The sequence below is a fragment of the Agromyces lapidis genome (genome assembly GCF_009749405.1).
Classification (GTDB): domain Bacteria; phylum Actinomycetota; class Actinomycetes; order Actinomycetales; family Microbacteriaceae; genus Agromyces; species Agromyces lapidis.
Window position 1 is genome coordinate 171,283 of sequence record NZ_WBIQ01000006.1, and the last position, 56,459, is coordinate 227,741.

Here is a 56,459-nt window from a genome sequence, read left to right on the forward strand (position 1 = left end):
TTTGACGGCGGCGCTCGAGATCCAGGCCGCGAGCAGCCCGGCCGCGAGCACGGAGACGAAGATCACGACGGCGGTGAACACCGCGGTCTGCGATTCGCTCGAGGTGAGCCAGGAGATGAGGTCGTTCCACCACTGCATGGCCGCAGGCTACCCCCGCGCGGGTCGCGAGCGTTCGAGCGAAGGCGGCGCGCCCCGGATCGCGGCGCACCAGGGCATCATCGGAAGAGCTCGGCGGCCTCTCGCGCCGACCAGAACGCGCCGAGCTCGGTCGAGCGCAGCGTGCCGGCAGCGAGGCGCCGCACCGCGAACCGACCGTCGTCACCTCGGTGTTCGACATGGCCGAGCACCGAGCCGTCGCGCCGGGCGACACGCCAGAGGCCGGGCGCGGCGGGGGTGAACGCCAGCCCGGGCACCTCGATGGGGAAGGGCTCTCGAACGCGTGGCTGCGGTGCGATGATCGACATGATGCTCCTCTCGACGTCGCAGCCGGCCCTGCGGGATGTCTTCAGAGCCTAGGAGCACCCACCGACATCTTCAGCCGAGCACGGTGCCGTGCGCGGCGAAGGGCTCGATCCGCGCGATCTCCTCGTCCGTCAGCGGCGCGGCGTCGAGCGCCGCGACATTCTGCTCGAGCTGCGCGACGCTCGACGCGCCGATGAGCGCGCTCGCCACGAGCGGCTGCCGCAGCACCCATGACAGTGCGAGCTGCGCGAGCGACTGCCCGCGATCGCGTGCGATCGCGTCGAGTGCGCGTGCACGCTCGAGGTACTCGTCGCTGATCCGCTCCGCAGGCAGGAAGCGGCTCGTCGCCGCGCGCGAACCCGCGGGCACCCCGCCCGAGAGGTAGCGGTCGGTCAGCAGGCCCTGCGCGAGCGGCGAGTACACGATGCTCGCGGCACCGACCTCCTCGAGCACCGGGAACAGCCCGTCTTCGATGTGACGGTCGAACATCGAGTACCGCGGCTGGTGGATGAGGAGCGGCACCCCCTCTGCGGCGAGTGCGGACGCGGCGGCCCGGGTCTCTTCGGGGCCGTAGTTCGAGACGCCGACGTAGAGTGCCTTTCCCTGCCTGACGGCGGTCGCGAGGGCACCCATCGTCTCTTCGATCGGCGTCTCGGGGTCGGGACGGTGCGAGTAGAAGACGTCGACGTAGTCGAGCCCGAGCCGGCCGAGGCTCTGATCGAGCGAGGCGAGCAGTGTCTTGCGCGATCCCCATTCGCCGTACGGCCCGGGCCACATGTCGTACCCGGCCTTCGACGAGACGATCAGCTCGTCTCGGTAGGGGGCGAGGTCGCCGGCCAGCAGGCGGCCGAAGTTCTCCTCAGCCGATCCGGGCGGCGGGCCGTAGTTGTTCGCGAGGTCGAAGTGCGTGATGCCGAGGTCGAACGCGCGCCGCACGATCGCCCGCTGCGTCTCGAGGGGACGGTCGTGGCCGAAGTTGTGCCAGAGCCCGAGCGAGAGGGCGGGCAGTTTCAGGCCGCTCCGGCCCACTCGGTTGTAGCGCATGCGGTCGTAGCGTTCGGGGGCGGCGTTGTACGGCATCCCGCCACTCTAGGGCGGCGCGCGCCCGGGTGACGCGTTCGTCGTCACTCTTCCTCGACAGGGCCGGCTGCGGCGCATCGGTGCACAGATCGGCGGCGGCGCCCGGATGCCTCGGGGCCCGCGCCGAGCATTGGGTCACGTGGTTCCGGGGCGGTGTCCGGCACGAGGCCGTCCCGGAGCCACGAGTCGCCGATCCGCGGCGGCGCCAGACCGAGGAGTACACATGAGCGACACCATCACGGTGACCGGCGTCGTCGGCACCGATCCCCACCAGCACGTGACCGGCGACGGGCTCGTGATCACGTCCTTCCGCGTCGCGTCGACCCGGCGGTTCTTCGACCGGGCCAAGGGCGAGTGGACCGACGGCGAGACCAACTGGTACGGCGTCTCGGCGTTCCGACAGCTCGCGCGCAACGCGAGCCTGTCGATCCGCAAGGGCGAGCGCGTCATCGTGCAGGGCCGCCTCCGCCAGCGCGCATGGGAGACCGCCACGAAGTCGGGCACCTCCGTCGAGATCGAGGCCGACGCGATCGGCCACGACCTCGCGTGGTGCGTGAGCACCTACGCCAAAGTGCAGTCGGCCAGGCCCGCCCAGGCCGACGGCAACGGCGACGGCACCGTCGAAGCAGAGGCCGCGTCGAGCGATGCGACCTCGCGAGAGGCGGGCGCGTTCGACGGAGCGGACGCCAGCGGCGCGGCCGACTGGTCGCTGCTCGAAGCCTCGATGGCCGACGAGGGCGACCACGAGGCATCCGACCTCGACGCCTTCGCGGCCGCCGAGCGCGACTGATCGCCCGACGGCGACGGCCGTCCGGTGCCGCGCGGTGTCGACCGCATAGACTCGGCTCGGGCGGTCGACACCGCGGTGAGGGGAAGCATGGCACGGTGGAACGGGACCACGGCGGCGCTCGCGCTCGCCGCAGCTGCGCTCACTCTCGGTCTCGCCGGGTGCAGCCTGTTCGGCGGGGGAGACCCGTCGCCCACCGCCTCCGGCGGACCGTCGGCGACGGAATCGGCGGCCCCGACGCCGAGCGCTCCGCCCACCTTCCGGCCTGAGCTCTCGGCCTCCGAGAACCTGGCCTTCTTCGACTCCGTGAATGCCGCGGTGGTCGCGGCGAACGCAGAGGCGGGCGGGCGGGACTTCATCGACGCGCTCGTCGCCGCGGGCTTCGACAAGACGGCGATGGAGGTCACTGCCGATCGCACGACGGTCGACCTCGACGCAGACTCGGTGCAGTTCGCGGTGCTCTTCCAGGACGAATGCCTCGTCGGGCAGTACGGCCCTGCGTCGGGCGGGTACCACGGCGCGGTGCGCCCGGCGCTCGGAACGGGCGACTGTCTCGTCGGCGAGACTCGCCCCATAGACTGGTAGGCGACACGGCGGGCCGCGTTCGGCCGCTACCGCATGGGGTTTGAGGGAAGATCTTGGCTGATTACATTTACTCGATGGTTCGCGCGCGCAAGGCGGTGGGCGACAAGGTCATCCTCGACGACGTGACCATGGCGTTCCTGCCCGGGGCGAAGATCGGCGTCGTCGGCCCGAACGGTGCCGGCAAGTCGACGATCCTGAAGATCATGGCCGGCCTCGACCAGCCGTCGAACGGCGAGGCGAAGCTCACCCCCGGCTACTCGGTCGGCATCCTCATGCAGGAGCCCGAGCTCGACGAGTCGAAGACCGTGCTCGAGAACGTGCAGGAGGGCGTGGGCCCCATCAAGGCCAAGCTCGACCGGTTCAACGAGATCTCGCTGCTCATGGCCGAGCCCGACGCCGACTTCGACGCGCTGCTCGCCGAGATGGGCACGCTGCAAGAGGAGATCGACGCGGCCGACGCCTGGGATCTCGACTCCCAGCTCGAGCAGGCGATGGACGCGCTGCGCTGCCCTCCGGGCGACGAGCAGGTCTCGGTGCTCTCGGGCGGTGAGAAGCGTCGTGTCGCGCTCTGCAAGCTGCTGCTGCAGAAGCCCGACCTGCTGCTGCTCGACGAGCCCACCAACCACCTCGACGCCGAGAGCGTGCTCTGGCTCGAGCAGCACCTCGCCAAGTACCCCGGCGCCGTGCTCGCCGTCACCCACGACCGGTACTTCCTCGACCACGTCGCCGAGTGGATCTGCGAGGTCGACCGCGGTCGGCTCTACCCCTACGAGGGCAACTACTCGACCTACCTCGAGAAGAAGCAGGAGCGCCTCACCGTCCAGGGCAAGAAGGACGCGAAGCTCGCCAAGCGCCTGAAGGAGGAGCTCGAGTGGGTCCGCTCGAACGCCAAGGGCCGTCAGGCCAAGTCGAAGGCGCGCCTCGCCCGCTATGAGGAGATGGCGTCCGAGGCCGAGCGCACGCGGAAGCTCGACTTCGAGGAGATCCAGATCCCGGCCGGTCCCCGCCTCGGCGACATCGTGCTCGAGGTCAAGAACCTCAAGAAGGGCTTCGGCGACCGGGTCCTCATCGACGGCCTCAGCTTCTCGCTGCCGCGCAACGGCATCGTCGGCATCATCGGCCCGAACGGCGTCGGCAAGACGACGCTCTTCAAGACCATCGTCGGCCTCGAGCCGAGCGACAGCGGCTCGGTCAAGATCGGCGAGACCGTGCAGATCTCGTACGTCGACCAGACGCGTGGCGGCATCGACCCGAACAAGTCGCTCTGGGAGGTCGTGTCCGACGGGCTCGACTACATCCAGGTCGGCAAGGTCGAGGTGCCGAGCCGCGCCTACGTCTCGACCTTCGGCTTCAAGGGTCCCGACCAGCAGAAGCGCGCCGGCATCCTCTCGGGCGGTGAGCGCAACCGCCTCAACCTCGCGCTCACGCTCAAGCAGGGCGGCAACCTGCTGCTGCTCGACGAACCGACCAACGACCTCGACGTCGAGACCCTGTCGAGCCTCGAGAACGCGCTCCTCGAGTTCCCGGGCTGCGCCGTGGTCATCACCCACGACCGGTGGTTCCTCGACCGCATCGCCACGCACATCCTCGCCTACGAGGGCACCGAGGAGAACCCGGCGAACTGGCACTGGTTCGAGGGCAACTTCGAGTCGTACGAGGCGAACAAGGTCGAGCGCCTCGGCGCCGACGCTGCGAAGCCGCACCGCTCGACCTACCGCAAGCTGACGCGAGACTGACATGCGCCTGCACGTGCCCACCCCGTTGCGGTGGAGCGACCTCGACGCCTACGGGCACGTGAACAACGCCCGGATGCTGAGCCTCCTCGAGGAGGCTCGCATCCAGGCGTTCTGGGTCGACGAGCACGGCACCGCCGAGCACGCGGTGGGCGCGTCCACCGCGGTCATCGACGCGACGCCCGGGTCGACGACGATCACGCTGATCGCGCGTCAGGAGATCGAGTACCTCTCACCGATCCCGTACCAGCGACTGCCGCTCGACATCGAACTCTGGATCGGGCACATGGGCGGCGCGAGCCTCGACGTCTGCTACGAGGTGTTCTCGCCGGTCGGGGTCGAACCTCGAGTGCGCTACACGCGCGCGGTCACGACGATCGTGCTCGTCGACGCCGCGACCGAGCGACCCAGACGCATGACCGACGAGGAGCGCGACGCCTGGACGCCGTACCTCGAGGAGACGATCAGCTTCCGCCGCCGCTGAGCGATCGGCGCCGAAAGCCGTCGTCCGAGCCCGCCGGAGGGACGGCGCCGTGGTCGCGCCGAGTCATCGTTCGAGCGGATCCTCGCTGAACGACCCCTCCCAGACGGCGCGGCTGCCCGCCTCACCGATCCGCACCAACGTCACGGTCGAACCGATCGCGACCGCGAGCGACGCGATCACGAGCCCTGCCGCGACACCGACGCGGACTCCTCGCGACATCCCGCCGCTCGTGCGCCGTGAATCCGCGCGTTCCACGAGCGCCCATGCCGCGGTGAGCACGGCCACGGCGAGCAGCCCGGAGAGCCAGGGGGTGAGTTCTTCGCCCATGCCGGTGTGCTGCTGGATGAGGGGTGCCTCGGGAACCCTGGCCTCGAGCCACTTGCCGGCCTCGACGGTGAGGAGGCCGAGCGGCACGAGCAGTGCCGCGCCGATGAGGGTGGGCAGCCACAGCACCCGCCGTGCGGCGGGCCAGGCGGCGAGCACGACGAGCAGCAGTGCCACGAGCGGCGTGAGCACGATGACGGCGTGCACGAGCAGCACGTGCAGCGGGAGTCCCGCGAAGCTGTACTCCATCTCGTTCGACCTCGGCCTCAGGAGGCGGTGACGATCCGGTCGCCGGAGACGGCGACGGCGATCGGCGTCAGCGGGTCGATCGCGGGGCCCTGCACCACCTCGCCGGTGGCGGCCTCGTAGATGGAGCCGTGGCACGGGCAGTGGAACTCCTCGCCGGCCGCCGCGACGACGCACTGCTGATGCGTGCAGATCGCACTGAACGCGACCACCTGCCCCGCCGTCGGCTGCGCGATGAGCGCGGGCTCGCCGTCGATCTCCGCATCGATGCTGCCGCCGACCGGGACATCGGCGAGGGCGCCGACATCGCCGCCGACCGCGGGAGCGTCGGGCTCCGGGCCGGTCGTCGCCGTCGGCTCGTCCTCGAGGGTCGGCTCGACGGTCGGGTCGGCGTTGCCGCCCGGGTCGTCCGCGGCGCACCCCGCGAGGGTGAGGGCGCTGCCGACCGCGCCCACCGAACCGATGGTGAGCACTGCGCGTCGCGTGAGATCGCTGGGTTCCGTCATCGCCGAACTCCTTCGCCCGCTCGGGGCGCCGTGGTGCGCCCACGCCCCCATTGTGGGCCACCGACACGCCCGGCGCCGGGATTGCACAGCAATCGCTCAGTCGCGCGGCGCGGGCACCCGCACCATGCCCTCCTGGGCGACGCTCGCGACGAGCACGCCGTCGCGGGTGTACACGCGGCCGAGCGAGAGCCCACGGCCGCCGCTCGCCGACGGCGACTCCTGCACGTAGAGCAACCACTCGTCGACCCGTGCGTCGCGGTGCCACCACATGGCGTGGTCGAGGCTCGCGACCTTCAACCCGGGGGTCGCCCACGCGACGCCGTGCGCGCGCAGCACCGGCTCGAGGATCGAGTAGTCGCTCGCGTAGGCGAGCGCCGCCCGGTGCTGCTTGGGGTCGTCGGGCAGCCTGCCGAAGGCCTTCATCCACACGGCCTGGTGCGGGGTGCGGTCGCCGTCGACCGTGAGGTAGATCGGCGAGGGCACGTGGCGCACGTCGAACGCGCGCTCGTTCGACCAGTAGCGGGCGACATCGTGGTCGAACTGGCCGAGCACGTCGGCGGTCGACGGCAGCGACTCGGGATCGGGCAGGCCCTCGGGCATGTCGAGCTGGTGCTCGACGCCGTCGTCGTCGGTCTGGAACGAGGCGATGAGCGAGAGGATCGGTTCGCCGTGCTGATACGCCTGCGTGCGCCGGGTCGAGAACGAGCGTCCGTCGTGGATGCGGTCGACCGAGAAGGTGATGGGGTGCGCGACATCGCCCGGGCGCAGGAAGTACCCGTGCATCGAATGGATGTTGCGGTCGTCGGGGACGGTGTGCAGGGCGGCGACGATCGACTGGGCGAGCACCTGCCCGCCGAAGACCCGGCCGAGGGGCATCCACTGCGACGGACCGGTGAAGATGTCTTCAGTCGTGCGCGCACCGGTATCGGTGAGATTCAGGGTGCTCAGCAGGCCGTCGATGGGTCCGTTCATCGTTCCTCCGTGTCGGTGGGCGGCCGCCGCCGGCGCCGTGGAACGCGGGCCAGCCGGAACAGCCCCGCTCACTTGGTAGTTTAGACAGGAGATGGTTCAACGACTCACGCTCGCCGACAGCCTGTCGCTCGGCGATCTGCACACGTACCTGCAACGGGCCGCCCGCGTCGAAGACGGGTCGGTGCGTCTGATCGCCGGCTCCGGAATCCTCGCCGTGTACACCGCGATCCTGTACCCACGCGGCATCCTCGACGAGAGCCCGACCGTGCTCGGCCTGCGCACCTTCGCGCTCGCCGACACCGAGGAGTTCGATTCGGTCGTGCCGATGCGCTCGCTCGTCGAGCGCATCGTGCGCGCCCGCGGCGAGCTCGGCGAGGGCGACGAGTCGCGGCCGATCTCGATGTCGCGACCGCCAGAGGTGAACACCGTCACGTGGGCGGGCATCTCGCCGCCACGAGGCGGCTGGCGCCCGCTCGGCGAGGCGGATGCCTCGGTGCTCGAAGCCGCGGCGCGTGCGGGCATCGACGAGGTCGCAGAGGCGATCCCCGCGGGCACGGGCGAGCAGCTGGTGCAGCGCGTCCGCTCCGAGGTGTGGGGCCGCGGCGTCGAGGGCGTCGAGTACCTGCCGACCGGGGCGGCGTTCGCGGCCTTCAGCCTCGGATTCCTCGGCGACGACCCCGTGCAGCTGTTCGAGACCGGACCGTGGACCAGGCTCTCCTCGCGCCGCGGGCACGTGCTCGTGCGGCGCAAGCCCTGGACGCTGAAGGCGTAACGGTCGACGAGTCGCTCGACCGGCACGAACGTCGTCTCGAGGCCACCCGCTTCCGACGGCCTCGAGACGCTCCTCCGTCGCTCGTCGAGCGCAGTCAGCCCCGGGCGATCGCCCGCCCGGCCGCCCGGCCGGTGAAGAGGCATCCGCCGAGGAAGGTGCCCTCGAGCGCCCGGTAGCCGTGCACGCCGCCGCCGCCGAAGCCCGACGCCTCGCCCGCCGCGTACAGCCCGGGAACGGGCGCGCCGTCGGCGTCGAGCGCGCGCGAGTCGAGGTCGGTCTGAATGCCGCCGAGGCTCTTGCGGGTGAGGATGTGCAGCTTCACCGCGATGAGCGGTCCGGCTTCGGGGTCGAGGAATCGATGCGGCGTCGCCACCCGGATGAGCTTGTCGCCGCGGTACTTGCGCGCACCCCGCAGGGCGGTGATCTGGAGGTCCTTCGTGAACTCGTTCTCGATCTCGCGGTCGTGCGCGTGCACCTCGCGCTCGATGTTCGCGGTGTCGAGCGGCGCGTCGGGGGAGAGGGCGCGCATCCGCTCGAGCAGCTCGTCGAGGGTGTCGGCGACGATGAAGTCGACGCCGTGCTCCTTGAACGCCTCGACCGGTGCGGGAGCGCCCGGCCGAACGCGTTGGGCGAGCAGCTTCAGGTCTTTGCCCGTGAGATCGGGGTTCTGCTCGCTGCCCGAGAGCGCGAACTCCTTCTCGATGATCTTCTGGGTGAGCACGAACCACGAGTGCCCGTGGCCGGTCGCCATGAGGTGCTCGAGCGTGCCGAGCGTGTCGAACCCGGGGAAGAGCGGCGGCGGCAGCCGGCGCCCCGCTGCGTCGAACCAGAGCGACGACGGACCGGGCAGGATGCGGATGCCGTGCAGCGGCCACACCGGGTCCCAGTTGGTGATGCCCTCGGTGTAGTGCCACATGCGGTCGCCGTTCACGAGCCGCGCACCGGATGCCTCGGCGATGCCGAGCATGCGTCCGTCGACGTGGGCGGGCACGCCCGAGAGCATCTCGGCGGGCGGCTCGCCGAGCCGCGCCGGCCACGCCGCGCGCACGAGCTCGTGGTTGCCGCCGATGCCGCCGGACGAGACCACCACTGCGGGAGCCCGCAGCTCGAAGTCGCCGACGACGTCGCGGTTCGAGGCCTCGCCCCGCGCCGCGTCGTCGGGCGCCAGCACGGCGCCGCGCACGCCGACGACCGCGCCGCCCTCGACGATGAGCTCGTCGACCCTGTGGCGGTGGCGGAACTCGACGAGTCCTGCGGCCTCCCCGGCCCTCACCCGCGCGATGAAGGGCGCGAGCACGCCCGGCCCGGTGCCCCAGGTGATGTGGAACCGCGGCACGGAGTTGCCGTGGCTGATCGCCTGCCCGGCGCCGCGTTCGGCCCATCCGACGACCGGGAAGAAGCGCACCCCCTTCTCGTGCAGCCAGGCGCGCTTCTCACCGGCGGCGAACTCGAGGTACGCCTCGGCCCAGCGCCGGCCCCACTCGTCCTCCTCGCGGTCGAACGCCGCGGTGCCCTCCCAGTCCTGGCGGGCGAGGTCGAGCGAGTCCTTCACCCCCATGCGCCGCTGTTCGGGCGAGTCGACGAGGAACAGGCCGCCGAAGGACCAGTGGGCCTGGCCGCCGAGGCTCGCCGCGGGCTCCTGGTCGACGACGACGACGCGGCGGCCGGCGTCGACGAGTTCGGACGCCGCGACGAGGCCGGCGAGGCCGGCACCGACGATGATCGCATCGGGGGTGGATGCTGCTGCTGCCACAGTGACTCCTTCGTCGCTTCGGGTGGTGGCGGTGGACCTCAGTCGTCGAAGGTGTTCACCATCGCGAAAGCGGCTCGCTGGAGATAATCCCACAGTGTCTCCTCGGCGAGCGGCGGGAGCTCGAGCGAGTCGACGGCGGTGCGCATGTGGGCGAGCCAGCGGTCGCGGGCGTCGGGGTTCACCGTGAACGGCTGGTGGCGCAGTCTGAGGCGCGGGTGGCCGCGCTCTTCGCTGTAGGTGCCGGGGCCGCCCCAGTACTGCTCGAGGAAGAGCTGGAGGCGCAGCGCCGCAGGGCCGAGGTCTTCTTCGGGGTACATCGGCTTCAGCACCGGGTCGCCGGCGACGCCGCGGTAGAACTCGGCGACGAGCTTCTCGAAGGTCGGTCGGCCGCCGACCTCGTCGTAGAACGATCGGATCTCGGTCATGCCGCGCCTCCGTCGGGGGTGTTCGGCGGGGTCGGCGTCGTGCCGCCGCCAGTGCCGCGCGGCAGGCGCGGCGCCCGGTTCTTCGGCTTCTTCACGGGCTGGCCGGGCACGACGCTATTCGGCGAGGTGCGCGGCGGCTTCGCGCCCTTCACGCGGGTGGCGCCGTCGAACCCGGTGAGCACGACGCTCGCGAGGCTCGGGAGCTTCAGCTCCATCTCGTCGAGCGTGCGCTTCAGCCGCATCCGGAGCTCGCGGGCGACGTCGTCCTTCGCGGAGGAACGCACCTTCATGACGATCCGCAGCACGAGCGCATCGGCCGAGATCGACTCGAGCCCCCAGACCTCGGGCTTCTCGAGCACGCGCGAACGCCACTTGCTCGAGTGCGCCATCTCGGTCGCGGTGCGCAGCAGTTCGGTCTCGACGGCGTCGACGTCGGCGTCGTAGGGCACGGCGAGGTCGATGATGACCCGCGCCCAGCCCTGCGACATGTTGCCGACCCGCAGGATCTCGCCGTTGCGCACGAACCAGAGGGTTCCGTTGACGTCGCGGACCGTCGTGATGCGGATCCGCACCTCCTCGACGATGCCGGTGGCGGGGCCGAGGTCGACGACGTCGCCCACGCCGAGCTGGTCCTCGACGACCATGAAGATGCCGTTGAGGGCGTCTTTCACGATGTTCTGCGCGCCGAAGCCGAGGCCGGCGCCGACGGCCGCCGTCAGCAGCGCGAACGAGCCGAGGATCTGCTCGTTGATGGTCGTGACGATGAGCAGCACCACGACGATGAAGAGCGTCACGTTGACGATGTTGGTGAGCACCGTGCCGAGCGTGCGGGTGCGCTGCACGACGCGCACGGCCGCGAGCGGCGAGGCCTGCAGCGCCTGCGTGTCGGTGACGTCCTGCTTCTTCTTGACGCCCGTGACGATCTGCTTGACGACCCGCTCGATGACGAAGTGCAGCACCCAGCGGATCAGCAGCGCGATGGCGATGATCATCGCGATCGAGATCAGCTTGCCGAGCATGACGTCCCAGTTGTCGGCCCAGAACTGCGCGATGCTCGCCCAGAAATCACCGCTCACCGGGTTGTTCTCCGTCTCATCGACGGCGGGCTCTGCAAAACCGAACATGGTTGGCAAGTCTACTGAGCCCCACCCGAGAGCTCGCTGGCATCGCGCGACCGTGCGGCGAGCGCCCGGTCGAGCTCGGCGAGGTGCTCGGAGACGATGCGGTGCATCGAGGCGGGCTCGGGGTGCTCGGCGAGCCACGCGCGGGTGAGCTCGGCGAGCTCCACGTCGACGAGGGGACTCGGGAAGAGCCGCGTCGAGAGGATCGCGGCCATGTTGTACGAGCGCTCCTCCCAGACGCGGGGCATCGCATCGAGGTACTCGCGCGCGACGGCGGCGAGGAGCTCGGGTGCGTTCGTGCGGCGCCAGCCGTCGGCGATCGCGCGCGCGAGGTCGTTCGACAGGCCGGTGTCGGTCATCGCGCGCCGCCACGCGGCATCCTTCACCGCCTGGTCGGGGCGGGCGGCGCGCGCCGTCTCGGCGAGCTGCCGCCCCTTGGCGGTGTCGTCGGCGGCGAGCGTCGCCGCGAGCTCCTCGTCGTCGCCGGCGCCGAGCGCGGCGCGCGCGATCACGAGCTCCCAGCGCAGGTCGAGGTCGATCTCGAGCCCGGCGAGGGCGATCGTGCCCTCGAGGAGGCTGCCGAGCACGTCTCCGTGCGCGGCGGTCGTCGCGAGGCGGGTGAAGGCCTTCACGAACTGCAGCTGGGCATCGGACCCCGCGGGCGCCAGCTCGGCGAGCGCCCAGATCGCGTCGCCCGCCTCGTCGGAGAGCCGTTCGCGGTGCTCGTCGGCGAGGTAGCGGCCGAGGGCGAGCTCGAGCCGGCCGAGGGCGAGCGCGCGGGCCGACGACTGGGTCTCGTGCCCGATCGAGGCGAGCACGAGACGCACGAACGCTGCGGCCGGGAGTTCGGCGTCGCGCACCGCGTCCCATGCCGAACCGAGCACGACGGCGCGGGCCACCGGGTCGGCGAGCTCGGCGAGGTGGTGCACGGCCGTGTCGAAGGAGTGCGCATCGAGCCGGACCTTGGCGTACGTGAGGTCGTCGTCGTTCACGAGGAGGAGGTCGGGCATGGTCTCGCCGACGAGCTCGGGCAGTTCGGTGCGCGCACCGTCGACGTCGAGCTCGACGCGGAAGGAACGGGTCAGCCCGGCGTCGCCGAGCGTGTAGCCGCCGATCGCGAGACGGTGGGGCCGCAGGGTCGGATGCGACGGCGCCGCCGTCTGCTCGAGGTGCGCGGCCGTGATCGTGCCCGAGGCATCCTGTTCGACGATCGCGCGCAGCGTGTTGACGCCCGCCGTCTCGAGCCAGAGCTGCGACCACCGGGTGAGCTCGCGCCCGCTCGCCCGCTCGAGCTCGTCGAGCAGGTCTCGCAGGGTCGCGTTGCCGCCGGCGTTGGCGGCGAGGTACGCGCCGACGCCGCGCTGGAAGGCCTCGAGCCCGACCCAGGCGACGAGCTGCTTCAGCACCGAGGCGCCCTTGTCGTAGGTGATGGCGTCGAAGTTCACCTCGACGTCTTCGAGGTCGCGGATCTCGGCGACGATCGGGTGCGTCGACGGGAGCTGGTCCTGCTCGGCGGCGTGCGTCTTCTCATCGCTCGCGAAGGTCGCCCAGACGCCGGTGAACTCGGTGACCTGCGACGTCGCGAGGGTCGAAGCCCACGTCGCGAACGACTCGTTGAGCCACAGGTCGTTCCACCACTTCATGGTGACCGAGTTGCCGAACCACATGTGGCTGAGCTCGTGCAGCACGACGATCGCGCGCTGCTCGCGGCGGGCGTCGGAGACGCGGGAGCGGAACAGGTACGACTCGTTGAAGGTGACCGCACCGACGTTCTCCATCGCGCCCCAGTTGTACTCGGGCACGAAGATCTGGTCGTACTTGCCGTACGGGTACGGCACGCCGAAGGCCCGCTCGTAGAACGCGAGCCCCGCCTGCACCGTCTGGAACATCATCTCGGGGTCGGCGTACTCGGCGAGCGAGGCGCGGGTGAAGAGGCCGAGCGGCACCTCGCGGCCGTCGACGCTCGTCGCGGTGCCGCGCCAGCTCGCGTACGGGCCGGCGATGATCGCCACGATGTAGCTCGAGATGACCGGCCCGGTCTCGAACGCCCAGGTGGCGTGGCCGGATGCCTCGGGGCCGGCCACCGGCTCGGGCGACGGGGCGTTCGACAGCACGCTCCAGTGCGCGGGCGCGGTGATCGTGAAGCGCACGCCCGCCTTCAGGTCGGGCTGGTCGAAGACGGCGTACACGCGGTTCGCCTCGGCGACGGCGAACTCGGTGTACAGGTAGGTCTCGCCGTCGACGGGGTCGACGAAGCGGTGAAGGCCCTCGCCGCTGTTCGTGTAGCGGGCGTCGGCGACGACGCGCAACTCGTTCTCTGCGGCGAGTCCGTCGAGCCTGATGCGGGTGCCGTCGCTCACCTCGGCCGGGTCGAGCGGTCGCCCGTTGAGCACGACCTCGTGCACGCGCTCGGTGCACGCCTCGATGAAGGTCGAGGCCCCGGCGACGCCGCCGAATCGGGCGATCGTCTCGCTGCGGAAGGTCTCGCCGTCGCCCGTGAGGTCGAGCACGACCTCGTAGCTCGGGGAGTCGACGGTCGTCGCCCGCTCCTCGGCTTCGATGCGGGTGAGGTTGGCAGCAGGCATGGACGATCCCTTTCGTGGCGAGTGCGCCCAGCCAGCCTAGCGAGCCGGACGGTGCCCGTTCGGCGGCTCCAGCACGCCGAGCTCGTACGCGATGATGACGAGCTGCACCCGATCGCGTGCGCCGAGCTTCTGCAGCACCCGCCCGACGTGCGTCTTCACCGTCGACTCGGAGAGGAAGAAGCGTTCGGCGAGCTCGGTGTTGTTGAGTCCTTCGGCGATCGCCTGCAGGATCTCGCGCTCGCGGGCGGTCAGCGCGTCGAGCGGCCCGGGCGCGGCGGCCGCAGGTGCGCGGACGTCGGAGCCCGCGGGCAGGTCTTCGGCGAAGAGCTCGAGCATGCGCCTCGTCACCCGCGGCGAGAGGGCCGCCTCACCTGCATGCACGGTGCGGATCGCGGTCACGAGCTCCTGCGGACGCACATCCTTCAGCAGGAACCCGCTCGCGCCCGCACGGATCGCCGCGAAGGCGTACTCGTCGAGGTCGAAGGTGGTGAGCACGATGATGCGGGTCTCGGGATGCCTCGCGCTGACCTCCGCGGTTGCGGCGATGCCGTCCATGCCGGGCATCCGCACGTCCATCAGCAGCACGTCGACCCGCGTCGTGTCGACGAGCCCGAGCGCCGCGCGGCCGTCGGCGGCCTCGCCGACCACGTCGATGCCCGACTCGGCTTCGAGCACGAGCCGGAACCCGGTGCGCACGAGCGCCTGGTCGTCGACGAGGCCGACCCGGATCGGAGCGGGGGACGGCTGGTGCGGTTCGTGCAGGGCGTCGGTCATTCGGCTTCGTCCTTCGCTGGGTCGGTCCGGGCGCCTTCCGGCGCGTCGTCGGGTGCGTCGTGGGATGCGTCGTGGGGGAGCCGCTCGGGCTCGGGAAGCCCGAGCGTCGCGTGCAGCCGCCAGCCGCGTCCGGGGAGGGGCCCGGCCTCGAGGGCGCCGCCGTGGAGCGCCGCCCGTTCGCGCAGACCCGCGATCCCCCGGCCGGCGCCCCGTGTGGCGGTCGCGCCGCCCTTCCCGTCATGCGGGGCGTCGTCGTCGACCGTGATCTCGACGGCATCGGGGCGATGCTCGACGCGGACGTCGACGCGGTGCGCGCGCTCGCCGTGTCGGAGCGCGTTCGTGAGCCCCTCCTGCACGATCCGGTAGACCGCGAGGCCCGTCGCGGCGTCATCGGTCGGCACGCCGACGGTGGTGAGCGTGACCGGCATCCCCGTGTCGCGGAAGCCCTCGACGAGCTCGGGCAGGGCGCTGAGGCCCGGCTGCGGGGCGAGTTCGGCGGGTTCGGCGTCGGGCCCCGTGAGCACCCCCAGCATGCGCCGCATCTCGCCGAGCGCGTCGCGCCCCGTCTCGGCGACGCTCCGCATCACCTCGGCGGCGCGTTCGGGGTCGCGCCCGACGGTGGCCGCGGAGCCGTCGGCGAGCGTCACCATGACGGTGAGGCCGTGCGAGACGATGTCGTGCAGTTCACGCGCGATGCGCGCGCGTTCGGCGGCGGCCGCGAGCCGGGCCTGCTGGTCGCGTTCGCGGGCGAGGTCGTGCGCGCGGGCGATGAGCGCATCGAGGTAGCGGCGGCGATTGCCGACGGTGACGCCGATGAGCGTCGCGATGAGCATGACCACGGCGTACTGCATGGAGGCGGCGCCAGGGCCGCCGACGAGCTCGGGGCCGGGCAGGAGCGCGATGGCGACGAACCAGGTGGCGAGGTACGCGGCGACCGTCGAGACGGCGACCGAGACGGCGAAGCCGATCCACGCGGCCTTCGTCGAACGGTAGACGCCGAGGCCGTAGAGCGCGAACAGCATCGGGTAGACGTCGCTCCCGCTGAGCGGGTACACCATGAGGCACACGAGCCACGCGACGGCCATCACGAGCCACGGCTGCGAGCGCCGGAACAGCAGCAGTGCGGCCGTGCCGATCGCGATGCCCACGAGCTGCAGCACGGTGGTCCAGAGCGGCGGCTCGGGATCGTCGGTCGCGAGCACGATCGTGGTGATGAACGTCGGCACCAGATAGGCGGCGGCGATGAGCGAGTCGGTGAGTCGCGGATGCCTCGCCCAGAACTGCCGGATCACCCCCGGCGGCTTGGGCAGACGCAATTCTCCCCCGACCGCCGAAGCCGGGCGGCCGGGGGAGAACGGTGCTTCCGTCATAGGCAGGACTCTACGCGTCCCGGCGCTTGAGGAGCACGGTTGCGCCGGCGAGGGAGACCCCCACCCAGGCCAGCACCACCAGGAGGCTCTGCCATGCGTTCGGGCCGACGATGTCCGCGGAGTCCGCGCCGATGGCGGTGAACATCGTCATGCCCGCACTGGAGAGCAGGTAGGGGATCATGTCGTGCGCCCACTCGGCGGGGATCAGCTGCAGCACGGTCGGCAGGAGGAGCAGCAGGCCGAGGACGGCGGCGATGCCGCCCGCGCTCGAGCGGAGCATCGTGCCGACGCCGAGGGCGAAGACGGCGACGAGCGCGAGGTAGAGCGCACCGCCGGCGAGGGAGAGGAGCACGTCGTCCTGGAACAGGTTCGCCGAGACATCCACACCCGCGAAGACGATCGACGAGGTGAGGAAGGCGGCGAGGTTCGCGACGAGCCCGATGACGAAGGTCGCGACGAAGAGCACGACGGCCTTGCCCGCGAGGGCGGGCAGACGCTTCGGCACCGCGGTGAGCGTCGAGCGGATCATGCCGGTCGTGTACTCGCCGCTGATGACGAGCACGCCGAGCACGCCGACGACGAGCTGACCGAAGTAGACGCCGAACACCGCGGACTGCAGCACGAGCTGGGTCTGCTCGGCGGCGGGCACGCTCGACCCGTCCATGCCGCCGTCCATGCCGTACGCCATGCTGAACGACATCAGCAGCGCCATGCCGAGCGAGATCGCGATGACGATCAGGTACGACCAGACGGTCGAGCGGAGGCTGCGGAGCTTGACCCACTCGGAACGGAGCACGCCGCCGAGGCTGAGTCGCGTGGTGCGCGTGCCCTGCGCGGGGTGCGTTGCGGTCGGGGTGATGGTGGTCATCGGACTGCCTCCGTACGGTACTCGACCGCGTCGGCCGTGAGCGCCATGTAGGCCTCCTCGAGCGACGCGTTCTGGGGGGTGAGTTCGTGGATCGCGAGCCCGTGCTGGGCCGCGAGGTCGCCGATGCCGGCGGCATCGACGCCGGTCACCTCGAGGAGGCCCTGCTCCGAGCGCAGCACGGCGACCTCGGGCGCTGCGAGCAGCTCGGCCAGCTGCGAGGCGTGCGGCGAACGCACGCGGACGCGCGGGCGGGTGCCGCCGTCGATGATGTCGGCGACGGGGGCGTCGGCGATGATCTCGCCGCGGCCGAGCACGATGAGGTGGTCGGCGGTCTGCGCCATCTCGCTCATCAGGTGCGACGAGAGGAACACGGTGCGGCCCTCGCTCGCGAGGTGGCGCACGAACTGGCGCACCCAGAGCACGCCCTCGGGGTCGAGGCCGTTGACGGGCTCGTCGAGGATGAGCGTCGAAGGGTCGCCGAGCATGGCCGCGGCGATGCCGAGGCGCTGGCCCATGCCGAGCGAGAAGCCGCCGACGCGCTTGCGGGCGACCGACTCGAGGCCGGTCAGCTCGATGACCTCGCGCACCCGGCGCTTGCCGATGCCGTGCGTGGCCGCCATCGCGAGCAGGTGGTTCTCGGCGGTGCGGCCGGTGTGCACGGCCTTCGCGTCGAGGAGCGCGCCGACCTCGTGCAGCGGGGCGCGGTGCTCGGCGTAGGGTTTGCCGCCGACGGTGACGGTGCCGGCGCTCGGGCGGTCGAGCCCCACGATCATGCGCATCGTGGTGGACTTGCCTGCGCCGTTCGGACCGAGGAACCCGGTCACCTGACCTGGGCGCACGCTGAACGTGATGTCGTTGACGGCCGTCTTCTGGCCGTAGCGCTTGGTGAGCGCGGTTGCGGTGATCATGTCTTCGACGTTACGGATGCCGCAGCCGTCGGCGCGTCCGTCGCGGGAATGGTTCGGGGGGGGGGGGGGGGGGGGCCGGGGGCCCCCCCCCCCCCCCGCCCCGAAGAGACCGCGGTGCGACTACTGCGCGTCGCGCGCCTGCGCGGCGAGCGCGCGTTCGACGCCTGCGACGTTCTCGATCACGAGACGGCGGAGGGCCGGCGGGGCGTCCTGGTTGGCGTCGAGCCAGGCGTGGCTCGCGTCGACGAGGGCGCGGTTCGCGAGCGTGGCCGGGTAGAGCAGGTCGACGAGCTTCTCGGCGATCGCATAGCTGCGGGTCTTCCAGATTTCGCCGAGCATGCCGAAGTACCGCTCGATGAACGGGGTGAGCAGCGACTGGTCGTCGGCCCGCACGAAGCCGGTCGCGGTCGTGCGCACGACCGAGTTCGTCGCCGTGTCGACGTCGATGACCGAGGCCCACGCGCGCTGCTTGCCCTCGGCGGTCGGCGTCGCCGCGCGGGCGTGCGCGGCGGACTCCTGGCCGGTGGCCGTCTTGTCGGACTCGAGTCGGGCGTCGATCTCGGCGTCGCCCGCGCGTCCGGCCGCGACGAGTGCGATGAGCAGCTCCCAACCGAGGTCGGTGTCGATGTCGAGGCCGTCGAGCGTGATCGAGCCGTCGAAGAGGCCCGCGAGGGCGTCGACGTGCGACCCGGCCTCGGCGATCGAGGCGAAGGCCTTCACGAACTGGAACTGGGCGTCGCTGCCGGCCTCGGCCTGCTGCGCGAGCTGCCAGAAGCCGTCGGCGAGCGCACGGCGTGCGTCGGCACGGTGCTCGGGGGCGACGTAGGAGCTCGCCGCGAGCTGCGCGTTCGCGAGGATGATGCGCAGCGTCGTCGACTCGGTCTCGCTCGCGACGTTGCCGAGCACGAGCTCGAGGTAGTCGCTCGCGCCCGTCTCGGCGTCGCGTGTGGCATCCCACACGGAGCTCCAGACGAGGGCGCGGGCGAGCGGGTCCTCGATCTTCGACAGGTTCGCGATCGCGACCTCGAGCGACTGCTCGTCGAGGCGGATCTTCGCGTAGGCGAGGTCGTCGTCGTTGAGGAGCACGAGGTCGGGGCGCGCGAGGCCCACGAGCTCGGCGACGTCGGTGCGCTCGCCGTCGACGTCGAGCTCGACGCGGTGCTCGCGCACGAGCTTGCCGTCGCGAAGGTTGTAGAAGCCGATCGCGAGGCGGTGGGGGCGGATGGTCGGGTAGTCGGGGTGGGCCGACTGCAGCACCGTGAACGAGGTGATCGCGCCCGAGGCATCCGTGGCGATCTCGGGGCGCAGGGTGTTGACGCCCGCGGTCTCGAGCCACAGCTTCGACCAGCCCGACAGGTCGCGGCCCGAGGCGGTCTCGAGCTCGCCGAGCAGGTCGGCGAGGGTCGTGTTGCCCCAGGCGTGCTTCTTGAAGTAGGCCGAGACGCCTGTGAAGAACGCCTCGATGCCCACCCAGGCGGCGAGCTGCTTCAGCACCGAACCGCCCTTGGCGTAGGTGATGCCGTCGAAGTTCACGAGCACGTCTTCGAGGTCGCGGATCTCGGCGACGATCGGGTGCGTCGAGGGCAGCTGGTCCTGGCGGTACGCCCAGCTCTTCTCCATCGAGTTGAAGGTGGTCCACGCGTGGTGCCACTCGGTGGCCTCGGCGGTCGCGATGGTCGAGGCCCACTCGGCGAACGACTCGTTGAGCCAGAGGTCGTTCCACCACTTCATGGTGACGAGGTCGCCGAACCACATGTGCGCGAGCTCGTGCAGGATCGTGACGACGCGGCGCTCCTTGATCGCGTCGGTGACCTTCGAGCGGAAGACGTAGACCTCGGTGAACGTCACCGCGCCCGCGTTCTCCATCGCGCCGGCGTTGTACTCGGGCACGAAGAGCTGGTCGTACTTGTCGAACGGGTAGGGCACGTCGAACTTGGCTTCGAAGTACTCGAAGCCCTGCTTCGTCTTCTCGAAGATGTAGTCGGCGTCGAGGTACTGCGAGAGGCTCTTGCGGCTGAACACGCCGAGCGGGATGACCCGGCCGTCGGAGCTCGTGAGCTCGTCGCGTACGACGTCGTAGGGGCCGGCGATGAGCGCGGTGATGTAGCTCGACATGCGCGGGGTGGGCTCGAAGGCCCAGGTCGCGGTCGACACGTCGTCGGCGCGGCGGCCCGACGGGTGCAGCTGCGGCTCTGGCGTCGGCTGGTTCGAGACGACCTGCCAGTGCGACGGGGCCGTGACGGTGAACGTGAACGCGGCCTTCAGGTCGGGCTGTTCGAAGACGGCGAACATGCGACGCGAGTCGGGCACCTCGAACTGGGTGTACAGGTACACCTCGCCGTCGGCGGGGTCGACGAAGCGGTGCAGGCCTTCACCGGTGTTCATGTAGCGGCCGTCGGCCTCGACGACGAGCAGGTTCTCGGCCGCGAGGTTCGGCAGCTGGATGCGCACGCCGTCGCTCACCTCGGCCGGGTCGAGCGAGACGCCGTTGAGGGTGACCGAGTGCACCTTCGCGGTGATCGCGTCGATGAACGTCGACGCACCCGGCGTCGCCGCGTCGAAGCGCACGGTCGTGGTGGTCGTGAAGACCTCGGGGCCGACGGTGACGTCGAGGACGACGTCGTAGTCGTGCACCGTCACGAGCGCGGCGCGCTCCTCGGCTTCGAGTCGGGTGAGGTTCTCTCCGGGCACGTGCGCTCCTTCGCAAATATCGACGCGGCTCGTGGCCGCAGGCAACGCGTTCCAGCCTAGACCCGTCGACTCGATCGTCGTCGGAGGGGGCCGGACCCGGTGCGGCGGGAACTCGCCATGGCGGAATGTCGCCCCTCGGCCCTGGGGTGTTCAGGTGAGGCTGAGGAAGAGCTTCTCGAGCTCCGCGACCTTGCCGTCGCGGGCGTCGTCGTCGTCCTCGCGCTCGGGGGCGAGGCACTCCTGCATCGCCTGCGAGATGATGGCGAAACCCGCCTTGTCGAGGGCGCTCGTGACGGTCGCGAGACGCGTGATCACGGTGCGGCAGTCGGCGTCGGACTCGACCGCGGCGATGACGGCGTCGAGCTGGCCGCGCGCGCGCTTCAGCCGGTTGGCGATGCGGCGCGCCGCAGCGGGGTCTTCGATGGCGCTCATGTGATGCTGCCTCTCTTTCGGGTCGGGTGGTTCGAGTCGCGGATGCGCCGCGGCGCGGTGTGCTCGATCATGCCGCGTCCGAGTCTTCGATCCGCTCGGACGCCACGGCTGCGAGCTCTTTCGCCCGCATGCCGTCACGCCACGTCAGGTAGCCGCCGTCGAGGTTCCGCACATCGTGGCCGAGCTCGGCGAGCAGTCGCGCCGCGGTGTGGGCTCCCTGGCCGACGCGGCAGTGCACCACGACCGGGCGGCCGGCGAAGTCGTGGTGGCGGTCGCGGAGCTCCTCGACCGGGATCCACGTCGCGCCCGGGATGCGGCCCTCGGCGAGCTGCCCTTCGGCGCGCACGTCGAGCAGCAGTGCGCCGTCGTCGATCGCGTCGTCGAGTTCGTGCCACTGGATGGTCGCGTCGTGACCTGCGGCGCGGTTGCGCGCCACGTAGCCGAGCTGGTTGACGGGGTCTTTCGCGCTGCCGTATTGCGGCGCATATGCGAGTTCGAGGTCGGCGAGGGCCGATGCGGTCAGGCCGGCGCTCATCGCGACGGAGATCACGTCGATGCGCCTCGCGACGCCGTCGGTGCCGACGGCCTGGGCGCCGAGGATGCGGTCGTCGGCCGCGTCGACGATGAGCTTCAGCGATATCGGCTGGGCGCCGGGGTAGTACCCGGCGTGCGAGAGCGGGTGGCTGTGAAGCACCCGCAACGCACGGCCCTTGGCGCGTGCGGTCTCCTCGTTCCAGCCGACCGAGGCGGCGGTGATGCCGGCGACGTCGACGATCGAGGTGCCGAGTGCGGGTCGGGCGGGGGTGGCGTCCGCGCCGGCGATGACGTCGGCGACGTGGCGGCCGTGCCGGTTGGCGAGGCCTGCGAGGGCGACCGGCCTGGAGGTGCCGTCGACGGCATCGGTCTTCTCGGCGGCATCGCCGATCGCGTAGATTCCGGGGACGTTCGTGCGGTGCAGGCCGTCGACGGCGATCGCGCCGCTCGCACCGACCGCGACGCCGGCCGTGCGGGCGAGCTCGGTCTCGGGGATCACGCCCATCGAGGCGAGCACGAGTTCGGCGGGCAGGCGCTCGCCGTCGGAGAGTCGGACGCCGTGCGCGTGGATCTCGTCGACCGTCATACCGAGACGCACCTCGATGCCGAGATCGGCGAGGTGGTCGACGAGCGGGGCGGTCATCTCGGCGTCGAGGATCGGGAGGATGCGGTCTTCGCGCTGCACGATCGTGGTGCGCAGGCCGCGGCGATGGAGGTTCTCGGCGATCTCGATGCCGAGGTGGCCCGCACCGATGACGACGACCGGTGCGCCGGGAGCGAGCTCGCCGACGCGCTGCATGAGCTCGTCGAGGTCGTCGAGGGTGCGCAGGGTGGCGAGGGGGGCGTCGGGGCCGGCCGCCGGGCGGCGCGGCGAGGCGCCGGGCGAGAGGATCAGCTCGTCGTAGGCGAGTTCTTCGGTCTCGCCGGTGCGGAGGTCGCGCACGGTCGCGGTGCGTGCGCCCGGGTCGATGCCGACGACCTCGGTGTTCACGCGGACGTCGAGACCGAAACGCGCCCCGAGGCGCGAGGGGGTCTGCAGTTCGAGCGCCCCGCGGTCGGGGATCACGCCGCCGACGTGGTAGGGGAGCCCGCAGTTCGCGTAGGAGACGGCGCCGCTGCGCTCGATCACGACGATCTCGCGCGCGGCGTCGAGGCGACGCAGGCGGGTCGCGGCTGACATGCCGCCGGCGACGCCGCCGACGATGACGGTGCGCGGCTGCCGCGCAGGGTCGGCTGCGGGGGTGATGCGAGGCGTCTGCGTGTTCATGGTTCCAGTCTGCTGTATACCCCTGAGGTATTGCTGGGAGCGGGGTGGCGGTGTGGGGCGATGGGGGAGGGGTGGCGGGGCGAGAACCCCGCCACCCGGTCCGGCTCCTGGGCCGGTGTGCTCAGCGAGCGAACAGGCGCGCGAAGAATCCGGTCTTCGGGTCGTTCTCGTGACCCGCGCAGCGTTGGCTGCGCGGGACGCCGCGAAGCACCTGGTCGACGTGCTGGCCGCATCCGGCCCAAGTGGTCTTGCCGCATTTGCGGCAGGTCGTGGCTCGACACATGCGTGCGGGTTCCTCCTCGTTCGATGCTCGTCTCGGCGGTCAGTCGTGGTCGCCGTCGCACCACTGCTCGGCGGGCACGTGGACGCGCACGTCTTCGACGTGCTGTCCGCATCCGGCCCAGGTGGTCTTTCCGCAGGTGCACGGAGTGGGGCTGCACATGGTGTTCTCCTTCGGTGCGATCGGGTGATCGCGGTCGTGGGGTGTCGGGTGATGGATGGGTGTGTCGGGTGATGGATGGTGTGCAGCAGGTGGGAGACCTGCTCAGCGCACGATCTCGAGGCCGGTCGCCTCGGATGCCTGCTGCATCGAGCCGGCGTCGGTGACCTCCATCCCGGCCTGCTCGAGCATGGCGGTCGCCTGACTCGATCGATTGCCCGACTTGCAGTACACGACGTACTCGGCCCCGGGGTCGAGCGTCGGGATCGCGGAGGCCAGGTCGCCGCCGCTCAGGTCGAGGTTCACGGCGCCGTCGAGGTGTCCCGCAGCGAACTCCGCGTCGGTGCGCACATCGAGCACGATGCTGTCGGAGCCGAGCTCGATCGGCTCGGCGGCGGTGCACCCGGTCAGGGTCATGGATCCCGCAGCGACGACGGTCACCAGGAGGGCGGTCCGGAGTGTGTTCATGCATCGACTATACCCCAGGGGTATTTAATGTCAGAATCGGTGCATGTCATCCGTAGCGCTCACCCTCGAGAACTTCGAGCACGCCGTCTGCACCGAAGACCTCGTCGTCGTCGACTTCTGGGCGGGCTGGTGCGGCCCGTGCCGATCCTTCGCACCGGTCTTCGAAAGTGCATCCGAGGCGCATCCCGACCTCCTCTTCGGCAAGGTCGACACCGGGGCCGAGCCCGCGCTCGCCGCAGGATTCCGCATCACCTCCATCCCGACCCTCATGGTCTTCCGCGAGGGCGTCATCGTGCACGCTCGCCCCGGCGCACTCGATCGGGTCGGCCTCGACCTGGTCATCGCCCGAGCCAGGGCGCTCGACATGGACGAGGTCCGCCGATCTCTCGCATCGCAGGGCGAGGCCGCCTCATGACGCGGCGAGGTGCGCGCATCGCGCGGCGAGCCTGCGCAACCCGTCGGGGCGAGCGCCTCCTCCGCGGCGCCATCGCCGTCCTGCTCGCGGCCTTCGCCGTCGGCAGCCTCGACAACCTCCTCTTCGCCGTCCCCGCCGCCATCTGCAGCTCCCTGCTCGCCGTGAGCGCGATCACCGGATGGTGCCCCATCGACCTCGGTGCGCGCCGACCCGCCGAGGACGAATCGAACGCGTTCGGATATCCCGACGCGCGCGAACGCATCCCGAACTGACCACGGCGGGCGCCGATCGTGCTCCGACTGGTCGGCAGCCCTTCGTGCATGCGTGAGAATGCAGAGAACACCGACCACGCAGCTCAGGGGAGACATGGCCTTGGAGTACCTCGGCGTCACCGCCGATGAAGAAGCGGTCTACCGCGCCCTCATGTCGCGCCCCGGCGCGCATCTGCTCGAACTCGCCGACGCGATCGCTCTCCCACCCGGTCGGGTGCGCATCGCCGTCGACGGGCTCGTCGAACGCGGCCTCGCCGTGCCGGGGGAGAGCCATCGCTTCGCGGTGACCCCGCCCGACCTCGCGCTCGCCGCGCAGCTCGCCGAGCAGCGCGACCGGCTCAACGAGGCCGAGCTCGCGCTCGCCGAACTCGTCGGCACCTACCGCTCGAGCGCGCTCGGCAGCAGCGAGCGCGAACTCATCGAGGTCGTCGAGGGTCCGGATGCCGTGGGGCGTCGGTTCCTGCAGCTCCAGCACTCGGCGCGCGAGCGCATCGACATCTTCGTCACCGGGCGCCCGCAGGTCGTCAGCGACGACAACACCGAGGAGGCCGCGGCGCTCGCCCGCGGCATCCGGGCTCGTGCGGTGATCGATCGCGATTTCCTCGTCGAGCCCGATGCGGTGCGCAACGTCGAGCAGTCGCTCGGGGCGGGCGTCGACGTGCGCACGACGGGCCAGATCCCGTTGAAGCTCATCGTCGTCGACAGCCGCTTCGCGATGCTGCCCGTCGCCGGCCGCGGCACCGGCGTCGACCCGAGCCTCGTGCTCCGAGGCGGTCCCGCCCAGCTCGCGCAGGGGCTCTTCGACGCGGTCTGGGCGAACTCGCGCCCCTTCGGCACGACGAACGAGGCACTCGACGCCGACGACGGCCGCATCATGCAGTTGCTGCTCGCCGGTTTCACCGACGCGGCGATCGCGACCCAGCTCGAGACCTCGCCGCGCACGGTGCAGCGGCGCATCAGCGCGCTGATGGCGCGCGCCGAGGTCACGAGCAGGGTGCAGCTCGGTTGGCACGCGCGCGAGCACGGGTGGGGGTAGTCGGGATGCCACGGAGCCGACCGCGGGCGTAGCCTGACGCCATGCGCACCACGACCGACGGCTCCGCGCCGACCGCCGAACGCTATCGAGCGTTCGCCGAGGTCGAGGCGCGCGGCCTGTCGGCGACGTACGACGCGTGGGCGCTCGGTATCGCGGGCGACCCCGCGACGGTCGCGCTGATCGACGAGCTGGCGCCCGCGAAGCGGCAGCCGAACCTCGTATTCTCGGCGGCGCGATTCCACGGTGCGCGGCCCGGCCCGTACGCGGGTTTCCGCGAGTGGCTGCGCGAGCACTGGTCCGAGGTCCGCGCCACCGCAGAGACGCACGCCACGCAGACGAACGAGGCCGGCCGCTGCGCGCTGCACCTGCCCGTACTCGCCGAGATCGAGGGGCCGCTCGCCCTGCTCGAGGTCGGCGCCTCGGCCGGGCTCTGCCTCTACCCCGACCGGTACGGCTACCGGTACTCGGGGCACGAGCGGCTCGACCCCGCCGACGGCGTGAGCCGGGTCATCTTGGAATGCGAGACGCGCGAGTCGCACGGAACCGCCCCCGTGCCGGTGCCCGGCCGCCTGCCCGAGGTCGTGTGGCGCGCCGGCATCGACCTCAATCCGCTCGACGTGACGAACCCCGACGACCTCGACTGGCTCGACGCGCTCATCTGGCCCGAGCATCACGACCGGCGCGAGCGCCTGCGTGCGGCGGCGGCGATCGTGGCATCCGACCCGCCGCGACTCGTCGCGGGCGACCTCAACGAACGCCTCGCAGCGCTCGCCGCGGAGGCGCCGGCCGACGCGACGCTCGTCGTGTTCCACACGGCGGTGATCGCCTACCTCGACGAGGGGGCGCGTGTTCGCTTCGCCGAGGCCGTGCGCGAGCTGCCCGGGCACTGGCTCTCGGTCGAGGGGCGCGGGGTCGTCCCCGGCATCCGGGCGCGCGACGACGTGCCGAACGACTCGAGCGACTTCGTGCTCGCGCTCGACGGCGTGCAGCGGGCCTGGGCGCAGCCGCACGGGCGCGCGCTCACGTGGGTGCCGAATCCCTAGAATCGCTGTATGCGCATCCACATCGCGACCGACCATGCGGGCCTCGAATTCAGCCGGACCCTGACGGCCCACCTCTCGAACGCCGGTCACGACGTGATCGACCACGGTCCGGTCGAGTACGACGCGCTCGACGACTACCCGGCGTTCTGCATCAACGCCGCGCTCGGCGTCGCCCGCGACCAGGCCGCCGGCGTGCGGGCGCTCGGCGTCGTGTTCGGCGGCTCGGGCAACGGCGAGCAGATCGCGGCCAACAAGGTGTCCGGCATCCGAGCCGCGCTGGTCTGGAGCATGGACACGGCGATCCTCGCCCGCGAGCACAACGACGCGAACGTGATCTCCATCGGTGCTCGCCAGCACACCGTCGAGGAGGCGATCCGGTACATCGATGCCTTCATCGCCGAGCCGTTCTCGGGCGACGAGCGCCACGTGCGCCGCATCGCTCAGCTCGCCGAGTACGAGACGACGGGCGACATCGCGGGCAAGGGCGTCGATGCTTCGACGGGCTCAGCACGGCGCGTGATGCCCGGCGCCGAGGCCACGGCGGAGTAGCAGGGTGCCCGAGGGCCACTCCGTCCACCGGATCACCCGGCAGTTCGAGCGCAACTTCGTCGGCCACGTCGTCCACGCGTCGAGCCCGCAGGGGCGCTTCGCCGTGGGCGCCGCCGAGATCGACGGGCGCCGCATGACCGACGCCCGCGCCGTGGGCAAGCAGATGTTCCTCGGCTTCGAGGGCGATGTCTGGCTGCGCGTGCACCTCGGCATGTACGGGGCGTGGGACTTCTCGGGCGAGATCCTGATGGATGCCACGATCGCCTCGGCGAACGGGCGGATGGGGCAGACCAACCAGCGCGGAACGTTCCTCGACGCGCCGAACCCCGACGCGGTCGTCTTCGACGAGGCCGGCGAGAACTCGCTGCGCTCGATCGGCGCTCCCCGCAAGACCCGGCTGCGCATGGCCGAGTCCGAGAAGGAGGGCAACACCCTCGACACCTTCCCGCCCGAGCCGATCGGGCAGGTGCGGGTGCGACTGCTCACCGACACGATCTGCGCCGACCTCCGCGGGCCGACCGCCTGCGAGGTGCTCGACCCCGTGCGGGTCGAGCAGACCGTCGCGAAGCTCGGTCCCGACCCGCTGCTCGACCCGGGGCCCGACGCCGAAGAACGCTTCACGAGCGTCGTCCGCAAGAAGCCGACGCCCATCGGGCTGCTGCTCATGGACCAGAACGTCGTCGCCGGCATCGGCAACGTCTACCGGGCGGAACTGCTGTTCCGCGCACGTCTGAATCCGCACACGCCAGGACGCCGGGTGCGCGAAGAACTCGTGCGCGAGCTCTGGCGCGATTGGGCCAGACTCCTGCGCATCGGCGTCGAGACCGGGCAGATGATGACGATGGACGACCTCGACGCCGAGGCGTACCGGGCCGCGATGGCGAGCCGCGACGACCGGCACTGGGTGTACAAGCGCGAGGGGCTGCCGTGCCGGGTCTGCGGCACGAACATCGTGCTCGAGGAGATGGGCGCCCGCAAGCTCTACTGGTGCCCGTCGTGCCAGGCTTGAAGCGCGAGCGCGAGCGCGACGACGCCGTGCCGCTGCTGCTGAAGGGGGCCAGACTCCCCGGCATCGCCGAGCCGGTCGATCTCCACCTCGCCGGCGGGCGCATCGCGGCGGTCCGCCCCGCCGGGAGCGGGGGGCCGCTGACTGAGGCTCCCGCCTCGGGCGGCGTCGCTCGGCGCATCGAGCTCGACGGGTGCTTCGTCGTCCCCGGCCTCCACGACCGTCACGTGCACCTCTCGCAGTGGGCGATGGTCTCTCGCAGGCTCGAGCTCTCGAGCGCCGTGAGCGCGGCGGAGGTCGCCGGCCTCGTCGCGGCGGCCATCGCGGCCGGTGCGACCGAGGTCGCCGGATTCGGGTACCGAGACGGGCTCTGGGCGGATGCACCATCGGCGGCGCTGCTCGACGCGGTGTCGGGCGAGGCGCCCGTCGTGCTCGTCGCGGCCGACCTGCACGCCTGCTGGCTCAACTCGGCGGCGGCGCGTCGGCACGGCGTGACGCTGCCCGACGACGGCGTCCTCCGCGAGGAGGCGTGCTTCGCGCTCGTCCGCGAACTCGACGACGTCGCCGATGCGCTCCTCGACGGCTGGGTCGCCGATGCCGCCCGACGCGCGGCCGAACGCGGCGTCGTCGGGGTCGTCGACTACGAGATGCGCTGGAACCGCGACGACTGGGTCCGCCGGGCCGCCGGCGGGTTCCCGTTGCGCGTCGCCTTCGGCATCTACCCGCAGCACCTCGAGCGGGCGATCGCCTTGGGCCTGCGCACCGGCGACGAGGTCGAGGGCACCGACGGCCTCGTCACGGTCGGCGGCGCCAAAGTCATCACCGACGGTTCGCTGAACACCCGCACGGCGTGGTGCTTCGACCCGTATCCCGGGCTCGACGCGCACGCGCATCCGCACGGTCTCGCGACCGTGCCGTACGACGAGCTCGTGCCGCACCTGCGTCTGGCCCACGCGCACGGCATCACGCCGGCGGTGCACGCGATCGGCGATCGGGCGAACGCGCGGGTGCTCGACGCATTCGAGGAGGTCGGCTGCACCGGCTCGATCGAGCACGCCCAGCTGCTCCGCCATGACGACGTCGCGAGGTTCGCCCGGCTCGGCATCGTCGCGAGCGTGCAGCCCGAGCATGCGATGGACGACCGCGACGTCGCCGACCGCTACTGGGCGGGCCGCACCGATCGGGCGTTCATGCTCGCCGAACTCGCCGCAGCCGGGGTCGAGCTCGCGCTGGGCTCCGACGCTCCCGTCGCGCCGCTCGACCCGTGGATCGCGATCGCCGCCGCCGTCGGGCGGGCGCGCGACGGGCGCACCCCGTGGCATCCCGAGCAGTCGATCGACGCACGGGCGGCGCTCTCCGCGTCGACGAACGGGGCCGGCGACACCGTGCGCGCCGGGCAGCCGGCCGACCTCGCGATCGTCGAGCTCGACCCGTTCGCGGCGTCGGCCGACGAGCTGCGGTCGATGCCGGTCGCCGCGACGCTCGTCGCCGGACGCTTCACGTACTCGCGGCTGTAGCGGCGACGGGGGAAAACCCCCGCCGAGATCCGGGCGTCCGCCGGGTGGGGCGCACGGGCGCCGATCGCGAGGCTGGATTCATGCTTCGGACACGCCTCCGCCGCCCCGGCGCCGCGCTCGGCACCGCGATCGCGGCCCTCGCCGCGGGCGGCCTCGTCGCCGTGGCCTTCGCCGGGTGCGGCATCGTCACCCCCGGCCCCGTCTCGACCGTCGGCGAGGTCGACTTCGACCGGCCGCTCGCGATCCCGCCGCTCGCCGACTCGACGGTCGACGCCGCGGGCACACGCGTGTTCACGCTCGACGCGCAGGCCGGCACCACCGAGTTCGAACCGGGCGAGGCGAGCGGCACGTGGGGCTTCAACGGCTCGTATCTCGGCCCGACGCTCGTCGCCGAGCTCGGCGAACACATTCGCGTCGACGTGACGAACTCGCTCGACGAGCCGACGACCGTGCACTGGCACGGCATGCACCTGCCGCCCGAGATGGATGGAGGGCCGCACCAGATGGTCGCGCCGGATGCCTCGTGGTCGCCCGAGTGGGACATCGACCAGCAGGCGGCGACGCTCTGGTACCACCCGCATCCGCACGGCGAGACCGAGGACCACGTCGCCCGGGGGCTCGCGGGGATGTTCCTCCTGCATGACGAGCACGAGCGCTCGCTCGGCCTGCCGGGGGAGTACGGCGTCGACGACATCCCCGTGATCGTTCAGGACACGGGCCTCTCGGCCGAGGGCGAACTCGAGACGAAGCAGCGAGGCTACGCGGGCGGGCTCGGCGACGAGCTCATCGTGAACGGCACCCGCAGCCCTTACCTCGAGGTGGGCGACGAGCTCGTGCGACTGCGCCTGCTCAACGCCTCCACCGCACGCAGCTACGCCTTCGCCTGGAGCGACGACCGTCCGATCGAGCTCATCGCCACCGACGGCGGCCTCCTCGAAGCCTCCGTGCCGCTCGACCAGGTACGACTGTCGCCGGGCGAGCGCGCCGAGGTGCTGCTGCGCGTCGAACCCGGTGAGCGGCTCGTGCTGCAGTCGCAGATGACGCCCGAGATCGCCGGCCTCGTCGGCCCGGTCGCCGACACGAACGGCGGCAGCGATGCGTTCGACGTGCTCGAGGTGCGCGCCGCCGACACGCTCGAGGCGGCACCCGACGTTCCGGCGCAGCTCAACACGATCGCCGACTTCGACGAGGCCGACGTCGTCACGACCCGCCGTTTCGAGCTCAGCGACAGCTTCGAGATCAACGGCGAATCGATGGACATGGGGCGCGTCGACGAGACCGTCACGGTCGACACCCTCGAACGCTGGGTCGTCGAGAACGCGACGCAGGTGCCGCACAGCTTCCACGTGCACGACGTGCAGTTCCGCATCGCCACGATCGACGGCGAGGCGCCCCCGCCCGAGCTCGCGGGCTGGAAGGACACCATCTTCACCGAACCCGAGACCGAGTACGAGCTGCTCATGCGGTTCGAGGACTACACCGACACCGACACGCCGTACATGTACCACTGCCACCTGCTGTGGCATGAAGACCAGGGGATGATGGGGCAGTTCGCCGTCGTCGAGCCCGGTCAATCTGCCACGATGACTGGAGGGACCCACCATGAGCATTGAGACGACGAACCCCGGACCGACCCCGGTCGCGCCGACTGGCGCGCCGAGCGACGCACCGCCGCGCCGCCGCGGCTACTGGTCGATGTGGGCGACCGTGCCGCGCGAGTTCGGCTTCCTCATCCTCACGATGCCGATCGCGATCACCGGGCTCGTGCTGCTCTCCACGACGTTCTTCACCGGTCTCGGCCTGATCTTCCTCGTGTTCGGCATCTTCATCGTCGTCGCGTCGCTGTTCATGGCGCGCGGGTTCGGCGCCCTCGAGCTGGTGCGTCTCCGGTGGGCGGGCCGACCCGAGACCATCCAGCCCGCATGGGGACGCGGCGATCGCGAACAGGGTTTCTGGCGTGCGACCTTCGCGCCGTTCGTCGACGGGCACTACTGGCTGTACCTGCTGCACGGCATGGTCGTGAACCCGATCGTGAGCGTCATCAGCTGGAGCCTCACCGTCGCGTGGAGCTCGGTCGCGCTCGCCGGCACGACCGGGTGGATCTGGCAGCGCTACATCCCCGACTCGGGGCGCGACGTCTGGCCCGTCGAGTGGGTGCTCGAGTTCATGTTCCCCGGCAACACCTGGGACGTCGACCCCGTGATCGCCGAGACGATCTTCGAGTTCATCGTGGGGCTCATCTTCCTCGCCACGCTGCCGCTCGTGTTCCGGGGGCTCACGCTCCTCCACGACGTCATCGCGCGCGGCATGCTCGGCGCGTGGCGTTCCGAGGCGCTCGAGCGCGAGGTCGCCCAGCTCTCCGCCTCGCGCGGCGCGGCCGTGCAGGCCGAGGACGCCTCGCTCCGACGCCTCGAACGCGACATCCACGACGGCCCGCAACAGCGTCTCGTGCGCCTGCAGATGGACCTCGCCGCGATCGAACGCAAGCTCGACCGCGATCCCGAGTCCGCCCGCGAACTGCTCGGCGAGGCGCGCGACCAGGCCCGCGAGACCCTCGACGAACTGCGGGCGCTCTCCCGGGGCTTCGCCCCGCCCATCCTGCAGGACCGCGGCCTCGCGGTCGGTCTCCGCTCGCTCGCGACGCGCAGCCCGGTTCCGGTCGAGGTCGAGATCGCACTGCCGGATGCCTCGCTGCCATCGCCGATCGAGCGCAACGCGTACTTCGTGGTCGCCGAGCTGCTCACGAATGCGGCGAAGCACGCCGACGCCACCGGCGTCCGACTCGTCGTCTCGACGAGAGACACCGGCGAGACGGGCCACTGGCTCGACCTCTGGGTGACCGACAACGGGCGCGGCGGCGCCTCGACGCTGCCGGGCCACGGGCTCGCGGGCCTCGCCGATCGCGTGCAGGGCCTGCAGGGGCTCTTCGTCGTCGACAGCCCGGTCGGCGGGCCGACGACGATCGGGGCGCACATCCCGTACGTCCCGATCGCCGCGTCCGCTGCGCCCTCGCCGATCGAGTAGGCCCGCCAGGGCCGTCTCGAGATCCTCGGGTCTCGAGACGCTCGCTTCGCTCACTCCTCGACCGGCGAGGACCCGCCGATAGTGTGGGGGCATGACCGACCCGGCCCGCCCTCTCCGCATCGTGCTCGCCGAAGACTCGGTGCTCCTGCGCGAAGGCCTCGTGCGTCTGTTCGACGAGGCGGGCTTCGAGACGGTGGCCGCCTACGGCGAGGCCGACTCGCTGCTCGCGGCCATCGACGAGACCGATCCCGACCTCGCCGTGCTCGACGTGCGCATGCCGCCGACATTCCGCGACGAGGGGGTGCGCGCGGCGATCGAACTCCGTCGTCGACGCCCGAAGCTCGGGGTGCTGCTGCTCAGCCAGTACGTGGAGGGCACCTATGCGCACGAACTGCTGTCGTCGGGCGAGGGCGGAATGGGATACCTCCTGAAGGATCGGGTGGCCTCGCTCGACGAACTCGAAGACGCGGTCGAACGGGTGAGCGAGGGCGGCACCGTGCTCGACCCGCAGGTCGTGCGCGAACTGCTCTCGCGGCGCAGCGACCCGCTGGCGTCGCTCACGCCGCGCGAACGCGAGGTCATGGAGCTCATGGCCGAGGGCCGCACCAACGCCGGCATCGCGAAGCAGCTGTTCATCGGCGTCGGCGCGGTCGAGAAGAACGTGACCTCGATCTTCCAGAAGCTCGCCCTCGAGGATTCGGGCACCGATCACCGGCGCGTGCTCGCGGTGCTCACCTGGCTGCAGCGCTGATCACCGTGCCGGGCCCGGCCTCTGCGGGTCGACTCGTCAGTCCGCGGCGCGTCGGAGCGGCACGTGCGTGCCGACCACCTGCCGATAGCTGCGGTACCCCTTGAGCATCCACAGCGCGAACTCCACGAGCGCGACGGCGACGCCCGTCGCGATCGACCAGCCGAGCGACCCGCCGAGCGCAGAGACGATCGCGCCGACGAAGAGGCCGATGAGCGCGGTGTTCACGACGAGCATGACCATCGCCGAACTCGCGAACACCTGCGATCGGTCGCGCACGGCGAACGGGTAGTACGTCGTGCCGATGCCGGCCTCGTCATCGCTCGTGCCCATCAGGAAGTACGGTTCGAGACCCGGGTCGAGATCGAGGTAGGCGCCCCGCAGACGGTTCATCGCGAGCACGTATGCGAGATCCTCCGTCGCCGAGTTGAACACCCGCAACTGGGTGATCGCGCCGAGCAGCACGAGCAGCGCCAGGATGCCGAGCGCGGCGACCCCGAACCATCCTCGGAAGCCGGTCGCGTTGCCGAGCACGCCGAGGGTGACGAGCCCGGCGGAGACGAGCGTGAGGAAGATCGCGATGCGCGTGAGCACCTCGCTCTGCGTCGTCGAACGCGAGGCGAGCAGGCTCCAGTGCTCGGTCGCGAGCAGCTGCGCGCGCAGCGACTTCTGCGCATCGTCGAGCCGCGCGGCGTCGTCGCCGTCGGACTGCGCGTGCCGCGGAGCATCCGCCGTCATACCCGCATTCTGCACCCGGCCCGCGCAGGCCGCCACGGTCAGCCGCCGGTGGAGCGTCCCCGCGGACCGCGATGGAGCTCGACGACCTTCGCCGCACCCGGCGAGTCGGGATCGTCGGTGATCGGCGCGTCGGCCATGAACTGCCGGATCACGTGCGCGAGCTCGCCCGGATGACTGAAGTTGATGGCGTGCGCCGCCCCCTCGATGACGACGACGGTGACGTCGGCGTCGACATGGGCGATGACCTCGTGCACGCGCTCCGCATCGGGCATGAGCGGATCGCGGTCGCCGAGCACGGCGAGGATCGGGACGGGCAGCGCGAGGAGGCGTTCGAGAGTCGGATACCGGGTGAGCGCACCGAACATCTTGACGGTGCTCGCGACCCCGAACTTCAGGTAGTCGGGCGCGGCGACGCGCACCATGCGGCGCGGCTCGCGGCCGCCGTCGCGGGCGAGCTGCGCCATCGCGCGCACGAGCGGTTGATTGTGCAGGCCCCCTGCGGGGGAGACGAGGATCGCGCGCTCGAGGCGATCGGGGAAGTGGTGGCCGAACTCGCAGATGACGGGGCATCCCATCGAATTGCCGAGCAGTGTGGCCTTCTCGATTCCGAGGGCGTCGAGGAACCGCGCCGCAGCCTCCGCGAGGGAGACCAGGGTCAGCTCGGATCGCGGCCGCCTGGCGCTGCGACCGAACCCGGGCAGATCGGGCACGAGCGTGTGGAAGTCGTCGGCGAGGAGCTCGGCCGTCGGCAGCAGGTAGTGGCCGGAGAGCCCGAATCCGTGCACGTGCATGACCACGGGGGCATCGGCGGGCGGCGTGGGCGACTCGCGGTAGAACACGTCGAGCCCCTCGACGGTCGTCCAGCGCTCAGCGAGCATCGACTGCGGGCGCCGGGGCGTCTTGCGCTCGCGATGCCGAGTGGAAACCGTCTCGGCGTGCCCGGCACGCTGAGACGGCTCGGGCCCGGATGCTTCCGCCGTCATACCGGCAATTCTGCACCCGGGCCCGTCAGCCCGCCATCGTTTCGTCTACTTGACGGCGATGTGCGAGAAGAGGAACCAGCGGTCCTTGTCGAGGCCGCGCCGGATCTCGATCGCGACGTCCTGGCTGGCGGGGTCGAGCTCGCCGAGTCCCTCGATCGCCGCATTGACCTTCTCGGTCGCGAGATCGATCTGCGTGACCACGTCGGCGATGGCCTCGTCGTACGGCAGGAAGCCGAGCTTCGGGTCCTTCGCGCCGCTCTTCGCTGCGACGGTGCCGAGACGGCCGTCGATCGGCAGCCCGAGGGCGACGACGCGCTCGGCCGCGAGGTCCGACCAGTCCTGCGCATGGGCGACGACGTCATCGAGCAGTTCGTGCACGGCGATGAAGTTCGCCCCGCGAACGTGCCAGTGGGCCTGCTTGCCGTTGACGGCGAGGGCCACGAGCTCGTGGACGACGGGGGTGAGGTACTGGGCGACGCCGGCGGCGACGTCGGCGTTCGATCCGGTCTTCGGTGCGGTCTGGATGTCGGTCATCGTGTCCACCTTCCCTGGAGTGATGTCTTCTTCAACGCTACGCAGATGCCCGGGTATTTCAAGGAAGGGAAGGCAAGGCTGACCCTGCGCGACTTCGAGTGCCGGTCTTCCCCGGCGATGAGGCGAACCGATAGTTTGTGCTCATTCCGATCGAGAGGGGTCTGCCCGCATGTTCTTCCTCAACAGTCTCTGGGACTGGTTCTGGTTCCTGTTCTGGGCGTTCGCCTACGTCGCGTACCTGTTCGCACTGATCTACATCATCATCGACATCTTCCGCGACCACTCGCTGAACGGGTGGCTGAAGGCCGTCTGGCTGATCTTCCTCGTATTCGTGCCGTTCCTCACCGCGCTCGTCTACCTGATCGCGCGCGGCGGCGGCATGGCCGAACGGTCGGCGCGCAAGCAGAACGAGTACCAGGAGTACAGCGAGGAGTACATCCGATCGGTCTCGTTCGCGAGCCCCACCGATGAGATCGCGAAGGCGAAGGCGCTGCTCGACGCGGGCACCATCACGCAGGGGGAGTTCGACGCGCTCAAGAACAAGGCGCTCGGCAACAAGTTCTGAGGGGTTCCGCAGCAGATGCCCGAACGGCCCGCGACGATGTCGCGGGCCGTTCGGCTGATCCGGAGGGGATGACGGGAATCGAACCCGCGTAATCAGTTTGGAAGACTGAGGCTCTACCATTGAGCTACATCCCCGTGACCCGCTCGCGGGCACTGGATCATCCTAGTACACGCCGTCGGCACCTTCGTGCACCTGGGTGCCGGGAGAGCCTGCACGTGGTCGGCGCCGCCCGGCGAAACCGCTATCGCAACGCGCCGATCGAGCTGATCGTGCTGCGCGCGAGCCGCAGCTGACGCTCGTACGTCGCCGCGAGCACCACGAGCAGCACGCCGGCGATGCCGAGCCAGAGCCACCACCACACGGCCTCGTAGAGCCAGGTGATCGCCGGCCACAGCTGCACGAGCGCGGGCACGAGCAGCACCGCCCCGCCGAGGATGAACGGCGCCTGCAGCCGGCGGATCACGCCCGCGATCAGCGTCGCGAGCGCGACCGCGCCGAGGGCGACGATGCGCCACAGCTCGGGGTCGACGAAGTCGGCGAGCAGCGCCGGCGCGAGCAGGATCGTGAGCCCGGCACCGAGCGCTGGCCAACTGCCGAGCGCGGGGGAGCGGCGCATCGCGACGGCGCCCGCGGCGACGAGGGCGAGCCCGACCGGAGCGGTGACGAGGTCGAACGGGTCGACCGTCGCGCTCACGAGCGCGATCAGCCCGCCCAGCACGAGGACGCCACGTGTCGTCCACGCGAAGATCGGCCCGGCGATCGGACGTGCCCGCGTCGCGGCGCCGGCGACGTGGGCTGCGCCGACGACGGTGAAGAGCACGGCCGCGCGCAGCGCAGACGCGTCGTCGGAGACGATCGCGAGCAGCGTCGGGAGTGTCGCCGCGACGAGCGAGGCGGCGAGCCCGGCTTCTGCGACGAGCGCGGGTCGCGAGTCCGTGCGGGCCCAGACGACCGTGACGACGAGGCCGCTCGCGAGCGCGACGAGGGGCCAGAACTCGAGCGGCAGCCCGCTGTCGCCGGTCTGCGCGACGGTGATGCCCCGAACGAGCGCCGCACCGGTGACGGCGGTCCACCCGGTCGCCGCGGCGAGCAGGCGCACGGGCACGCCGCGTAGCGTCTGCGGCAGGAACCCGGCGGCGATGGCGACGACGGCACCCCCTGCGACGAGCACGAGCGTGCGCAACTCGGATGCGCCGGCCGAGCCCACGCTTGGCAGCACCGCGACGCCCGCAGCGACGGCGAACAACGCCGTGCGCCCTCGCGAGGTCGCCCCTTCGGGCGCACGCCGCCACGTGATGAGCGCGCCGCAGACCAGGAGCGCCGCCGCAAGCGGCAGCGTGTACGCCTCGACCTCGTCGACGCCGTCGCCGAGGAAGCGGTTCCAGACGGCGAAGACCGCGAGGGCGGCGCTCAGCCAGGCGAAGTGGCGCACGGGGCTCTCGCCGCCGACCGGGTCGCCCGCGAGCGCGGCGAGCACGATCGGCACCGGCGTGAGGATCGCGAACACCAGCCACGGCTCGCCTGCGCCCGCGAGCGTCCACGTGATCGCGAGGAGTCCGAGCAGGCCGACCGCGGCCGACCAGCCGATCATGGCGGCGTCGTCGCGGCCGCGCGACACGAGATGCGCGAGTCCGGCGCTCGCGAGCGCGGCACCGGCCACGGTGTAGGCGAGTGCCTCCGATCCGGCAAGCTCGAGGGCGAGGAGCCCGCCCGCCGCGCCGAGCGCCAGCGGTGCGATCGCGGCGACGGCGATGCGCAGTCCTGCCGGCGCCGAGGGCCGCAGCCAGGGCACGGATGCCGCGGCGAGCAGCGTCGCCGGAAGCCACGACCACGTGGCATCCGGTGCGACGACGACGAACTCGCCTGCGGCGACGACGGCGCTCGCGAGGAGCGGGACGGTGAATGCGATGCGGTCGCCGGGGCTGCCGAGACGAACGAGCCCGGCGACGCCGATGAGCAGCGACGCGCCGATGCCGAGCACCAGCCACGGGGCGGACGACGGTTCGTCGAACCGCACGCCCCTCGACTCGAGCCACCACACGAGCGATGCGAGCACGGTGACGGTGAGCGCGGCCGCGACGACGACATGCACGATCCCGGTCGCCGCCGCCTGCCGACCCCAGATCCGGCCCGCGAGCGCCCGCCCGCCGACGGCGGCCGCGAGCACGGCCCCGCTCGTCGCGGGCCACACCTCGGGGGCGGTGAAGCCGAAGACCACGGCGAGGATCGCGGCCGACACGCCCGCGACCGTTGCGACGGCGAGCAGGCCCCCCGTGGCGCGGCGGGAGAAGCCTGCCCAGGCGAGCGCGCCGAGTGCCACGGCGAGCCAGATCGACGCGGTGGCCCACGGGGCATCGACGACCGCGCCGGCGACGAGGAGCGCTGCCAGCGCCGCTCCGACCGGGAGGGCGATGAAGCGGCCGAACCGGCCGATGATCGCGAGCGTCGCGGCGCTGCCGAGGGCCACGACGACGGGCAGGAGCACCGCACCGAGTTCGGTCGCGGCATCGAGGCCGAGCGCGCCGTCTCCGCGGAGACCCGGGGCGGGAAGCCGGTCTCGGACGAGCCGGGAACCGATCGCGGCGATGCCGACGAGCGCTCCGGGCAGGGCCGAGCCCACGGCCACGAGCGCGCCGGCGAGGAAGGCGCCGAGTTCGGCCCCGCGCCGGACGCTCGCTCGTCGGAGGGCGAATGCGAAGAGGCAGAGCACGGCCCCCGTCACGGCCGGCGCGAGCCAGATCGCCGTGCCGGGTTCGATCTCGACGGCGATCGACACCGCCGGTGCCAGCGCCGCACTGAGCCCGAAGGCCGAGGCGGCGGTGACGCGCCACGCCGAGGGAACGGCGGCCGCCCGGGCGCCGAGTGCGATGACGAGGACGAGCCAGACCGCGGCGGTGCCGAGGAAGCCCCAGAGCGGATGCCACGCCAGCTCGGGCATCGCCCAGGCGGCGGTCAGCAGCGCCAGGACGCCCCCGGCGAAGCCCGCCGCGAGCAGGATCGTGCGTTCGACGATCGGCGGCAGGGCGAGCGCGGCGGCGCCCAGCACCGCGGTGGCGAGCGAACCCGCCCACACCCCGGTGACGACGTCGCCCGCGGGGGCCAGCTGCGAGGCGAGCAGGGCGGCCGAGATCGGCAGGAGGGCCGCGGCGGCGTAGCCCGTCGTGCGGATGCCGGTGATGCGCCGGGCGAGGGCGAGCAGCGCCGCGACGATGAGGAGGGCGCCGCCCGTGTACCCGACGGCGTCGAGCGAGTCGGTGCCGAACAGCCCGTTCGTGCGCACGATCCAGACGTCGAGCAGCAGCAGGACGACGGCCACGGACGCGACGCCCTCGGCGGTTCCGGGCAGCCGCCGCGCACGAAGCAGCCAGGCGATGCCGAGCACCACGATGCTCAGCGCGGCGGTGATGACGGAGCGCACCTCGAGGCTCGCCACGAGGTACGCGACGAAGAGGAACACGATCGCGGTGATCGAGATGAGCACGACGCCGAGCGTCAGGAGGAGGACCTGCACGCCCGAGCGTCGCGCACGATGTGCGGAGGCGGAGGCGGAGGCGGCCGGGGGCGGGGACGACGGCGGCGCGGCCGATGCCGCGGCCGGCGCGGGTGCCGGTGCCGGCGCCGGCACCGCGAACGACGGTGCCGGTGCCGGCATGATCGGCGCAGCCGGTGCCGGGGCATCAGCCACCGGGGCGCTCGCGCCGATCGGCGACGGGGGCGCCGCGGTCGGCGGCTGCGCCTCGACCGACCTCGCGACCTCGACCGCCCTCTGTGCGGCACGCATGCGTGCGATGAGCTCGACCCGCGTCGCGCTCGCGGCGTGGAGGCGGGTTCCGACCTCGAGCAGCTCGAGCGAGGCGGGCACGCCGAGGTCGAGCCCGCAGGCGGCGCATCGTGGGGAGGGCAGCTGAGCGAAGCACGCGGGGCAGCGCGTCGTGTCGACGAAGAACGCGGGGTCGGCAGGCCAGCGCAGCGCGCCGTCGGGAGCGGCGGTCGGTCGGTCGGTCATGGCGACACTCTGCCAGCCGAGCGGTCCTGACCGCGTGATCGCTCCACAGGCGCGTCGTGCTCGGACGGTCGAGGTCAGCAGCGCCCGCCGCGCGTGCAGTAGACTTTCCGGGGTCCACCCGCCTGACGTGTGTTTCGGCATGCCCGCGCGGGTGAATCGACGAGTTGAGTCGGCGACTCGGGGCGTAGCTCAGCTTGGTAGAGCGCCCGCTTTGGGAGCGGGAAGTCGCAGGTTCGAATCCTGTCGCCCCGACGAGTTGCTCGACTCGACACGAACTTCCACACAACAGGAGATCTTCCCCATGCCGACCACTTCGGTTGAGAAGCTGAGCCCCACTCGCGCCAAGCTCACCATCTCGGTGACGCCCGACGAGCTGAAGCCCAGCATCGCCCACGCGTACGAGCACATCGCCGAGCAGGTCAACGTGCCCGGCTTCCGCAAGGGCAAGGTGCCGCCGCCCATCATCGACCAGCGCGTCGGCAAGGCCGCCGTGCTCGAGCACGCGGTCAACGAGGGCCTCGACGGTTTCTACCGCGCCGCCGTCGCCGAGCACGAGCTGCGCCCGATGGGCCGCCCCGAGGCCGACATCGTCGAGTGGCCGAGCGAGAAGGACTTCTCGGGTGAGCTGCTGCTCGCCATCGAGGTCGACGTCCGCCCCGAGATCGAGGTGCCGGCCTACGACGGCCTCGAGCTCGTGGTCGACTCGGTCGAGGTCGGCGACGACGAGGTCACCGAGGAGCTCGACCGCCTGCGCAGCCGCTTCGGCACGCTCATCACGGTCGACCGCCCCGCCAAGTCGGGCGACTTCGTGACCCTCGACCTCGTCGCCACGATCGACGGCACCGAGGTCGACACCGCCAGCGGCATCTCGTACGAGCTCGGCTCGGGCGAGCTGCTCGAGGGCATCGACGAGGCGCTCGACACGCTCTCGGCCGGCGAGACCACCACCTTCGCCTCGAAGCTGCTCGGCGGCGACCACGAGGGCGAGACCGCCGAGATCACGGTGACGGTCGGCGCCGTCAAGGAGCGCGAGCTCCCCGCGGCCGACGACGACTTCGCGCAGATCGCGAGCGAGTTCGACACCCTCGACGAGCTGACCGCGTCGCTCAAGGAGCAGGCCGGCCGCAACAAGGTCTTCGGCCAGGGCAACCAGGCTCGCGACCTCCTCGTCGAGAAGCTCCTCGAGCTCGCCGACGTGCCGGTCGCCCAGGGCGTCATCGACGACGAGGTGCACCGTCACCTCGAGGGCGAAGGCCGCCTCGAGGACGACGTGCACCGCGCCGAGGTCGCCGAGTCGAGCGAGAAGGCGTTCAAGACCCAGATCCTCCTCGACGCGATCGCCGAGGCCGAGAAGGTCCAGGTCAGCCAGGAGGAGCTCACCCAGTACCTCGTCCAGGGTGCTGCGCAGTACGGCATGGACCCGAACGAGTTCGTGCAGATCCTGAGCCAGCAGGGCCAGATCCCCGCCATGGTCGGCGAGGTCGCGCGCAACAAGGCGCTCGCGATCGCGCTCGGCAAGGCGAAGGTGTCGGATGCCTCGGGCAACCCCGTCGACCTCTCCGAGTTCACCGCCGTGGGCGACGACGAGAGCGCCGACGAGGCCGCCGAGGCTCCCGCCGAGGAGAAGAAGCCCGCCGCGAAGAAGCGCGCTCCGAAGAAGGCGGCCGCCGAGGCGCCGGCCGAGGACGCCGCTGAGGCGCCTGCGGAGGAGAAGAAGCCGGCTCGCAAGCGCGCGCCGAAGAAGGCTGACGCGGAGTAATCACCGCATCGCAGTACGAAAGGGTCGGGCGTTCTCGCTCGGCCCTTTCGTCGTCGCCGTGACGGTCGGCAGAGGAAGAGACGGGATGAACGAGACGAGCGAGTGGCAGCGACGCGTCGACGAGGTGTGGGCCGCGGCCGACGAGCTCGGCGAGCTCGAGGTCATCCGGCGCATCGACGCGCTGGCCGCCGAACGCGGTGAACACGACCCGCTCGCGCTCTTCGAGCGGGCCGGTGCCCGCGACTCGGCCGGGCTCGAGCGAGAGGCCGAGCCGCTCTACCGTCGCGCGATCGAGGGCGGCCTGACCGGCTCGGAGCGCGTGCAGGCGCATGTCCAGCTCGCCTCGACCATTCGCAACCTCGGACGGCCGCTCGAGTCGATCGCGCTCCTCGACGAGGTCGAGCCCGAGTCGGGCGAGCTCCGCGACGCGGTCGTCGCGTTCCGTGCGCTCGCGAGGGTCGATGCGGGCGACGCCCGCCGCGCGGCATCCGACGCCCTCGCGGCGCTCGCACCCCACCTGCCGCGCTACCGCGTGTCGCTGGCTGCCTACGCGGCGGAACTCGCGGCATCCGCCTAGGGCGAACAGCCCGGTTCGCGCGCGTTGCACCGGATAGATTCGATTCAACGCGACAACCGAAACGGAGCGACACATGGCCGAACCGACACCAGGCACCGGTGTTTTCGATCGACTGCTGAAGGACCGCATCATCTGGCTTGGCTCCGAGGTGCGCGACGACAACGCCAACGAGATCGCGGCGAAGCTGCTGCTGCTCGCCGCAGAGGATCCGAAGAAGGACATCTACCTCTACATCAACTCGCCCGGTGGCTCGATCACGGCCGGCATGGCGATCTACGACACGATGCAGTTCGTGCCGAACGACATCGTCACCGTCGGCATCGGCATGGCCGCCTCGATGGGGCAGCTCCTCCTCACGGCGGGCACGAAGGGCAAGCGGTACATCACGCCGAACGCGCGCGTGCTCCTCCACCAGCCGCACGGCGGCTTCGGCGGCACCGCGAGCGACATCCAGACGCAGGCGCAGCTCATCCTCGACATGAAGAAGCGCCTCGCCGAGATCACGGCCGCGCAGACCGGCAAGTCCGTCGAGCAGATCAACGCCGACGGCGACCGCGACCGCTGGTTCAACGCGCAGCAGGCGCTCGAGTACGGCTTCGTCGACCACATCCGCGAGTCGGCGCTCGACGTCGCCGGCGGCGGCGGAACCCAGGCGTAGGCACCGAGAGAAGAGAGAACGAGCGAATGAACATCCCCGCCTTCGGTGGCACCGCCTTCAACGGCGTGCAGGCACCGGGCTCGCGCTACATCCTGCCGAGCTTCGAGGAGCGCACCGCCTACGGCTACAAGCGTCAGGACCCGTACGCGAAGCTCTTCGAGGACCGCATCATCTTCCTCGGGGTGCAGGTCGACGACGCCTCGGCCGACGACATCATGGCCCAGCTCCTGGTGCTCGAGTCGATGGATCCCGACCGCGACATCATCCTCTACATCAACTCGCCCGGTGGCTCGTTCACCGCGATGACGGCGATCTACGACACGATGCAGTACATCCGTCCGCAGATCCAGACCGTCGTGCTCGGCCAGGCGGCCTCCGCCGCGGCGGTCATCGCCGCCGCAGGAACGCCCGGCAAGCGCCTCGCGCTGCCGAACGCCCGGGTGCTCATCCACCAGCCCGCCATGGGCGAGGCGGGGCACGGCCAGGCGAGCGACATCGAGATCCAGGCGGCCGAGATCCTGCGCATGCGCGGATGGCTCGAAGAGACGCTCTCGCGCCACTCGAACCGCACGCCCGAGCAGGTCAACGCGGACATCGACCGCGATAAGATCCTCTCGGCGAACGAGGCGCTCGAGTACGGACTCATCGACCAGGTGCTCACCTCGCGCAAGAGCCTGCCGGCGATCACCCGGTAGCCTCGCAGCGTGACGAACGCGGCGGAGGACTGGCTGGACGACAGCCGGGCCATCCGCCGCGTTTCGCTGTCTGCCGAGGCGCCGATCGACGCTGCGGCGTGGCCGGCGACGATCCCGGCGATCGCGCAGCTCGTCGAAGACCGCGGACTCGACTTCATGCCCGGCCTCACCTTCCTCGTCGGCGAGAACGGCAGCGGCAAGTCCACGCTGCTCGAGGGCATCGCGACCGCCTACGGGCTTCCGCCGGAGGGGGGCAGCAACAACGGGGGCCGGGCGACCCGCCCGAGCGAGTCGCCGCTCGGCGAGTGGCTGCGCATCGAACGCAGTCCTCGGGCGCCTCGCTGGGGGTTCTTCCTCCGTGCCGAGACGATGCACGGCTACTACAGCTACCTCGAAGACCTGCCCGACAGCCCCGATCGGCACCTGCACTCCCTGAGCCACGGCGAGTCGTTCAACGACCTGCTCGACAACAAGCTCAACCACCCGCAGTTCGTCGCCGGGCTCGTCTGCCTCGACGAGCCCGAGGCGGCGTTGTCGTTCGCCTCGATCCTCACCTGGATCGCGGGACTCGACCGCATGGTCGCCCGTGGCACGCAGATCATCTGCGCGACGCACTCCCCGATCCTCGCCTCGGTTCCCGGGGCGACCATCCTCGAGCTGGGGGAGTGGGGCATCCGCGAGACGAGCTGGGAGGACCTCGAACTCGTCGCGCACTGGCGCTCGTATCTCGACGACCCGCGCCGATACCTGCGCCACCTCATCGACTGAGGCGGCCGGTTCGCGGCGGGCGAACCCGGTGGCGTGTCGAATCGCGCCGGCTACGCCGCAACCGCCGGATCTCGGGCTAGGCTCGGATCAGACTCGTCGACAGGGAGGGTTTCGATGGCACGCATCGGAGAGAGCGCCGATCTGCTGAAGTGCTCCTTCTGCGGAAAGAGCCAGAAGCAGGTCCAGCAGCTCATCGCCGGACCCGGCGTCTACATCTGCGACGAGTGCGTCGAGCTCTGCAACGAGATCATCGAGGAGCGTCTGGCCGAGGCCGGCGAGACCGAGGCCGGCGAGTTCGAACTCCCGAAGCCGAAAGAGATCTTCGGCTTCCTCGAGGAGTACGTGATCGGCCAGGAGGCCGCGAAGAAGGCGCTCGCCGTCGCGGTCTACAACCACTACAAGCGCGTGCGCGCCCGGGCGACGCTGACGTCGGCCGACCGCGCCCACGACGAGGTCGAGATCGCGAAGTCGAACATCCTGCTGATCGGCCCCACGGGTTGCGGCAAGACCTACCTCGCGCAGACGCTCGCGAAGCAGCTCAACGTGCCCTTCGCCGTCGCCGATGCGACGGCGCTCACCGAGGCGGGCTACGTCGGCGAAGACGTCGAGAACATCCTGCTGAAGCTCATCCAGGCCGCCGACTACGACGTCAAGCGAGCCGAGACCGGCATCATCTACATCGACGAGGTCGACAAGATCGCTCGCAAGGCCGAGAATCCGTCGATCACGCGGGATGTCTCGGGCGAGGGCGTGCAGCAGGCGCTGCTCAAGATCCTCGAGGGCACGGTCGCCTCCGTGCCGCCGCAGGGCGGCCGCAAGCACCCCCACCAGGAGTTCATCCAGATCGACACGACGAACGTGCTGTTCATCGTGGCCGGCGCGTTCGCCGGACTCGAAGACATCATCTCCTCGCGTGCGGGCAAGCGCGGCATCGGGTTCGGAGCTCCACTCCACAACAAGGAGGACGAGGCCGACATCTTCAGCGAGGTCCTCCCCGAAGACCTGCACAAGTTCGGGCTCATTCCCGAGTTCATCGGACGGCTTCCGGTCGTGGCGACGGTGACGCCGCTCGACCAGGAGGCGCTGATGGAGATCCTCACCGTCCCCAGGAACGCGCTCGTCAAGCAGTACCAGCGCATGTTCGAGCTCGACGGCGTCGAGCTCGACTTCGAACAGGCCGCCCTCGAGGCGATCGCCGACCTCGCCGTGCTCCGCCAGACGGGTGCCCGCGGACTCCGCGCGATCATGGAGGAGGTGCTCGGGCCGATCATGTTCGAGGTGCCCTCCTCGACCGGCGTCGCGCGGGTGGTCGTGACCAAGGCGGCCGTGCTCGACAACGCGGCGCCGACGATCGTGCCGCACAAGCCGCGCCGGGCCGAGAAGTCGGCGTAGGCGAGAGCGCCGCCCATCTTCCACACCGTCGTCGCCGGCGTCATCGCCGCCATCACGGGATTCGCCAGTTCGTTCGCGCTCGTCATCGCCGGGCTCGTCGCCGTCGGCGCAAGCGATGCCCAGGCCGCCTCCGGGCTCTTCGCGCTGTGCCTGGCGACCGGTCTCACGTGCATCGTGCTGCCGATCGTCATGCGCGTGCCCGTGTCGTTCGCCTGGTCGACACCGGGGGCGGCGCTGCTCGTCGCGGCCGCGAGCACGACCCAGGACTTCGCCGCGGCGACGGGCGCCTTCCTCGTCTGCGGGGCGCTCATCGTGCTCTCAGGGCTCTGGCCGGCGCTCGGCAGGGCGATCACGAGCATCCCGAAGCCCATCGCCAGCGCGATGCTCGCCGGCATCCTCTTCCCGATCTGCATCGCCCCGGTGACCGCGGCGATCGAGCAGCCGGCGATCGCGATCCCGATGGTGCTCGTCTGGTTGCTGCTCGCGCGACTCGCGCCGCGCTGGGCGGTGCCGGCCGCCATGCTGGTGGCCGTCATCGGTATCGCCGTGGTCGCGGGCCCGGCGGTGCTCGGCAACGATGCCGTGGTTCCGCGGCTCGAGTTCGTCGCGCCCGTGTTCGACCCGTTCGTCATCGTGAGCCTCGGCCTGCCGCTGTTCATCGTGACGATGGCGGGGCAGAACGTCCCCGGATTCGCCGTCATGTCGACTTTCGGGTACCGGCTGCCACCGCGACCCGTCCTCGTGACCTCCGGGGCGGCCTCGATGGCGGCGGCGCTGACCGGCGGGCACGCGATCAACCTCGCCGCGATCACCGCGGCCATCATGGCGAGCCCCGAAGCGGCGCCCGATCCGCGTCGCCGTTGGATCGCGACCGTCTCATCGGGGGTGGTCTACCTGCTGCTCGGCGTCGGTGCAGGTCTGGCGGCGGCGATCGTGCAGGCCTCGCCGCCCATCATCATCACCGCGGTCGCCGGGCTCGCGCTGCTCGGCGCGCTGGTCACGGCGATCAGCAGCGCACTCGAGGCGCCTGCGCAGCGGATCACGGCGATCGGCACCTTCCTCGTGACGGCGTCGGGCGTCGCGATCGCAGGGATCGGCTCGGCATTCTGGGGTCTCGTGGTGGGCGGGGTCCTCATGCTGTGGTTGCGGCCTCAGAATGCCGCAGGCTCGCCCGCGCCGGCGGTCGGGCGGCACGACGACGACTAGTCGAAGACGCGCACGACCCGCCACCGCGCGTCGGTGCCCGGTTCGTGCTCCACGTCGAAGACATGCGTCTCGCCGTCGGCGGTGCTCGCCTGGAATCGCCAGCCGGAGATCTCGAGCGGAGCCCGCCCGGGGGAGACGTCGTGCTGGGCGAAGGGACGCCACCACCCGCAGGCTCCGACGAGTGCGGTCGGGGTGTCGTCGACCCGGAACCGCCGTGATCGCCAGACGAGCCGCAGCGGAGTACCGGCATCGTCCGTCCACATCTCGACGGACTCCTCCAATTGGGGCACGGCACCTCCGACCCGAGATCATTCGAACATGTGTTCGAATTCTAGCACCGTCGGTCTCATGGCGATCGATGCAGGGTCGCCGAGGGGTCGGTGGTCGTGCGCTTCGCCGAGTTCGGCCGAACCGTGCCGGTGATCGAACGACGGCCCGAGCAGCGTTGCGCTGCTCGGGCCGTCGTTCGAGTGGAGTGGTGCCGGGTGGTCAGGCCAGGTCGTCGTCGGTGCGTGCGCCGAACACGATCTCGTCCCAGCTGGGCATCGAGGCTCGCCCCTTCTTCTGGCTGCGGGGCGCGCCGTTGCTGTTCGACGACGAGGAGACCTTGCCCCAGATGCTGCGGGCGCCGGCTCCCGGCTGCTCGTCGACGGAGGGCTCGGGCTGCGTCTCGGCGACTGCGGCGGGCGCGATCGTCGTAGGTGCCTCAGCGGGAGCGGGGCGCGGTGACTCGTTCTCGACGGTCGCCGACTCGCGCTCACCCCGGCGCCGTCGCAGCGCCTCGAGCAGGTCGGCCGTCTCGCCGAGCGATTGCTTCGGTTCGTCGGCGCGCTTGATCGCGGCACGGGCGACCGCGGGGCTCGAGGTCTGCGAGGTGCGGGCGTAGGGGAGCGGTTCGAGGTGCGGCGCGGTGTCGTTGTCGCCGTGTTCCATCTCGTCGAAGGTGAAGGCGCCGCTGTCGAATCTCGATTCGTCGGAATCGGGGCCGACCGCGCGCAAGCGGGGGATGAGTCCGCCCTTGAGCTCGCCCTGCTGCGACAGCGTGATGGCCTCGGAGTTCAACGGCTGCAGCGACTGCTTGCGCGGCTCGAAGGTCCAGCGCGCGTCGTGGTCGATCGTGTCGGCGGTGAACTCGAGCTTGACGATCCAGCCGCGCTCCTCGTCCTTCCAGCTCGCCCAGCGTTCGCCCTGGGCGCCGAGCTTCGCGAGCCGGTCGCGGATCACGCCGCCGAAGGTCGCGGGCTCGTCAGCCGGGTCCGCCTCGACTCCGAGGTTGACGGGCACGGCGAGCGCCGAGGTGACGACGTGTTCGCGCTCAGCGAGCACCGGACCCTCGAATCGACGGATGTAGTCGACCGAAGCGCCCGTGACCTGCGCGACCTCTTCGGCCGACATGCCTGCACGAATGTGCGCCTGGACCTCGCGAGGCGAGGGTTTGGGGCCGGCGTGCTGTTCGGGTTGAGCCTGCCGGATCCGCGACTGGAGCACCTCGTCGATCTCGATCCGGAAGCGCGCGCCATCGTCGGAGGCAGCGAGCAACGCGCCGTTCTCGACTCCGATTACCTTGAGTTCCTGCATCGCGACAAGCCCTTCCGTGCTTTCGTCTCCGCCCAAGGATGCCACGTCGCCAGCACTGCTCGCGGGAATAGCGCGGGCGCGGCGGAAGTTGAGCACGTTGCATCGGGGAACGGGTGTGCAGAGGGTTTGCTTACGTACTCGTTTTGATGCAGACTATGGCCGCCGAATCTTCGGCGCATGAGGAAATGGATGGGAATGGCAACGGATTACGACGCCCCGCGGAAGACCGAAGACGACTCGGAGTCGATCGAGGCCCTCAAGGAACGCGTCCCCGACAAGATGTCGGGAGTGGTGGATGTCGACGATGCCGACAACCCCGGAGGATTCGACCTCTCCGGTGCAGACCTCTCCGACGTCGAGCTCGATGTCGTCGTGCTTCCGCCCCAGGCTGACGAGTTCACCTGTGTGAACTGCTTCCTGGTGAAGCACCGTTCGCAGATCGACCACGAGACGAAGCTCGGGCCGATCTGCCTGGAGTGCGCGTCCTAGACGCTGCGCTCCTCACTACCAGGCCGTCGTGATCCGTTGATCGCGGCGGCCAGTTCTTTCGGTCGACGGCTCGAGACGAGCCAGTATGGCGCCGGGTCGGCCGGGTCGAGGATCGGCACGCGCACGACCGGGCGCACCCAGCCGCGGATGACGAGGAACGCCCGTGCGTCGAGCCCGGTGCCGCGCTCGATGCGGGCGGCGGTCTCGTCGGCCGCGACCGCCTCGCCGAGCTGTTCGACCGCGATCTCGGCGCGCCCGGCGCGGAACCGGCCGGCGCGGACCTCGATGGTGGGCGCGGTGAGCGTGAGCGCACCCATCGAGGCGAGATAGAGGATCACGCCCGTGGCGATGCCCGCGGGCAGCGAGACGGGTGCCAGCACGAGGATGCTCGCGGGGATGAGCAGGAGGCTGGCGATGTAGATCCAGGGCGTCGGCCAGAGTCTCTCGTGGTATTCGGGCATGGGTCTATCAGACCAGACTTCTGCGCTGCCCGGTGATCGGGTGGGGTCGGTGGCCCGGTGTTCGGTCTTCGGGCCCGGGGATTCGGACCTCGAGGTTCTGCACTACCCTCGAACGGTGACCGATTCCGTCGATGTGCTGATCACCGCCGAACGCATCCCGAGCTACGCCCATGCGGGCGATGCCGGGGCCGACCTCCATGCCGCGGAGTCCGTCGTCCTCGAGCCGGGGGAGCGCGCGACGGTCGGCACCGGCGTCTCCATCGCATTGCCCGACGGTTACGTGGCGTTCGTGGTCCCGCGATCGGGTCTCGCGTTCAAGCACGGCATCACGATCGTCAATGCGCCGGGAACGGTCGACGCCGGGTATCGGGGCGAGATCAAGGTCGCCCTGCTCAACACCGACGCGCGCGAGGCGTACACCATCGAGGCCGGCGACCGGATCGCGCAGGTCGTCGTCATGCCCGTCAGCCGTGCACGCTTCGTCGAGGTCGAGCAACTCCCGGGCAGTCTGCGCGGCGAGGGTGGATTCGGCTCCACGGGATTCGGGGAGCACAAGTCAGGAGTGAACGCGTGAGCGACATCGAGAACACCGACGGCGCGGTCGTCGACCAGCCCAAGTCCGCACCCGACGATCGGGCGAGCGCGGGTCCTTTCGACGAGTCGGAGGCCAATCCGGTCCGTCCGTACGTCGACCTCGGCGGTGTGAAGGTACTGCCGCGCGAGGGACTGCACCTCCGCCTCGAGGTCGAGGAGGGCACGAAGCGGGTCGTTGCGATCGGCCTCGACTACGCGAACTCCACGCTGCAGGTGCAGCCGTTCGCCGCACCGCGCTCGAGCGGACTCTGGCACGAGATCCGCGCACAGATCGCCGAGCAGATCGCTCGCCAGGGCGGCACGACCACGGTTCGCGAGGGCACGTTCGGTCCCGAGCTGCTCGCGCAGATCCCGGTCGCGGCCGGCGAGGGCCAGCAGGGCCAGATGCGCCTCGCGCGCTTCATCGGCGTCGACGGCCCCCGCTGGTTCCTCCGCGGTGTCATCGCCGGGCAGGCCGCGGTCGACCCCGCCGCGGCGGCGCAGGTCGAAGACCTCTTCCGTTCGATCGTGGTGGTGCGCGGCGCGACGCCGATGCCGCCCCGCGACCTCATTCCGCTGCGGATGCCCGCATCCTCCGCGGGCGCTCCGACGGCGTAGCGGTGTCGGAGGCACCAGGCGCAGCGCGCCCCGACGACGACGGGCAGGATGCTGCGGAGAACTCGGGCGCGGACGCGGCCGAGCTCGGCCGTCAGCTCGCCGCAGCCGCCGAGAAGAGCGGTCTGGGTGCGCTCGCGCGAGACGAGCAGCTGAGCGGACGCGATCTGCTCGGTGCGGTCGGCGGCGTGCGGGGCATCCTCGAAGCGCTGCTGCCCGGCCTCGTCTTCCTCGTGGTCTACAGCTCGCTGACGAGCTTCGCGGGCTCTGATGCGCAGGCGGCACTCGTGCCGGCGCTCGGAGCGTCGGTCGGCCTCGCGGTCGTGTTCACGGTCGCCCGGCTGGTTGCGAAGAGCCAGCCGACCCAGGCGATCGCCGGGCTCGTGGGCGTGCTCGCCTCGGCGGCGCTCGCCCTCTGGTCGGGCGACGCCCGCGACAACTACGTCCTCGGCTTCTTCACGAACGCGGCGTACGCGCTCGCCCTGCTCATCTCCCTCTTCGTGCGGTGGCCCGCGATCGGGCTCATCGTCGGCTTCCTCATGGGCGATGGCCTCGCCTGGAAGCAGGATCGTCGCAAGTATCGCGCCGCGCAGTTCCTCACGCTCGTGTGGATCGGGCTCTTCGTCGCGCGTCTCGCGGTGCAGGTGCCCTTCTATCTGGTGAACAACGTCGAGGCGCTCGGCGCCACGCGCCTGCTCATGGGTGTGCCGCTGTACGCGCTCGTGCTCGTCTTCTCCTGGCTCGTGGTGCGCGCCGTCTACCCGTCCTCGTCGCGTTCCGGCGAGTGATAGAGTTATCTCGACGTCAAGATAAATTCGCACGAGGTGCGAGGCCTGTCGGCTGGCGATCGGCTTAGGTTACCCTTGCTGGTACCGCCCCATGTCTGACGGAGAAGATGGAATGTCGTGCGCGTCGTCGCCGGCATCCGCGAAGGAGAGGACATCGTGTCTGCAGTGAACAGTTTCGGGGCGAAGGACACGCTCCGCGTCGGTGATGAGTCCTATGAGATCTTCCGGCTCGACACCGTGCCGGGTCACGAGAAGCTTCCGTTCAGCCTGAAGGTGCTGCTCGAGAACCTGCTTCGCACAGAGGACGGCGCGAACGTCACCAAGGAGCAGATCGAGGCGCTCGGCTCGTGGGACCCGCAGGCCGAGCCCGACACCGAGATCCAGTTCACGCCGGCGCGCGTGGTCATGCAGGACTTCACGGGCGTGCCCTGCATCGTCGACCTCGCGACCATGCGCGAGGCGGTCACCGCGCTCGGCGGCGACCCGAACAAGATCAACCCGCTCTCGCCGGCCGAGATGGTCATCGACCACTCCGTCATCGCCGACCTCTTCGGCACCGAGAACGCGCTCGAGCGCAACGTCGAGATCGAGTACGAGCGCAACGGCGAGCGCTACCAGTTCCTCCGCTGGGGCCAGACGGCGTTCAACGACTTCAAGGTCGTGCCGCCCGGCACCGGCATCGTGCACCAGGTGAACATCGAGCACCTCGCCAAGGTCGTCTACGACCGCGAGGTCGGAGGCGTGCTCCGCGCGTACCCCGACACCTGCGTCGGTACCGACTCGCACACGACCATGGTCAACGGCCTCGGCGTGCTCGGCTGGGGCGTCGGCGGCATCGAGGCCGAGGCGGCCATGCTCGGCCAGCCCGTCTCGATGCTGATCCCGCGCGTCGTCGGCTTCAAGCTCACGGGCGAGATCCCCGCAGGCGTGACCGCGACCGACGTCGTGCTCACGATCACCGACATGCTGCGCAAGCACGGTGTGGTCGGCAAGTTCGTCGAGTTCTACGGCGCCGGCGTCGCTTCGGTGCCGCTCGCCAACCGTGCGACCATCGGCAACATGAGCCCCGAGTTCGGCTCGACGGCCGCGATGTTCCCGATCGACGACGTCACCCTCGACTACCTGCGTCTCACGGGTCGCGACGAGGCGGCGGTCGCGCTCGTCGAGCAGTACGCGAAGGTGCAGAAGCTCTGGCACGACGCCGACAGCGAGCCCGAGTTCAGCGAGTACATGGAGCTCGACCTCTCGACCGTCGTTCCGTCGATCGCCGGCCCGAAGCGTCCCCAGGACCGCATCCTGCTCTCGCGCTCGAAGGAGCAGTTCGAGCTCGACCTCACCAACTACGCCGAAATCGACCACGATCTCGTCGACCTGACGATCTCCGAGTCGTTCCCGGCTTCCGACCCGCCCGGGTTCACCCCCGAAGACGAGTCGAGCCACCACGAGCACCACCACCACTCGCACGCGCCGAAGACGGTCTCCAAGCCGACTCCGGTGACGGTCGCCGGCGGCCCCTCGTTCACGCTGAACCACGGTTCGGTGGCGCTCGCGGCGATCACCTCGTGCACGAACACCTCGAACCCGTCGGTCATGATCGCAGCGGGCGTGCTGGCCCGCAAGGCGCTCGAGAAGGGCCTCAAGACGAAGCCCTGGGTGAAGACCACCCTCGGCCCGGGATCGAAGGTCGTCACCGACTACTACGAGAAGTCCGGACTCGACAAGTCGCTCGAGGGCCTCGGCTTCTACACCGTCGGCTACGGCTGCACGATCTGCATCGGCAACTCCGGTCCGCTGATCGAGGAGGTCTCCGCGGCGATCAACGAGAACGACCTCGCCGTCACCGCGGTGCTCTCGGGCAACCGCAACTTCGAGGGCCGCATCAGCCCCGACGTGAAGATGAACTACCTCGCGTCGCCGCCGCTCGTCGTCGCCTACGCACTGGCGGGTTCGATGAACTTCGACTTCGAGGTCGACCCGCTCGGCACCGACGGCGAGGGCAACGACGTCTTCCTGAAGGACATCTGGCCCGCGCCCGAAGAGGTGCAGCAGATCATCGACTCGTCGATCTCGCGCGAGCAGTTCATCAAGCAGTACGCGACCGTGTTCGAGGGCGACGAGCGGTGGAAGACGCTGCCCACGCCGACCGGTCCGGTCTTCGAGTGGGACGCCGACTCGACCTACGTGCGCAAGGCGCCGTACTTCGAGGGCATGTCGATGGAGCTCACGCCCGTCGCCGACATCTCGGGCGCCCGCGTGCTCGCGACGCTCGGCGACTCGGTGACGACCGACCACATCAGCCCGGCCGGCAACATCAAGGCGGGCACCCCTGCGGCGCAGTACCTCACCGAGCACGGCGTCGAGCGCAAGGACTTCAACTCCTACGGCTCGCGTCGCGGCAACCACGAGATCATGATCCGCGGCACCTTCGCGAACATCCGCCTGAAGAACCTCCTCGTCTCGGCCGTCAACGACGGTCAGGTCGTCGAGGGCGGGTACACCCGCGACTTCACCCAGGAGGGCGGCCCGCAGTCGTACATCTACGACGCGAGCCAGAACTACCAGGCTCAGGGCACTCCGCTCGTCATCTTCGGCGGCAAGGAGTACGGTTCGGGTTCGTCGCGCGACTGGGCGGCCAAGGGCACGAGCCTCCTCGGCGTCAAGGCGGTCATCACCGAGAGCTTCGAGCGCATCCACCGTTCGAACCTCATCGGCATGGGCGTCGTGCCGCTGCAGTTCCCTGCAGGCGAGAGCTGGGAGACGCTCGGCCTCGACGGCACCGAGATCGTCTCGATCTCGGGTCTCGAGCAGCTGAACGAAGGCGTCACCCCGAAGACCGTCCGGGTGACCGCGGTGCCGAGCGAGTTCTCGGCCGAGGGCAAGCAGCCCGTCGAGTTCGACGCGGTCGTCCGCATCGACACGCCGGGTGAGGCCGACTACTACCGCAACGGCGGCATCCTGCAGTACGTGCTGCGCAGCCTGGTCTGACGCGACACGCTTTCGACGAGGGGGCGATCGGCGATTCCGCCGATCGCCCCCTCGTCTGCCCGGGCTCACAGCATGCCCGGCGTAGACTCGTTCCGTTCGGCGGCACCGCCGCGTCACCCCGGAGGCACCACGTATGACCCTGCTCTCGACGATCTCTGGCCCGCGCGACCTCGATGCGCTGAGCCAGGTGCAGCTCGAGCAGCTCGCTCGTGAGATCCGCGAGTACCTCGTCGAATCGGTGTCGAAGACGGGCGGCCATCTGGGCCCGAATCTCGGCGTCGTCGAGATGACCATCGCCATCCACCGAGTGTTCGAGTCGCCGCGCGACGCGATCGTGTTCGACACCGGGCACCAGTCGTACGTGCACAAGCTGCTCACCGGTCGCACCGACCTGTCGTCGCTGCGACGTACCGGGGGCCTCGCCGGCTACCCGCAGCGCTCCGAGTCCGAGCACGACATCGTCGAGAGCTCGCACGCCTCGAGCTCGCTCTCGTGGGCCGACGGCATCTCGAAGGCGTTCGAGATGACGGGGCAGAACGACCGGCACGTCGTGGCGGTCGTCGGCGACGGCGCGCTCACGGGCGGCATGACGTGGGAGGCGCTCAACAATATCTCCGACGACAACACCCGCAAGCTCATCGTGGTCGTCAACGACAACGGCCGCTCCTACGCTCCGACGATCGGCGGCATGGCGCGCTTCCTCAACACGGTGCGCACGAAGCAGGGGTATCGCAACCTCCATCTCTCGAGCCGGCGCGCCTTCGATCGGCTCGGCGGGCCCGCCCAGGCGTTCTATCGAGGTGTGCGCGGCGGCCTCCACGGCTTCCTCAGCCGGTTCACCGACAACGAGGCGCTCTACTCGAATCTCGACATCAAGTACATCGGTCCGGTCGACGGGCACGACGAGCACGCGATGGAGGAGGCGTTGCGCCAGGCGAAGGCCTACGGCGCTCCCGTCATCGTCCACACCATCACCGAGAAGGGCCGCGGATACGAGCCCGCCCGCCGCGACGTGGCCGACCAGTTCCACGCCGTCGGCCAGATCGACCCCGAGACGGGAGAGTCGCTCGAGGCATCCGCCGGCCCGTCGTGGACGAGCGCCTTCGCCGACGAGCTCGTGCACCTCGCCGAGCAGAACGATCGCCTCGTCGGCATCACCGCGGCGATGCTCCGCCCGACCGGCCTGCACCGCATGGCCGAGCGCTTCCCGAACCGGGTGTTCGACGTCGGCATCGCCGAGCAGCACGCCGCGACGGCGGCCGCGGGCCTCGCGTTCGGCGGCCTGCATCCGGTGGTCGCCGTCTACGCCACGTTCATCAACCGCGCCTTCGACCAGGTGCTCATGGACGTCGCGCTGCACAAGGCCGGCGTGACCTTCGTGCTCGACCGGGCCGGAGTGACCGGCCCCGACGGCCCGAGCCATCACGGTGTGTGGGACCTCTCGATCCTCCAGGTCGTGCCCGGAATCCGCATCGCGGCCCCCCGCGACGCGATCCGCCTGGCCGAAGAACTCGGCGAGGCCGTGGCCGTCGACGACGCGCCGACGGTGCTGCGCTTCCCGAAGGGCTCGGTCGGCGCCGACTACGAGGCCGTCCGCCGAACCGATGACGGCGTCGACGTGCTCGCCGAGTCGGAGCGCAAGGACGTGCTGCTCGTCACCGTCGGGCCGATGGCCGGCATCGGCCTGGCCGTCGCCGAACGACTCGAGGCGCAGGGCATCGGGGCGACCGTCGTCGACCCCCGGTGGGTCGTGCCCGTGCCGCGCAGCGTGATCGAGCTTTCGGCCGAGTACCGCATCGTCGTGAGCCTCGAAGACGGTATCCGCGTCGGCGGCATCGGCACGCGCATCCGTCAGGACCTGCGCGAGGCCGGCGTCGACACGGCGGTCACCGA

Annotated in this window: 55 protein-coding genes and 2 tRNA genes (2 of these 57 only partly in view); 31 read left to right on the top strand and 26 right to left on the bottom strand. The window is 70.7% G+C overall.

The window, feature by feature from the left end; translation table 11 throughout:
• The 3 genes from GQQ93_RS09855 to GQQ93_RS09865 all read right to left on the bottom strand — a co-directional run.
• Positions 1–138: the 5' portion of a hypothetical protein gene (locus GQQ93_RS09855; RefSeq protein ID WP_157424064.1), read on the bottom strand. The gene continues 546 nt to the left of window position 1, outside the view; the window shows 138 of its 684 coding nt (coding positions 1–138); the start codon lies at positions 136–138; its stop codon lies beyond the left edge, outside the window.
• A gap of 77 nt (positions 139–215) precedes the next feature.
• Positions 216–464 (bottom strand): hypothetical protein, encoded by a 249-nt coding sequence (locus GQQ93_RS09860; RefSeq protein WP_157424065.1) that lies wholly within the window; start codon positions 462–464, stop codon positions 216–218.
• 70 nt (positions 465–534) lie between these two features.
• Positions 535–1,542, bottom strand: a complete 1,008-nt coding sequence (locus GQQ93_RS09865) for an aldo/keto reductase (RefSeq protein WP_157424066.1) — start codon at positions 1,540–1,542, stop codon at positions 535–537.
• A gap of 223 nt (positions 1,543–1,765) precedes the next feature.
• Between GQQ93_RS09865 and ssb the strand changes: the two genes are divergently transcribed.
• The 4 genes from ssb to GQQ93_RS09885 all read left to right on the top strand — a co-directional run bounded on the left by ssb (position 1,766) and on the right by GQQ93_RS09885 (position 5,131).
• Positions 1,766–2,332, top strand: coding sequence for a single-stranded DNA-binding protein (ssb, locus tag GQQ93_RS09870; RefSeq protein WP_170296168.1), 567 nt, complete (start codon positions 1,766–1,768; stop codon positions 2,330–2,332).
• A gap of 87 nt (positions 2,333–2,419) precedes the next feature.
• Complete coding sequence (locus GQQ93_RS09875; RefSeq protein WP_157424068.1) at positions 2,420–2,914, top strand: DUF6993 domain-containing protein; 495 nt, start codon at positions 2,420–2,422, stop codon at positions 2,912–2,914.
• 53 nt (positions 2,915–2,967) lie between these two features.
• Positions 2,968–4,650 (top strand): energy-dependent translational throttle protein EttA, encoded by a 1,683-nt coding sequence (gene ettA, locus GQQ93_RS09880; protein WP_157424069.1) that lies wholly within the window; start codon positions 2,968–2,970, stop codon positions 4,648–4,650.
• A 1-nt stretch (position 4,651) separates the two neighbouring features.
• Positions 4,652–5,131: an acyl-CoA thioesterase gene (locus GQQ93_RS09885; RefSeq protein WP_157424070.1), complete on the top strand. Its 480-nt coding sequence runs from the start codon at positions 4,652–4,654 to the stop codon at positions 5,129–5,131.
• A gap of 63 nt (positions 5,132–5,194) precedes the next feature.
• On the opposite strand, the gene GQQ93_RS09890 is transcribed toward GQQ93_RS09885, so the two are convergent.
• The 3 genes from GQQ93_RS09890 to GQQ93_RS09900 all read right to left on the bottom strand — a co-directional run bounded on the left by GQQ93_RS09890 (position 5,195) and on the right by GQQ93_RS09900 (position 7,179).
• Complete coding sequence (locus GQQ93_RS09890; RefSeq protein WP_157424071.1) at positions 5,195–5,704, bottom strand: hypothetical protein; 510 nt, start codon at positions 5,702–5,704, stop codon at positions 5,195–5,197.
• Between the two features lie 17 nt (positions 5,705–5,721).
• Positions 5,722–6,207 (bottom strand): Rieske (2Fe-2S) protein, encoded by a 486-nt coding sequence (locus GQQ93_RS09895; protein ID WP_170296169.1) that lies wholly within the window; start codon positions 6,205–6,207, stop codon positions 5,722–5,724.
• A gap of 96 nt (positions 6,208–6,303) precedes the next feature.
• Entirely contained in the window at positions 6,304–7,179 is an 876-nt protein-coding gene (locus GQQ93_RS09900) for an acyl-CoA thioesterase (RefSeq protein WP_212277304.1), read from the bottom strand.
• A 91-nt stretch (positions 7,180–7,270) separates the two neighbouring features.
• On the opposite strand from GQQ93_RS09900, the gene GQQ93_RS09905 reads away from it, so the two are divergent.
• Positions 7,271–7,951, top strand: coding sequence for a DUF8185 domain-containing protein (locus GQQ93_RS09905; RefSeq protein ID WP_157424073.1), 681 nt, complete (start codon positions 7,271–7,273; stop codon positions 7,949–7,951).
• A gap of 94 nt (positions 7,952–8,045) precedes the next feature.
• On the opposite strand, the gene GQQ93_RS09910 is transcribed toward GQQ93_RS09905, so the two are convergent.
• The 12 genes from GQQ93_RS09910 to GQQ93_RS09965 all read right to left on the bottom strand — a co-directional run bounded on the left by GQQ93_RS09910 (position 8,046) and on the right by GQQ93_RS09965 (position 23,586).
• Entirely contained in the window at positions 8,046–9,704 is a 1,659-nt protein-coding gene (locus GQQ93_RS09910; RefSeq protein ID WP_157424074.1) for an FAD-binding dehydrogenase, read from the bottom strand.
• A gap of 38 nt (positions 9,705–9,742) precedes the next feature.
• Entirely contained in the window at positions 9,743–10,129 is a 387-nt protein-coding gene (locus GQQ93_RS09915) for a globin (RefSeq protein ID WP_157424075.1), read from the bottom strand.
• Entirely contained in the window at positions 10,126–11,253 is a 1,128-nt protein-coding gene (locus tag GQQ93_RS09920; protein WP_376863314.1) for a mechanosensitive ion channel family protein, read from the bottom strand. Before GQQ93_RS09920 ends, GQQ93_RS09915 begins: the two co-directional genes overlap by 4 nt.
• An 11-nt stretch (positions 11,254–11,264) precedes the next feature.
• Positions 11,265–13,835, bottom strand: coding sequence for an aminopeptidase N (gene pepN, locus GQQ93_RS09925; protein WP_157424076.1), 2,571 nt, complete (start codon positions 13,833–13,835; stop codon positions 11,265–11,267).
• A gap of 36 nt (positions 13,836–13,871) precedes the next feature.
• Entirely contained in the window at positions 13,872–14,609 is a 738-nt protein-coding gene (locus tag GQQ93_RS09930) for a response regulator transcription factor (RefSeq protein WP_157424077.1), read from the bottom strand.
• The gene (locus tag GQQ93_RS09935) at positions 14,606–15,979 is read right to left on the bottom strand and encodes a sensor histidine kinase (RefSeq protein WP_157424078.1); all 1,374 of its coding nucleotides are present in this window, start codon (positions 15,977–15,979) and stop codon (positions 14,606–14,608) included. The genes GQQ93_RS09930 and GQQ93_RS09935 overlap by 4 nt, the downstream gene beginning before the upstream one ends.
• Positions 15,980–15,989: 10 nt before the next feature.
• Positions 15,990–16,847 (bottom strand): ABC transporter permease, encoded by an 858-nt coding sequence (locus GQQ93_RS09940; protein ID WP_157424079.1) that lies wholly within the window; start codon positions 16,845–16,847, stop codon positions 15,990–15,992.
• Positions 16,844–17,755 (bottom strand): ABC transporter ATP-binding protein, encoded by a 912-nt coding sequence (locus tag GQQ93_RS09945; RefSeq protein ID WP_157424080.1) that lies wholly within the window; start codon positions 17,753–17,755, stop codon positions 16,844–16,846. The genes GQQ93_RS09940 and GQQ93_RS09945 overlap by 4 nt, the downstream gene beginning before the upstream one ends.
• Before the next feature lie 120 nt (positions 17,756–17,875).
• A complete protein-coding gene (gene pepN, locus GQQ93_RS09950; protein ID WP_157424081.1) occupies positions 17,876–20,446 on the bottom strand; it encodes an aminopeptidase N in 2,571 nt (856 codons plus the stop codon).
• 150 nt (positions 20,447–20,596) lie between these two features.
• Positions 20,597–20,878 carry a metal-sensitive transcriptional regulator gene (locus GQQ93_RS09955; RefSeq protein WP_157424082.1) on the bottom strand — a complete coding sequence of 94 codons (282 nt, stop codon included), beginning with the start codon at positions 20,876–20,878 and terminating at the stop codon, positions 20,597–20,599.
• A 67-nt stretch (positions 20,879–20,945) separates the two neighbouring features.
• Positions 20,946–22,679: an FAD-dependent oxidoreductase gene (locus GQQ93_RS09960; protein ID WP_157424083.1), complete on the bottom strand. Its 1,734-nt coding sequence runs from the start codon at positions 22,677–22,679 to the stop codon at positions 20,946–20,948.
• A gap of 544 nt (positions 22,680–23,223) precedes the next feature.
• Positions 23,224–23,586, bottom strand: coding sequence for a rhodanese-like domain-containing protein (locus GQQ93_RS09965; RefSeq protein WP_157424084.1), 363 nt, complete (start codon positions 23,584–23,586; stop codon positions 23,224–23,226).
• Positions 23,587–23,629: 43 nt separating this feature from the next.
• Here GQQ93_RS09965 and GQQ93_RS09970 point away from each other — a divergent pair, with 43 nt between their 5' ends.
• The 10 genes from GQQ93_RS09970 (at position 23,630) to GQQ93_RS10015 (ending at position 33,199) form a co-directional block, all read left to right on the top strand.
• A complete protein-coding gene (locus tag GQQ93_RS09970; RefSeq protein WP_157424085.1) occupies positions 23,630–24,001 on the top strand; it encodes a thioredoxin family protein in 372 nt (123 codons plus the stop codon).
• Positions 23,998–24,273, top strand: a complete 276-nt coding sequence (locus tag GQQ93_RS09975; RefSeq protein ID WP_157424086.1) for a YgaP family membrane protein — start codon at positions 23,998–24,000, stop codon at positions 24,271–24,273. The genes GQQ93_RS09970 and GQQ93_RS09975 overlap by 4 nt, the downstream gene beginning before the upstream one ends.
• A gap of 94 nt (positions 24,274–24,367) precedes the next feature.
• Entirely contained in the window at positions 24,368–25,309 is a 942-nt protein-coding gene (locus GQQ93_RS09980; RefSeq protein WP_170296170.1) for a helix-turn-helix transcriptional regulator, read from the top strand.
• 41 nt (positions 25,310–25,350) lie between these two features.
• The gene (locus GQQ93_RS09985) at positions 25,351–26,352 is read left to right on the top strand and encodes a DUF2332 domain-containing protein (RefSeq protein ID WP_157424088.1); all 1,002 of its coding nucleotides are present in this window, start codon (positions 25,351–25,353) and stop codon (positions 26,350–26,352) included.
• A 9-nt stretch (positions 26,353–26,361) separates the two neighbouring features.
• The gene (locus GQQ93_RS09990) at positions 26,362–26,901 is read left to right on the top strand and encodes a ribose-5-phosphate isomerase (RefSeq protein WP_157424089.1); all 540 of its coding nucleotides are present in this window, start codon (positions 26,362–26,364) and stop codon (positions 26,899–26,901) included.
• A gap of 4 nt (positions 26,902–26,905) precedes the next feature.
• Positions 26,906–27,910, top strand: coding sequence for an Fpg/Nei family DNA glycosylase (locus GQQ93_RS09995; protein WP_157424090.1), 1,005 nt, complete (start codon positions 26,906–26,908; stop codon positions 27,908–27,910).
• Positions 27,889–29,424 carry an amidohydrolase gene (locus GQQ93_RS10000; RefSeq protein WP_246192263.1) on the top strand — a complete coding sequence of 512 codons (1,536 nt, stop codon included), beginning with the start codon at positions 27,889–27,891 and terminating at the stop codon, positions 29,422–29,424. The genes GQQ93_RS09995 and GQQ93_RS10000 overlap by 22 nt, the downstream gene beginning before the upstream one ends.
• 80 nt (positions 29,425–29,504) lie before the next feature.
• Positions 29,505–31,037 carry a multicopper oxidase family protein gene (locus GQQ93_RS10005; protein WP_157424091.1) on the top strand — a complete coding sequence of 511 codons (1,533 nt, stop codon included), beginning with the start codon at positions 29,505–29,507 and terminating at the stop codon, positions 31,035–31,037.
• Positions 31,027–32,448 carry a sensor histidine kinase gene (locus GQQ93_RS10010; protein WP_157424092.1) on the top strand — a complete coding sequence of 474 codons (1,422 nt, stop codon included), beginning with the start codon at positions 31,027–31,029 and terminating at the stop codon, positions 32,446–32,448. Before GQQ93_RS10005 ends, GQQ93_RS10010 begins: the two co-directional genes overlap by 11 nt.
• 91 nt (positions 32,449–32,539) lie before the next feature.
• Positions 32,540–33,199, top strand: coding sequence for a response regulator transcription factor (locus GQQ93_RS10015; protein ID WP_157424093.1), 660 nt, complete (start codon positions 32,540–32,542; stop codon positions 33,197–33,199).
• A 36-nt stretch (positions 33,200–33,235) separates the two neighbouring features.
• Here GQQ93_RS10015 and GQQ93_RS10020 read toward each other — a convergent pair whose 3' ends face one another.
• The 3 genes from GQQ93_RS10020 to GQQ93_RS10030 are packed head-to-tail and all read right to left on the bottom strand — an operon-like array spanning position 33,236 to position 35,451.
• Positions 33,236–33,934: a hypothetical protein gene (locus GQQ93_RS10020; protein ID WP_157424094.1), complete on the bottom strand. Its 699-nt coding sequence runs from the start codon at positions 33,932–33,934 to the stop codon at positions 33,236–33,238.
• A 38-nt stretch (positions 33,935–33,972) separates the two neighbouring features.
• Entirely contained in the window at positions 33,973–34,917 is a 945-nt protein-coding gene (locus tag GQQ93_RS10025) for an alpha/beta fold hydrolase (protein WP_157424095.1), read from the bottom strand.
• A gap of 45 nt (positions 34,918–34,962) precedes the next feature.
• Positions 34,963–35,451 carry a Dps family protein gene (locus GQQ93_RS10030; RefSeq protein ID WP_157424096.1) on the bottom strand — a complete coding sequence of 163 codons (489 nt, stop codon included), beginning with the start codon at positions 35,449–35,451 and terminating at the stop codon, positions 34,963–34,965.
• 169 nt (positions 35,452–35,620) lie between these two features.
• On the opposite strand from GQQ93_RS10030, the gene GQQ93_RS10035 reads away from it, so the two are divergent.
• Positions 35,621–36,016: an SHOCT domain-containing protein gene (locus tag GQQ93_RS10035; RefSeq protein WP_157424097.1), complete on the top strand. Its 396-nt coding sequence runs from the start codon at positions 35,621–35,623 to the stop codon at positions 36,014–36,016.
• Between the two features lie 63 nt (positions 36,017–36,079).
• Here GQQ93_RS10035 and GQQ93_RS10040 read toward each other — a convergent pair.
• Positions 36,080–36,150 (bottom strand) — tRNA-Gly (locus tag GQQ93_RS10040).
• A 107-nt stretch (positions 36,151–36,257) separates the two neighbouring features.
• On the bottom strand, positions 36,258–40,022 hold the full coding sequence (locus GQQ93_RS10045) for an SCO7613 C-terminal domain-containing membrane protein (RefSeq protein ID WP_157424098.1): 3,765 nt from the start codon (positions 40,020–40,022) through the stop codon (positions 36,258–36,260).
• Positions 40,023–40,200: 178 nt separating this feature from the next.
• Here GQQ93_RS10045 and GQQ93_RS10050 point away from each other — a divergent pair.
• From GQQ93_RS10050 to GQQ93_RS10085, 8 genes are all read left to right on the top strand, one after another.
• Positions 40,201–40,274 (top strand) — tRNA-Pro (locus tag GQQ93_RS10050).
• A 49-nt stretch (positions 40,275–40,323) separates the two neighbouring features.
• Positions 40,324–41,781, top strand: a complete 1,458-nt coding sequence (gene tig, locus GQQ93_RS10055) for a trigger factor (RefSeq protein WP_157424099.1) — start codon at positions 40,324–40,326, stop codon at positions 41,779–41,781.
• Between the two features lie 85 nt (positions 41,782–41,866).
• Positions 41,867–42,358 carry a tetratricopeptide repeat protein gene (locus GQQ93_RS10060; RefSeq protein WP_157424100.1) on the top strand — a complete coding sequence of 164 codons (492 nt, stop codon included), beginning with the start codon at positions 41,867–41,869 and terminating at the stop codon, positions 42,356–42,358.
• A gap of 73 nt (positions 42,359–42,431) precedes the next feature.
• Complete coding sequence (locus tag GQQ93_RS10065; protein ID WP_022887941.1) at positions 42,432–43,016, top strand: ATP-dependent Clp protease proteolytic subunit; 585 nt, start codon at positions 42,432–42,434, stop codon at positions 43,014–43,016.
• Positions 43,017–43,042: 26 nt separating this feature from the next.
• Positions 43,043–43,711 (top strand): ATP-dependent Clp protease proteolytic subunit, encoded by a 669-nt coding sequence (locus tag GQQ93_RS10070; RefSeq protein WP_157424101.1) that lies wholly within the window; start codon positions 43,043–43,045, stop codon positions 43,709–43,711.
• 9 nt (positions 43,712–43,720) lie between these two features.
• Complete coding sequence (locus tag GQQ93_RS10075; RefSeq protein WP_157424102.1) at positions 43,721–44,479, top strand: AAA family ATPase; 759 nt, start codon at positions 43,721–43,723, stop codon at positions 44,477–44,479.
• 114 nt (positions 44,480–44,593) lie between these two features.
• A complete protein-coding gene (gene clpX, locus GQQ93_RS10080; protein ID WP_157424103.1) occupies positions 44,594–45,871 on the top strand; it encodes an ATP-dependent Clp protease ATP-binding subunit ClpX in 1,278 nt (425 codons plus the stop codon).
• 15 nt (positions 45,872–45,886) lie between these two features.
• Positions 45,887–47,077, top strand: a complete 1,191-nt coding sequence (locus tag GQQ93_RS10085) for a benzoate/H(+) symporter BenE family transporter (protein WP_157424104.1) — start codon at positions 45,887–45,889, stop codon at positions 47,075–47,077.
• On the opposite strand, the gene GQQ93_RS10090 is transcribed toward GQQ93_RS10085, so the two are convergent.
• Positions 47,074–47,367: a hypothetical protein gene (locus GQQ93_RS10090; protein WP_157424105.1), complete on the bottom strand. Its 294-nt coding sequence runs from the start codon at positions 47,365–47,367 to the stop codon at positions 47,074–47,076. The genes GQQ93_RS10085 and GQQ93_RS10090 overlap by 4 nt on opposite strands.
• Positions 47,368–47,566: 199 nt before the next feature.
• Positions 47,567–48,616 carry a septation protein SepH gene (gene sepH, locus GQQ93_RS10095; protein ID WP_246192277.1) on the bottom strand — a complete coding sequence of 350 codons (1,050 nt, stop codon included), beginning with the start codon at positions 48,614–48,616 and terminating at the stop codon, positions 47,567–47,569.
• On the opposite strand from sepH, the gene GQQ93_RS18100 reads away from it, so the two are divergent.
• On the top strand, positions 48,524–48,802 hold the full coding sequence (locus GQQ93_RS18100; protein ID WP_246192285.1) for a hypothetical protein: 279 nt from the start codon (positions 48,524–48,526) through the stop codon (positions 48,800–48,802). The two genes, sepH and GQQ93_RS18100, sit on opposite strands and share 93 nt — an antisense overlap.
• A gap of 48 nt (positions 48,803–48,850) precedes the next feature.
• Positions 48,851–49,144, top strand: a complete 294-nt coding sequence (locus tag GQQ93_RS10100; RefSeq protein ID WP_026378289.1) for a DUF4193 domain-containing protein — start codon at positions 48,851–48,853, stop codon at positions 49,142–49,144.
• On the opposite strand, the gene GQQ93_RS10105 is transcribed toward GQQ93_RS10100, so the two are convergent.
• Positions 49,141–49,605: a DUF3093 domain-containing protein gene (locus GQQ93_RS10105; protein WP_157424107.1), complete on the bottom strand. Its 465-nt coding sequence runs from the start codon at positions 49,603–49,605 to the stop codon at positions 49,141–49,143. The genes GQQ93_RS10100 and GQQ93_RS10105 overlap by 4 nt on opposite strands.
• Positions 49,606–49,720: 115 nt before the next feature.
• On the opposite strand from GQQ93_RS10105, the gene dut reads away from it, so the two are divergent.
• From dut to dxs, 5 genes are all read left to right on the top strand, one after another.
• Entirely contained in the window at positions 49,721–50,179 is a 459-nt protein-coding gene (gene dut, locus GQQ93_RS10110) for a dUTP diphosphatase (protein ID WP_157424108.1), read from the top strand.
• On the top strand, positions 50,176–50,796 hold the full coding sequence (locus GQQ93_RS10115; protein ID WP_157424109.1) for a DUF3710 domain-containing protein: 621 nt from the start codon (positions 50,176–50,178) through the stop codon (positions 50,794–50,796). The genes dut and GQQ93_RS10115 overlap by 4 nt, the downstream gene beginning before the upstream one ends.
• Before the next feature lie 2 nt (positions 50,797–50,798).
• Positions 50,799–51,581 carry a DUF3159 domain-containing protein gene (locus tag GQQ93_RS10120; RefSeq protein ID WP_157424110.1) on the top strand — a complete coding sequence of 261 codons (783 nt, stop codon included), beginning with the start codon at positions 50,799–50,801 and terminating at the stop codon, positions 51,579–51,581.
• A 153-nt stretch (positions 51,582–51,734) separates the two neighbouring features.
• Positions 51,735–54,566: an aconitate hydratase gene (locus GQQ93_RS10125; protein ID WP_212277315.1), complete on the top strand. Its 2,832-nt coding sequence runs from the start codon at positions 51,735–51,737 to the stop codon at positions 54,564–54,566.
• A gap of 133 nt (positions 54,567–54,699) precedes the next feature.
• On the top strand, positions 54,700–56,459 hold the 5' portion of the coding sequence (gene dxs, locus GQQ93_RS10130) for a 1-deoxy-D-xylulose-5-phosphate synthase (RefSeq protein WP_157424112.1). 190 nt of this gene lie beyond the right edge of the window; the window shows 1,760 of its 1,950 coding nt (coding positions 1–1,760); the start codon lies at positions 54,700–54,702; its stop codon lies off the right edge, out of view.

Bases quoted from the DNA above. Each gene is read 5' to 3' on its own strand.
- clpX (WP_157424103.1), top strand. From the start codon at position 44,594: ATGGCACGCATCGGAGAGAGCGCCGATCTGCTGAAGTGCTCCTTCTGC.
- GQQ93_RS10070 (WP_157424101.1), top strand. From the start codon at position 43,043: ATGAACATCCCCGCCTTCGGTGGCACCGCCTTCAACGGCGTGCAGGCA.
- GQQ93_RS10010 (WP_157424092.1), top strand. From the start codon at position 31,027: ATGAGCATTGAGACGACGAACCCCGGACCGACCCCGGTCGCGCCGACT.
- GQQ93_RS10015 (WP_157424093.1), top strand. From the start codon at position 32,540: ATGACCGACCCGGCCCGCCCTCTCCGCATCGTGCTCGCCGAAGACTCG.
- tig (WP_157424099.1), top strand. From the start codon at position 40,324: ATGCCGACCACTTCGGTTGAGAAGCTGAGCCCCACTCGCGCCAAGCTC.
- GQQ93_RS09930 (WP_157424077.1), bottom strand. From the start codon at position 14,609: ATGACCGACGCCCTGCACGAACCGCACCAGCCGTCCCCCGCTCCGATC.
- GQQ93_RS10100 (WP_026378289.1), top strand. From the start codon at position 48,851: ATGGCAACGGATTACGACGCCCCGCGGAAGACCGAAGACGACTCGGAG.
- GQQ93_RS09965 (WP_157424084.1), bottom strand. From the start codon at position 23,586: ATGAACACACTCCGGACCGCCCTCCTGGTGACCGTCGTCGCTGCGGGA.
- GQQ93_RS09935 (WP_157424078.1), bottom strand. From the start codon at position 15,979: ATGACGGAAGCACCGTTCTCCCCCGGCCGCCCGGCTTCGGCGGTCGGG.
- GQQ93_RS10060 (WP_157424100.1), top strand. From the start codon at position 41,867: ATGAACGAGACGAGCGAGTGGCAGCGACGCGTCGACGAGGTGTGGGCC.
- GQQ93_RS09915 (WP_157424075.1), bottom strand. From the start codon at position 10,129: ATGACCGAGATCCGATCGTTCTACGACGAGGTCGGCGGCCGACCGACC.
- GQQ93_RS10005 (WP_157424091.1), top strand. From the start codon at position 29,505: ATGCTTCGGACACGCCTCCGCCGCCCCGGCGCCGCGCTCGGCACCGCG.
- GQQ93_RS10035 (WP_157424097.1), top strand. From the start codon at position 35,621: ATGTTCTTCCTCAACAGTCTCTGGGACTGGTTCTGGTTCCTGTTCTGG.
- GQQ93_RS10020 (WP_157424094.1), bottom strand. From the start codon at position 33,934: ATGACGGCGGATGCTCCGCGGCACGCGCAGTCCGACGGCGACGACGCC.
- GQQ93_RS09940 (WP_157424079.1), bottom strand. From the start codon at position 16,847: ATGACCACCATCACCCCGACCGCAACGCACCCCGCGCAGGGCACGCGC.
- GQQ93_RS10025 (WP_157424095.1), bottom strand. From the start codon at position 34,917: ATGACGGCGGAAGCATCCGGGCCCGAGCCGTCTCAGCGTGCCGGGCAC.
- GQQ93_RS09865 (WP_157424066.1), bottom strand. From the start codon at position 1,542: ATGCCGTACAACGCCGCCCCCGAACGCTACGACCGCATGCGCTACAAC.
- GQQ93_RS10045 (WP_157424098.1), bottom strand. From the start codon at position 40,022: ATGACCGACCGACCGACCGCCGCTCCCGACGGCGCGCTGCGCTGGCCT.
- GQQ93_RS09895 (WP_170296169.1), bottom strand. From the start codon at position 6,207: ATGACGGAACCCAGCGATCTCACGCGACGCGCAGTGCTCACCATCGGT.
- GQQ93_RS10030 (WP_157424096.1), bottom strand. From the start codon at position 35,451: ATGACCGACATCCAGACCGCACCGAAGACCGGATCGAACGCCGACGTC.
- GQQ93_RS09900 (WP_212277304.1), bottom strand. From the start codon at position 7,179: ATGAACGGACCCATCGACGGCCTGCTGAGCACCCTGAATCTCACCGAT.
- GQQ93_RS09955 (WP_157424082.1), bottom strand. From the start codon at position 20,878: ATGAGCGCCATCGAAGACCCCGCTGCGGCGCGCCGCATCGCCAACCGG.
- ssb (WP_170296168.1), top strand. From the start codon at position 1,766: ATGAGCGACACCATCACGGTGACCGGCGTCGTCGGCACCGATCCCCAC.
- pepN (WP_157424076.1), bottom strand. From the start codon at position 13,835: ATGCCTGCTGCCAACCTCACCCGCATCGAAGCCGAGGAGCGGGCGACG.
- GQQ93_RS09990 (WP_157424089.1), top strand. From the start codon at position 26,362: ATGCGCATCCACATCGCGACCGACCATGCGGGCCTCGAATTCAGCCGG.
- GQQ93_RS10105 (WP_157424107.1), bottom strand. From the start codon at position 49,605: ATGCCCGAATACCACGAGAGACTCTGGCCGACGCCCTGGATCTACATC.
- GQQ93_RS09975 (WP_157424086.1), top strand. From the start codon at position 23,998: ATGACGCGGCGAGGTGCGCGCATCGCGCGGCGAGCCTGCGCAACCCGT.
- GQQ93_RS09885 (WP_157424070.1), top strand. From the start codon at position 4,652: ATGCGCCTGCACGTGCCCACCCCGTTGCGGTGGAGCGACCTCGACGCC.
- GQQ93_RS09905 (WP_157424073.1), top strand. From the start codon at position 7,271: ATGGTTCAACGACTCACGCTCGCCGACAGCCTGTCGCTCGGCGATCTG.
- GQQ93_RS09890 (WP_157424071.1), bottom strand. From the start codon at position 5,704: ATGGAGTACAGCTTCGCGGGACTCCCGCTGCACGTGCTGCTCGTGCAC.
- GQQ93_RS09945 (WP_157424080.1), bottom strand. From the start codon at position 17,755: ATGATCACCGCAACCGCGCTCACCAAGCGCTACGGCCAGAAGACGGCC.
- GQQ93_RS09860 (WP_157424065.1), bottom strand. From the start codon at position 464: ATGTCGATCATCGCACCGCAGCCACGCGTTCGAGAGCCCTTCCCCATC.
- GQQ93_RS09985 (WP_157424088.1), top strand. From the start codon at position 25,351: ATGCGCACCACGACCGACGGCTCCGCGCCGACCGCCGAACGCTATCGA.
- GQQ93_RS09920 (WP_376863314.1), bottom strand. From the start codon at position 11,253: ATGTTCGGTTTTGCAGAGCCCGCCGTCGATGAGACGGAGAACAACCCG.
- GQQ93_RS09970 (WP_157424085.1), top strand. From the start codon at position 23,630: ATGTCATCCGTAGCGCTCACCCTCGAGAACTTCGAGCACGCCGTCTGC.
- GQQ93_RS09980 (WP_170296170.1), top strand. From the start codon at position 24,368: ATGGCCTTGGAGTACCTCGGCGTCACCGCCGATGAAGAAGCGGTCTAC.
- GQQ93_RS09960 (WP_157424083.1), bottom strand. From the start codon at position 22,679: ATGAACACGCAGACGCCTCGCATCACCCCCGCAGCCGACCCTGCGCGG.
- GQQ93_RS09875 (WP_157424068.1), top strand. From the start codon at position 2,420: ATGGCACGGTGGAACGGGACCACGGCGGCGCTCGCGCTCGCCGCAGCT.
- GQQ93_RS10065 (WP_022887941.1), top strand. From the start codon at position 42,432: ATGGCCGAACCGACACCAGGCACCGGTGTTTTCGATCGACTGCTGAAG.